General features: G+C 71.3%; 55 protein-coding genes, 1 pseudogene and 1 riboswitch (1 of these 57 running past the window's edge). Of the genes and pseudogenes, 12 read left to right on the top strand and 44 right to left on the bottom strand.

Annotation, left to right across the window (positions count from 1 at the left end):
* Nucleotides 1-574, bottom strand: partial view of an RNA polymerase sigma factor gene (locus tag ACIBAF_RS23985; protein ID WP_399465529.1) — the start only. The gene continues 1106 nt to the left of window position 1, outside the view; 574 of the gene's 1680 nt are visible here — the first part of the coding sequence; it begins with the start codon at nt 572-574; its stop codon lies beyond the left edge, outside the window.
* 249 nt (nt 575-823) lie between these two features.
* Between ACIBAF_RS23985 and ACIBAF_RS23980 the strand changes: the two genes are divergently transcribed.
* Nucleotides 824-1990, top strand: coding sequence for a serine hydrolase domain-containing protein (locus ACIBAF_RS23980; RefSeq protein ID WP_399465528.1), 1167 nt, complete (start codon nt 824-826; stop codon nt 1988-1990).
* Here ACIBAF_RS23980 and ACIBAF_RS23975 read toward each other — a convergent pair.
* The 6 genes from ACIBAF_RS23975 to ACIBAF_RS23950 form a co-directional block, all read right to left on the bottom strand.
* Nucleotides 1983-2516, bottom strand: a complete 534-nt coding sequence (locus ACIBAF_RS23975; RefSeq protein ID WP_399465527.1) for a hypothetical protein — start codon at nt 2514-2516, stop codon at nt 1983-1985. The two genes, ACIBAF_RS23980 and ACIBAF_RS23975, sit on opposite strands and share 8 nt — an antisense overlap.
* Nucleotides 2500-2997, bottom strand: coding sequence for an RNA polymerase sigma factor (locus tag ACIBAF_RS23970; protein ID WP_399465526.1), 498 nt, complete (start codon nt 2995-2997; stop codon nt 2500-2502). The genes ACIBAF_RS23975 and ACIBAF_RS23970 overlap by 17 nt, the downstream gene beginning before the upstream one ends.
* Nucleotides 2994-3656 (bottom strand): class F sortase, encoded by a 663-nt coding sequence (locus ACIBAF_RS23965; protein WP_399465525.1) that lies wholly within the window; start codon nt 3654-3656, stop codon nt 2994-2996. Before ACIBAF_RS23965 ends, ACIBAF_RS23970 begins: the two co-directional genes overlap by 4 nt.
* Nucleotides 3653-4015 carry a sortase-dependent protein gene (locus tag ACIBAF_RS23960; RefSeq protein ID WP_399465620.1) on the bottom strand — a complete coding sequence of 121 codons (363 nt, stop codon included), beginning with the start codon at nt 4013-4015 and terminating at the stop codon, nt 3653-3655. The genes ACIBAF_RS23965 and ACIBAF_RS23960 overlap by 4 nt, the downstream gene beginning before the upstream one ends.
* Nucleotides 4016-4178: 163 nt before the next feature.
* The gene (locus ACIBAF_RS23955) at nt 4179-4976 is read right to left on the bottom strand and encodes a class I SAM-dependent methyltransferase (RefSeq protein WP_399465524.1); all 798 of its coding nucleotides are present in this window, start codon (nt 4974-4976) and stop codon (nt 4179-4181) included.
* Nucleotides 4977-5150: 174 nt separating this feature from the next.
* A complete protein-coding gene (locus tag ACIBAF_RS23950; RefSeq protein WP_399465523.1) occupies nt 5151-6590 on the bottom strand; it encodes a gamma-aminobutyraldehyde dehydrogenase in 1440 nt (479 codons plus the stop codon).
* 178 nt (nt 6591-6768) lie between these two features.
* Between ACIBAF_RS23950 and ACIBAF_RS23945 the strand changes: the two genes are divergently transcribed.
* The 7 genes and pseudogenes from ACIBAF_RS23945 (at nt 6769) to ACIBAF_RS23915 (ending at nt 12829) form a co-directional block, all read left to right on the top strand.
* Nucleotides 6769-7287 carry an Lrp/AsnC family transcriptional regulator gene (locus ACIBAF_RS23945; protein WP_399465522.1) on the top strand — a complete coding sequence of 173 codons (519 nt, stop codon included), beginning with the start codon at nt 6769-6771 and terminating at the stop codon, nt 7285-7287.
* Nucleotides 7288-7306: 19 nt separating this feature from the next.
* On the top strand, nt 7307-8671 hold the full coding sequence (locus tag ACIBAF_RS23940) for an aspartate aminotransferase family protein (RefSeq protein ID WP_399465521.1): 1365 nt from the start codon (nt 7307-7309) through the stop codon (nt 8669-8671).
* A 194-nt stretch (nt 8672-8865) separates the two neighbouring features.
* Nucleotides 8866-9609 carry an ABC transporter ATP-binding protein gene (locus ACIBAF_RS23935; RefSeq protein ID WP_399465520.1) on the top strand — a complete coding sequence of 248 codons (744 nt, stop codon included), beginning with the start codon at nt 8866-8868 and terminating at the stop codon, nt 9607-9609.
* Nucleotides 9591-11000 carry a hypothetical protein gene (locus ACIBAF_RS23930; RefSeq protein WP_399465519.1) on the top strand — a complete coding sequence of 470 codons (1410 nt, stop codon included), beginning with the start codon at nt 9591-9593 and terminating at the stop codon, nt 10998-11000. Before ACIBAF_RS23935 ends, ACIBAF_RS23930 begins: the two co-directional genes overlap by 19 nt.
* 128 nt (nt 11001-11128) lie before the next feature.
* On the top strand, nt 11129-11548 hold the full coding sequence (locus ACIBAF_RS23925; RefSeq protein ID WP_399465518.1) for a VOC family protein: 420 nt from the start codon (nt 11129-11131) through the stop codon (nt 11546-11548).
* A gap of 216 nt (nt 11549-11764) precedes the next feature.
* Nucleotides 11765-11938, top strand: a pseudogene (locus ACIBAF_RS23920) (Rossmann fold nucleotide-binding protein); the annotation flags it as partial.
* 162 nt (nt 11939-12100) lie between these two features.
* Nucleotides 12101-12829, top strand: a complete 729-nt coding sequence (locus ACIBAF_RS23915) for an LAETG motif-containing sortase-dependent surface protein (protein WP_399465517.1) — start codon at nt 12101-12103, stop codon at nt 12827-12829.
* 95 nt (nt 12830-12924) lie between these two features.
* Here ACIBAF_RS23915 and ACIBAF_RS23910 read toward each other — a convergent pair whose 3' ends face one another.
* From ACIBAF_RS23910 to rpsB, 12 genes are all read right to left on the bottom strand, one after another.
* A complete protein-coding gene (locus ACIBAF_RS23910; protein WP_399465516.1) occupies nt 12925-13722 on the bottom strand; it encodes a maleylpyruvate isomerase family mycothiol-dependent enzyme in 798 nt (265 codons plus the stop codon).
* Nucleotides 13723-13747: 25 nt separating this feature from the next.
* Complete coding sequence (locus ACIBAF_RS23905) at nt 13748-14770, bottom strand: ABC transporter ATP-binding protein (protein WP_399465514.1); 1023 nt, start codon at nt 14768-14770, stop codon at nt 13748-13750.
* Nucleotides 14770-16371, bottom strand: a complete 1602-nt coding sequence (locus ACIBAF_RS23900; protein WP_399465619.1) for an ABC transporter permease — start codon at nt 16369-16371, stop codon at nt 14770-14772. Before ACIBAF_RS23900 ends, ACIBAF_RS23905 begins: the two co-directional genes overlap by 1 nt.
* 92 nt (nt 16372-16463) lie before the next feature.
* Nucleotides 16464-17582 carry a thiamine ABC transporter substrate binding subunit gene (locus ACIBAF_RS23895; RefSeq protein WP_399465618.1) on the bottom strand — a complete coding sequence of 373 codons (1119 nt, stop codon included), beginning with the start codon at nt 17580-17582 and terminating at the stop codon, nt 16464-16466.
* Between the two features lie 76 nt (nt 17583-17658).
* Nucleotides 17659-17767, bottom strand: a riboswitch (TPP riboswitch).
* A gap of 24 nt (nt 17768-17791) precedes the next feature.
* Nucleotides 17792-18898, bottom strand: a complete 1107-nt coding sequence (gene rlmN, locus ACIBAF_RS23890) for a 23S rRNA (adenine(2503)-C(2))-methyltransferase RlmN (RefSeq protein ID WP_079659211.1) — start codon at nt 18896-18898, stop codon at nt 17792-17794.
* 65 nt (nt 18899-18963) lie between these two features.
* A complete protein-coding gene (locus ACIBAF_RS23885) occupies nt 18964-19608 on the bottom strand; it encodes a hypothetical protein (RefSeq protein ID WP_399465513.1) in 645 nt (214 codons plus the stop codon).
* A 65-nt stretch (nt 19609-19673) separates the two neighbouring features.
* Complete coding sequence (locus ACIBAF_RS23880; protein WP_399465512.1) at nt 19674-20123, bottom strand: SRPBCC family protein; 450 nt, start codon at nt 20121-20123, stop codon at nt 19674-19676.
* 172 nt (nt 20124-20295) lie between these two features.
* A complete protein-coding gene (locus ACIBAF_RS23875; RefSeq protein WP_399465511.1) occupies nt 20296-21474 on the bottom strand; it encodes a phosphatidate cytidylyltransferase in 1179 nt (392 codons plus the stop codon).
* Complete coding sequence (frr, locus tag ACIBAF_RS23870) at nt 21474-22031, bottom strand: ribosome recycling factor (RefSeq protein ID WP_319341088.1); 558 nt, start codon at nt 22029-22031, stop codon at nt 21474-21476. Before frr ends, ACIBAF_RS23875 begins: the two co-directional genes overlap by 1 nt.
* Before the next feature lie 207 nt (nt 22032-22238).
* Nucleotides 22239-22997 carry a UMP kinase gene (gene pyrH, locus ACIBAF_RS23865; RefSeq protein ID WP_079659215.1) on the bottom strand — a complete coding sequence of 253 codons (759 nt, stop codon included), beginning with the start codon at nt 22995-22997 and terminating at the stop codon, nt 22239-22241.
* Nucleotides 22998-23186: 189 nt separating this feature from the next.
* On the bottom strand, nt 23187-24023 hold the full coding sequence (gene tsf, locus ACIBAF_RS23860; RefSeq protein ID WP_399465510.1) for a translation elongation factor Ts: 837 nt from the start codon (nt 24021-24023) through the stop codon (nt 23187-23189).
* Between the two features lie 156 nt (nt 24024-24179).
* On the bottom strand, nt 24180-25130 hold the full coding sequence (rpsB, locus tag ACIBAF_RS23855) for a 30S ribosomal protein S2 (RefSeq protein ID WP_399465509.1): 951 nt from the start codon (nt 25128-25130) through the stop codon (nt 24180-24182).
* A 280-nt stretch (nt 25131-25410) separates the two neighbouring features.
* Here rpsB and ACIBAF_RS23850 point away from each other — a divergent pair, with 280 nt between their 5' ends.
* Nucleotides 25411-25989, top strand: a complete 579-nt coding sequence (locus tag ACIBAF_RS23850) for a murein hydrolase activator EnvC family protein (protein WP_399465507.1) — start codon at nt 25411-25413, stop codon at nt 25987-25989.
* 1 nt (nt 25990) lies between these two features.
* On the opposite strand, the gene ACIBAF_RS23845 is transcribed toward ACIBAF_RS23850, so the two are convergent.
* The 18 genes from ACIBAF_RS23845 to proS form a co-directional block, all read right to left on the bottom strand.
* On the bottom strand, nt 25991-26548 hold the full coding sequence (locus ACIBAF_RS23845; protein ID WP_399465617.1) for a TetR/AcrR family transcriptional regulator: 558 nt from the start codon (nt 26546-26548) through the stop codon (nt 25991-25993).
* Between the two features lie 73 nt (nt 26549-26621).
* Nucleotides 26622-27464 (bottom strand): RNA polymerase sigma factor WhiG, encoded by an 843-nt coding sequence (gene whiG, locus ACIBAF_RS23840; RefSeq protein ID WP_399465506.1) that lies wholly within the window; start codon nt 27462-27464, stop codon nt 26622-26624.
* 264 nt (nt 27465-27728) lie between these two features.
* Nucleotides 27729-28916: a DNA-processing protein DprA gene (gene dprA / locus ACIBAF_RS23835; protein ID WP_399465504.1), complete on the bottom strand. Its 1188-nt coding sequence runs from the start codon at nt 28914-28916 to the stop codon at nt 27729-27731.
* An 11-nt stretch (nt 28917-28927) separates the two neighbouring features.
* Nucleotides 28928-30553 carry a YifB family Mg chelatase-like AAA ATPase gene (locus ACIBAF_RS23830; RefSeq protein WP_399465502.1) on the bottom strand — a complete coding sequence of 542 codons (1626 nt, stop codon included), beginning with the start codon at nt 30551-30553 and terminating at the stop codon, nt 28928-28930.
* Between the two features lies 1 nt (nt 30554).
* Nucleotides 30555-30932: a YraN family protein gene (locus ACIBAF_RS23825; protein WP_079659222.1), complete on the bottom strand. Its 378-nt coding sequence runs from the start codon at nt 30930-30932 to the stop codon at nt 30555-30557.
* Between the two features lie 117 nt (nt 30933-31049).
* A complete protein-coding gene (locus ACIBAF_RS23820) occupies nt 31050-31358 on the bottom strand; it encodes a DUF2469 domain-containing protein (RefSeq protein ID WP_005311352.1) in 309 nt (102 codons plus the stop codon).
* 56 nt (nt 31359-31414) lie between these two features.
* A complete protein-coding gene (locus ACIBAF_RS23815; RefSeq protein WP_399465616.1) occupies nt 31415-31951 on the bottom strand; it encodes an NUDIX hydrolase in 537 nt (178 codons plus the stop codon).
* A gap of 25 nt (nt 31952-31976) precedes the next feature.
* Nucleotides 31977-32759, bottom strand: a complete 783-nt coding sequence (lepB, locus tag ACIBAF_RS23810; RefSeq protein ID WP_399465499.1) for a signal peptidase I — start codon at nt 32757-32759, stop codon at nt 31977-31979.
* 130 nt (nt 32760-32889) lie between these two features.
* Complete coding sequence (gene lepB, locus ACIBAF_RS23805; RefSeq protein ID WP_399465498.1) at nt 32890-33870, bottom strand: signal peptidase I; 981 nt, start codon at nt 33868-33870, stop codon at nt 32890-32892.
* The gene (gene lepB / locus ACIBAF_RS23800) at nt 33758-34855 is read right to left on the bottom strand and encodes a signal peptidase I (RefSeq protein WP_399465496.1); all 1098 of its coding nucleotides are present in this window, start codon (nt 34853-34855) and stop codon (nt 33758-33760) included. Before lepB (ACIBAF_RS23800) ends, lepB (ACIBAF_RS23805) begins: the two co-directional genes overlap by 113 nt.
* On the bottom strand, nt 34848-35579 hold the full coding sequence (gene lepB / locus ACIBAF_RS23795; RefSeq protein WP_399465494.1) for a signal peptidase I: 732 nt from the start codon (nt 35577-35579) through the stop codon (nt 34848-34850). The genes lepB (ACIBAF_RS23800) and lepB (ACIBAF_RS23795) overlap by 8 nt, the downstream gene beginning before the upstream one ends.
* A 45-nt stretch (nt 35580-35624) precedes the next feature.
* Nucleotides 35625-35975 carry a 50S ribosomal protein L19 gene (gene rplS / locus ACIBAF_RS23790; RefSeq protein WP_399465492.1) on the bottom strand — a complete coding sequence of 117 codons (351 nt, stop codon included), beginning with the start codon at nt 35973-35975 and terminating at the stop codon, nt 35625-35627.
* Nucleotides 35976-36112: 137 nt separating this feature from the next.
* A complete protein-coding gene (trmD, locus tag ACIBAF_RS23785; RefSeq protein WP_399465490.1) occupies nt 36113-36946 on the bottom strand; it encodes a tRNA (guanosine(37)-N1)-methyltransferase TrmD in 834 nt (277 codons plus the stop codon).
* A complete protein-coding gene (gene rimM, locus ACIBAF_RS23780; RefSeq protein WP_399465488.1) occupies nt 36946-37506 on the bottom strand; it encodes a ribosome maturation factor RimM in 561 nt (186 codons plus the stop codon). Before rimM ends, trmD begins: the two co-directional genes overlap by 1 nt.
* An 84-nt stretch (nt 37507-37590) precedes the next feature.
* Entirely contained in the window at nt 37591-37830 is a 240-nt protein-coding gene (locus ACIBAF_RS23775; RefSeq protein WP_003973401.1) for an RNA-binding protein, read from the bottom strand.
* Nucleotides 37831-37835: 5 nt separating this feature from the next.
* Nucleotides 37836-38258, bottom strand: a complete 423-nt coding sequence (gene rpsP, locus ACIBAF_RS23770) for a 30S ribosomal protein S16 (protein WP_079659230.1) — start codon at nt 38256-38258, stop codon at nt 37836-37838.
* A 330-nt stretch (nt 38259-38588) separates the two neighbouring features.
* A complete protein-coding gene (locus ACIBAF_RS23765; protein ID WP_079659231.1) occupies nt 38589-39185 on the bottom strand; it encodes a hypothetical protein in 597 nt (198 codons plus the stop codon).
* A gap of 261 nt (nt 39186-39446) precedes the next feature.
* On the bottom strand, nt 39447-40862 hold the full coding sequence (proS, locus tag ACIBAF_RS23760; RefSeq protein WP_399465485.1) for a proline--tRNA ligase: 1416 nt from the start codon (nt 40860-40862) through the stop codon (nt 39447-39449).
* A 199-nt stretch (nt 40863-41061) separates the two neighbouring features.
* Here proS and ACIBAF_RS23755 point away from each other — a divergent pair, with 199 nt between their 5' ends.
* Nucleotides 41062-41931 (top strand): SAM-dependent methyltransferase, encoded by an 870-nt coding sequence (locus ACIBAF_RS23755; RefSeq protein ID WP_399465483.1) that lies wholly within the window; start codon nt 41062-41064, stop codon nt 41929-41931.
* A gap of 73 nt (nt 41932-42004) precedes the next feature.
* Here the strand turns inward: ACIBAF_RS23755 and ftsH are convergent, their stop codons facing one another.
* From ftsH to ACIBAF_RS23725, 6 genes are all read right to left on the bottom strand, one after another.
* Nucleotides 42005-43936, bottom strand: coding sequence for an ATP-dependent zinc metalloprotease FtsH (gene ftsH, locus ACIBAF_RS23750; protein WP_399465481.1), 1932 nt, complete (start codon nt 43934-43936; stop codon nt 42005-42007).
* Between the two features lie 96 nt (nt 43937-44032).
* Nucleotides 44033-45583 (bottom strand): signal recognition particle protein, encoded by a 1551-nt coding sequence (ffh, locus tag ACIBAF_RS23745; RefSeq protein ID WP_399465479.1) that lies wholly within the window; start codon nt 45581-45583, stop codon nt 44033-44035.
* 122 nt (nt 45584-45705) lie between these two features.
* Nucleotides 45706-48207 carry a [protein-PII] uridylyltransferase gene (locus tag ACIBAF_RS23740; RefSeq protein WP_399465477.1) on the bottom strand — a complete coding sequence of 834 codons (2502 nt, stop codon included), beginning with the start codon at nt 48205-48207 and terminating at the stop codon, nt 45706-45708.
* A gap of 26 nt (nt 48208-48233) precedes the next feature.
* On the bottom strand, nt 48234-48572 hold the full coding sequence (locus ACIBAF_RS23735) for a P-II family nitrogen regulator (RefSeq protein WP_399465475.1): 339 nt from the start codon (nt 48570-48572) through the stop codon (nt 48234-48236).
* On the bottom strand, nt 48569-49912 hold the full coding sequence (locus ACIBAF_RS23730; protein ID WP_399465473.1) for an ammonium transporter: 1344 nt from the start codon (nt 49910-49912) through the stop codon (nt 48569-48571). Before ACIBAF_RS23730 ends, ACIBAF_RS23735 begins: the two co-directional genes overlap by 4 nt.
* Before the next feature lie 337 nt (nt 49913-50249).
* Nucleotides 50250-51734, bottom strand: a complete 1485-nt coding sequence (locus ACIBAF_RS23725) for a hypothetical protein (protein ID WP_399465471.1) — start codon at nt 51732-51734, stop codon at nt 50250-50252.
* 447 nt (nt 51735-52181) lie between these two features.
* Between ACIBAF_RS23725 and ACIBAF_RS23720 the strand changes: the two genes are divergently transcribed.
* Nucleotides 52182-52838 carry a bifunctional DNA primase/polymerase gene (locus ACIBAF_RS23720; RefSeq protein ID WP_399465469.1) on the top strand — a complete coding sequence of 219 codons (657 nt, stop codon included), beginning with the start codon at nt 52182-52184 and terminating at the stop codon, nt 52836-52838.
* A gap of 126 nt (nt 52839-52964) precedes the next feature.
* Here ACIBAF_RS23720 and ftsY read toward each other — a convergent pair whose 3' ends face one another.
* The gene (ftsY, locus tag ACIBAF_RS23715) at nt 52965-54179 is read right to left on the bottom strand and encodes a signal recognition particle-docking protein FtsY (protein WP_399465467.1); all 1215 of its coding nucleotides are present in this window, start codon (nt 54177-54179) and stop codon (nt 52965-52967) included.
* A gap of 303 nt (nt 54180-54482) precedes the next feature.
* Here ftsY and ACIBAF_RS23710 point away from each other — a divergent pair, with 303 nt between their 5' ends.
* Nucleotides 54483-55454 (top strand): LLM class flavin-dependent oxidoreductase, encoded by a 972-nt coding sequence (locus tag ACIBAF_RS23710; protein ID WP_399465465.1) that lies wholly within the window; start codon nt 54483-54485, stop codon nt 55452-55454.
* Nucleotides 55455-55571 lie beyond the last annotated feature (117 nt).

Genomic DNA, 55571 nt, shown 5'->3' with positions numbered 1-55571 from the left:
GGGCGCGCACGATGCCCCGCGAGACCTCCAGGCGCTCCTTCACCCGCTGCACGCGCACCGCGGCGTGCTGGCGGCTGATGCCGACGGCGGCGGCCAGCTCGCGGCGGGTGAGTTCGCCGGCGACCTCCAGCCACCACAGGGACAGCAACTGCCGGTCCTCGTCGTCCAGCCAGCGCACCGCCTCCGCGACCTCGCGCCGCTGGCCCTCCAACTGGAGCCGGAGAACGGTGAGTTCGGCGAAGTCGGCGGCTGCGTCCTGCGGCACGTTCTCGTCGAGTCGCTGTGTCGTCCTGCGGCGCGCGCGGTCCCGGATCTGCCGCATGGCGATCGCGACCAGCCAGGAGCGGAAGCTGTCGGGGTCGCGCAGCGAGCCGAGGTTGTCGACGGCGCGCAGCATGGTCTCCTGGACGACGTCGTCGACGTCGGCGTGGCCGTTCAGGGCGCGGCCGACGATGTTGTAGACCAGCGGCAGCCAGCCCGCGACCAGTTCGTCCAGCGCCTGCCGGTCGCCTCCTTGCGCGTCGGCGATGGTGGCACGCCAGTGCGCTGCCTCGGCGTCGGCGTACGTCCTCATGCCCGCACCCTCTCAGCCGGGCCCCCGCTGTTGGCAATGTCGGAGATCACACCCGTGGGGACGAGCGGAACGGCCCCGGGATAACACTTTTTCGCCGCCCGTAGGGGAAGACCCCCACAACTCCCCCATCCTGCACGGGACTTGCTCGGGGTTCCATCAGGGGGCAGCACCCTCCCCGCCGACGATCCGGAACGACTCCGCCGCGTCGGACGATCATTACAAATCTTCGGTTTCCCAGGAGTCCTCAGCATGCGCCTTCGTCGCCGCACCACCGTCCTGGCCGCCTCCCTCGTCCTCGCCGTCACCGCGGCCGGCCCGCTGGCCGCCCCGGCCTTCGCCACGCCCGCCGCCCACGACGCGACAGCAGCCGCACAGCACCCGGAGGGGCTCGACACCCGGGCCCTCGCCGCCGCGCTCGCCGGGCTCCCGGACGCCGACGCGACCGCCGCGCTCGTCCAGGTCGGCGGCGACGACGGCGTCTGGCACGGCAGCGCGGGCGTGCACGACCTGGCGAGCGGCACAGCGGCCGACCCCGACGCCCGCTTCCGGGCCGGTTCGACGACGAAAGCAGTGACGGCGGCGGCCGTGCTCCGCCTCGCGGCCGAGGGGCGGGTCGACCTCGACACACCCATCCAGCACTATCTGCCCGGGCTCCTCGGCAGGCACTTCCGGCCGATCACCGTACGGCAGCTGCTCAACCACACCAGCGGCATCCCGGCGGGCGCGGGCCTCGGCGACTCCTTCGAGGAGGTGTACGCGCACCGCTTCGACACGCTGCCCCCGCGGCAGGTCGCCGCTTCGGCGGGAGCGAAGAAGCCCGAGTTCCGCCCGGGGAGGAAGCAGCACTACCTCAACGTCAACTACACGTTCCTCGGCCTGCTGATCGAGAAGGTGACCGGACACTCGTACGCCTCCGAGGCCACCCGGCTGGTGCTGGCGCCGGCCGGGATGCGGGACACGTACTTCCCGGGCGCCGACCCGCGCATCCTCGGCCCGCACAACCGCGGCTACCAGGCGGTGCAGAAGGCCGACGGGACGACGGAGTTCGTGGACGTGACCGAGTGGAACCAGGCGGACCGGTTCGCGGCCGGCGACATGATCTCCACGACCGCCGATCTGGAGCGGCTGCTCACCGCCCTCTTCCGGGGCCGGATCGTGCCCGGGCCGCAGCTGGAGGAGATGTTCAGGGTCCCGGCGGGCATCGAGGGCGCCACCTACAGCGCGGGGCTGCAGCGCTTCGAGCTGGAGGGGAAGGTGTACTGGCTGAAGACGGGCGGCCGGTACGGCTACAACGCGGTGATCGCCGGAACGCGGGACCTGAGCCGGACCCTCGTCTACTCGGTCAACTCCACGGACGCCAAGGGCGAGGACATGAACCCGGTGGCCAAGCGCATCGCTCTGGCGGCACTCAAGTAGTGCTCGGGTCGGACGGCGTCGTCTGCTGCACGGACGGGCTCGGCTTGTCCGTGGGGGTGCCGGCGGTGCCCGGGACAGCGGTGGCGACGGGGGCAATCGAGGGCCGGGGGTCCTGGGCGGGGGTGGCGGCCCCCTCCGTAGGGCGCTCGGTGCCGGGAACGGTGGACGGCGAGGGCGAGGGCGTGGACGGCGAAGACGTGGACGGCGAAGGCGAGGACGGCGAGGGCGTGGGCGCCGGCGAGGAGCTGCGCACCGGGGGCGGGGCGAGCGGGACCGCCGGGCGGGCCGGCGCGTCGGACGCCGTCAGCCGCAGCGGCAGCAGGACGGCGAGCGCGGCGACGGCGCAGGTCGCACCGACCCCGGCCGCAGCGCGCAGCACCCTGCGGCGGGCCGCGCCGCGACGGATCTCCTCGTACCGGCCGGGCGGCGGGCCGAGGTGGCCGGGGGCCGGGCTCAGGATGACGGTGAGCGGGTCGTCGGGGTCGAGGTCCGGGCCGTCGTCGAAGTCGTCAGCGGGTGTGATCAAGGCTTCTCCTCAGATGGGCGCGGAGCAGTTCGCGGGCCGCGTGCAGGTCGGCCTTGACGGTTCCTTCCTTGCGCCCGGTCAGCACGGACACCTCCCTGATCGGCATGTCAGCGTAGTAGTGCAGCAGGATCGGGACGCGCAGCCGGTCGGGCAGCGACTGCACGAGCATCCGCACCGACGGGTCGACGGGTTCGGCGGGCGGGGCGACGGCGGCCTCGACGGTGGCCCGGCGCACCGCCCGGCGCTCGCGTTCGAGCTTGCGCCAGTGGTCGCGGACCAGGTTGGCGGCGGTGACGAAGAGGAAGCCCTGGGGCTCCGCCACGCTCGTCCAGCGGGCCCAGAGCCGGGTGAACGCCTCCGAGGCGATCTCGTGCGCCGTCTCGTCGTCGTCGACGAGCCGGCGGCACCAGCCGGCGAGACGTGGGTAGAGGGCGGCGAACAGCTCGGACGCCGCCCTCTCGCGCGTGCGTGACCGTTTCAACGTTCTCCCGCAGAACTCGACGCGGCACCGGAACCGGTGCTCAGCGCGGCGAAGACGATCACGTTGTCGCGGTATCCGTCGCCGGTACGGGGCCCGCCGCACGTGATGAGACGCAGTTCGGGCCGGTCCACGTTCCCGTAGACGTCCTCGGTCGGGAACCGCGCCTTGTCGACGGTCCGTACGTCGGTGACGGCGAACGCGGCCGTCGTGCCGTTCTCCAGGCGTGCCTCGATCCGGTCGCCCCGGTGCAGCCGGTCCAGGCGCCGGAAGACTCCGTCGCCGTACCGGCCGACGGTGACATGGGCGAGGATCACCGACGGACCGGTCTGCCCCGGTGTCGGCGAGTTCTCGTACCACCCCGCCCGGTCGTGCTTCTCGACGGGCGGCACCTGCACGCTGCCGTCGGCGGCCAGCCCCAGCCGCATGACCCGGGTGTCGACCCCGATGGCCGGTATCCGCAGCCCGACCGGCGCCGAGCGCGCGAGGGGACGCGCCGCGCGGGCGGAGGGGGCCGAGGACGCGCCCGGGGTCCGGGCGGCGGTCGTGGCGACCGGGTCGGCGGAGTGGGCCGGGTCGTCGGCTTCGTGGCCGGCGCAGCCCGTGAGCAGCAGCACCGCCAGGGCCGTCAGGGCCGGGGCGCGCCTGGAGAGCGGGCTCATGCGCCGGTCGCCCTCCGGCGCCGTACGACGTAGAAGGCGGCGCCGGCCGCCGCGAGCGCCGCGGCCGCACTGCCGCCGATCACTCCGGTGTGGCTCTCGGAGGACTCCCCGACACCGGTGGCGGCCGCTCCCCTGGGCACGACGCTCACCTGGCTCGGAACGGCGCTCGGGGCCGTGGTGGCCGCGGGCGCCTCGCTCGGGACGGCGGAGGCGTCGGAGGGGCCGGTCGGAGCCTCGGACGCCGCCGGGGTGGCGACGCTGGGGACGGGGGTCGGGGCGCCGTCGGCGAGCGCGGGGGCCGCGCCCGCCAGCAGGGCTGCGCCCGCAACTGCCAGGGCGGCGAAGCCCGTTCGAGGCATGAGTCGCATGAATCGCTCTCTTTCATCGGTCCGTTGACGGATCGAGCGAAGAGACGAGGCAGCCCGGGAACGGGTTGTAAAGAGATGGCAAAGCCCTTTTCGGGGGTCCCGGCCGCGGGGGTCCCGGCCGGGAGAGGGCACAGGCGGATCGGCGCCAGGCGGCCTACTCGGGTTTCCTTCCCCAGACGGTGAGCATGCCGGCAGACAGTGCGGCGCATTCGTCGGAGCCCAGGTACCGGATCGCCTCGTCGACGGCCGGGTCGTCGACCAGGCCGGTGGCGAGCATCGCCCCTCTGCTCCGCTCCCAGGTGTCCGCCCAGAAGCGGCTGATCGGACTGCCCGGCAGCAGCGGCGGCACATGGACCTCGGCGGCGACGGACGCGAGCCCCGCCTCGCGCAGCAGGTGCGGGTACGACGGCACCCAGGAGACGTCGGTGCCGATGGCGGCCCGCAGCCCCTGCCACATCGCCCGCATCACCGCGGTGTACGGCGTGCGGGGCGTCCGGTCGCACGTCAGGTCGACGGCGTCGCTGAGCACCAGGACACCGCCGGGCTCGACGAGTTCGGCGAGTCGTGTGATCAGGCGGTCGCGCTCGGGCAGGTGCATCAGCACGAAGCGCGCGTGAACGAGCCGGAAGCGACCGGGGTCGAAGTCCGGGGCGGTGATGTCGGCCTTCAGCACGTCGAGCCCGGGCAGGGCCCGCTCGGTGAGGAAGCGTACGTCGCGGTCCACGGCGAGCACGCTCGCCGCCCCGGCCTCCTCCAGCAGCCGGCGGGAGACCGTGCCGGTACCGGCGCCCACGTCGAGGCAGCGCCACCCCGGGCCGGCCCCGAGGGCCCGCAGCCGGGCCAGGGTGAAGTCGTCGTAGGCGAGGGCGCCGAAGTCGATGCGCTCGCCCTCGCCCACCCGTTCGGGACCGAAGACGGCCTCGCCGTAGCGTCCGTCGTCGGACGGTTTCATGGCCGGGCCTCTCGTGCGGTGGGACGGTGCCGGACGGCGGTCCCGAGGCCGCCTCCCCACCGATCGTCCACCGCCGCCCGCCCTCCCGGCCGAGGCGCGCCGCACCTGAGCCGATCGGCCCAAGGGGAGAGGCGAGGGGCGCGCGGCACGCCCCTCGCTGCGGCAGCCCGGCGACTACGCGTCCAGGGACGTCATCACGTGCTTGATGCGCGTGTAGTCGTCGAAGCCGTAGGCCGAGAGGTCCTTGCCGTAGCCGGACTTCTTGAAGCCGCCGTGGGGCATCTCGGCGACCAGCGGGATGTGGGTGTTGATCCACACGCAGCCGAAGTCGAGCTTCTTGGACATGCGCATCGCCCGCCCGTGGTCCTTGGTCCACACGGAGGAGGCGAGGGCGTACTCGACGCCGTTGGCCCACTGAACCGCCTGGTCCTCGTCGGTGAAGGACTGGACGGTGATGACCGGTCCGAAGACCTCGTTCTGGATGATCTCGTCGTCCTGCTTCAGCCCGGACACGACGGTCGCGGCGTAGAAGTAGCCCTGCTCGCCGACCCGCTGGCCGCCCGCCTCGACCTTGGCGTGGGCGGGCAGCCGCTCGATGAAGCCGGTGACCTGCTTGAGCTGGTTGGGGTTGTTCAGCGGGCCGTAGAGCACGTCCTCGTCGTCCGGCTGCCCGGTCTTCGTCTCCGACGCGGCCTTGGCGAGCGCGGCGACGAACTCGTCGTGGATCGACTCCTGGACGAGGACGCGGGTGGCCGCCGTACAGTCCTGGCCGGCGTTGAAGTAGCCCGCCACGGAGATGTCCTCCACGGCCTTGGCGATGTCGGTGTCCTCGAAGACGACGACCGGCGCCTTGCCGCCCAGCTCCAGGTGGACGCGCTTGACGTCCTTGGCCGCGGACTCGGCGACGGACATGCCGGCGCGGACCGAGCCGGTGATGGAGGCCATCGCCGGGGTCGGGTGCTCGACCATCAGCCGGCCGGTGTCACGGTCGCCGGTGACGACGTTGAAGACGCCCTTGGGCAGGATCGAGCCGACGATGTCGGCGATCAGGACCGTCGACGCCGGTGTGGTGTCCGACGGCTTGAGCACCACCGTGTTGCCCGCGGCGATGGCCGGGGCGAACTTCCACACGGCCATCATCATCGGGTAGTTCCACGGCGCGACCTGCGCGCAGACGCCGACCGGCTCGCGGCGGACGATCGACGTCATCCCGTCCATGTACTCGCCGGCCGAGCGCCCCTCCAGCATCCGGGCCGCGCCCGCGAAGAAGCGGATCTGGTCGACCATCGGCGGGATCTCCTCGGACCGCGTGAGCCCGATCGGCTTGCCTGTGTTCTCCACCTCGGCCGCGATGAGTTCCTCGGCGCGCTCCTCGAACGCGTCCGCGATCTTCAGCAGGGCCTTCTGGCGCTCGGACGGGGTGGTGTCGCGCCAGCCCGGGAAGGCCTGGGCCGCGGCCGCCATCGCGGCGTCGACGTCCGCCTGGCCGGACAGCGGCGCGGTCGCGTACGCCTCGCCCGTCGCGGGGTTGACCACCTCGGTGGTCCGTCCGTCGGCGGCGTCCCGGAACTCACCGTCGATGTAGTTGCGCAGACGACGCAGCTCGGTGCTCACTGCCGGCCTCCTGTCAGGTTCTGACTGCTGGGGGTGTCCATGGACTGAGACACCCACCCTAATCCGCCCGCCCACGTTTTCAACACCCCCGTCCCCGCGCCGACTGCGGAATCCGCAGATCTCGCGCACGTAAACAACGAATTTCATCGCCCCGGCCTTGCGGAACTGTCGAGACGTCGTGCACAGTGAGGCCGTGGCCAGTCGAAGCGCAGAGCACAGGGACTCCCGCGAGTCCAGGAACGGCAGCACCCCTCATCTGGATGCCGTCAGCCTCGCCATCATCGAGCAGCTCCAGGAGGACGGCCGCCGGCCGTACGCCGCGATCGGCAAGGCCGTCGGCCTGTCCGAGGCGGCCGTGCGCCAGCGGGTGCAGAAGCTGCTCGACCAGGGCGTGATGCAGATCGTCGCCGTCACGGACCCGCTCACCGTGGGCTTCCGCCGGCAGGCGATGGTCGGGATCAACGTAGAGGGCGACGTCGAGTCCATCGCGGAAGCGCTGACCGACATGTCGGAAGTCGAGTACGTGGTGATGACGGCGGGCTCGTTCGACATCCTCGCCGAGATCGTCTGCGAGGACGACGACCACCTGCTGGACGTCATCAACAAACGCATCCGTGCCCTGCCCGGCGTGCGCTCCACCGAGAGCTTCGTCTATCTGAAGCTGAAGAAGCAGACCTACATGTGGGGAACCCGATAACCGTGAGGACCCGATAACCGTGAGCACCAAGGACCTCAGCCGCACCGCGTACGACCACCTGTGGATGCACTTCACCCGCATGTCCTCGTACGAGAACTCCCCGGTCCCGACGATCGTCCGGGGCGAGGGCACCTACATCTACGACGACCAGGGCAGGCGCTACCTCGACGGTCTCGCGGGTCTGTTCGTGGTCCAGGCCGGTCACGGCCGCGTCGAGCTCGCCGAGGCCGCCTTCAAGCAGGCGCAGGAGCTCGCGTTCTTCCCGGTGTGGTCCTACGCCCACCCCAAGGCCGTGGAGCTGGCGGAACGGCTCGCCCACCACGCGCCCGGCGACCTCAACAAGGTCTTCTTCACCACCGGCGGCGGCGAGGCCGTCGAGACCGCCTGGAAGCTCGCCAAGCAGTACTTCAAGCTGGTCGGCAAGCCCACCAAGCACAAGGTCATCTCCCGCGCGGTCGCCTACCACGGCACCCCGCAGGGCGCCCTGTCCATCACCGGCCTGCCGGCGCTCAAGGCCCCCTTCGAGCCGCTCGTCCCGGGCGCGCACAAGGTCCCGAACACCAACATCTACCGCGCGCCGATCCACGGCGACGACCCCGAGGCCTTCGGCCGCTGGGCCGCCGACCAGATCGAGCAGCAGATCCTCTTCGAGGGCGCGGACACGGTCGCGGCGGTCTTCCTGGAGCCCGTCCAGAACGCGGGCGGCTGCTTCCCGCCCCCGCCCGGCTACTTCCAGCGGGTCCGCGAGATCTGCGACCAGTACGACGTGCTGCTGGTCTCCGACGAGGTCATCTGCGCCTTCGGCCGCCTGGGCACGATGTTCGCCTGCGACAAGTTCGGCTACGTCCCGGACATGATCACCTGCGCCAAGGGCATGACCTCCGGCTACTCCCCCATCGGCGCCTGCATCGTCAGCGACAAGCTGGCCGAGCCGTTCTACAAGGGCGACAACACCTTCCTGCACGGCTACACCTTCGGCGGCCACCCGGTCTCCGCGGCGGTCGGCCTCGCCAACCTCGACCTGTTCGAGCGCGAGGGCCTGAACCAGCACGTGCTGGACAACGAGGGCGCGTTCCGCGCGACGCTGGAGAAGCTGCACGACCTGCCGATCGTCGGCGACGTCCGCGGCAACGGCTTCTTCTACGGCATCGAGCTGGTCAAGGACAAGACGACGAAGGAGTCCTTCAACGAGGAGGAGACCGAGCGCGTCCTGTACGGCTTCCTGTCCAAGGCCCTCTTCGACAACGGCCTGTACTGCCGTGCCGACGACCGCGGCGACCCGGTCGTCCAGCTCGCCCCGCCGCTGATCTCCAACCAGGAGACGTTCGACGAGATCGAGCAGATCCTGCGCGCCACCCTGACGGAGGCGTGGACGAAGCTGTGACGCCGGCCTGATCAGCTGATCAACACCGGCCCCGGTGTCGACCGTTCGAGTGAGAAACGGCGGCCCGGGGCCGCGTGCTGTCCGGATGCCCGCTCTCGCCTCCTTAGCGTGCCAGTGACCGATCGGCCCTGCCTTCGTTCCCCCGCACGGGGGATTGGCACGGGAACCACAGATCTGAACCGAGGTGTTCGCCCATGGAGGCCCCGCCGGACAACGACGTGCTCTGGGCACGCTCCCTGCACTTCACGCACCGCGACGGCTCACCCGGCCTCGGCGGGGTCTCGCTGGAGGTACGGGAGGGCGAGATCCTCGCCGTCAGCGGCCCGCGCGGCAGCGGGAAGACGACCCTGCTGCACTGTCTGTCCGGCCTGGCGCCCGCCCAGCGCGGCGAGGTCTGGTTCAACAGCGTCCCCGTGCACACGATGGGTCCGATGGCCCGCGAGCGGCTGCGCCGCGACCGCTTCGGCTGGATCGACCCCGTGCCAGTGCTCGTCCCCGAACTCAACGTCTGGGAGAACGCGGCCCTCCCCCTGATGCTGCGCGGCACCAGCCGCCGCCGGGCCAAGGTCGCCGCCCTGGAGTGGCTGGAGCGCCTCGACATCGGCGACAAGTCCCGCAGCCGCCCGCTGGAACTCACCCAGGCCGAGCGCCAGCGGGTCTGCATCACCCGCGCCCTGGCCCCCGCCCCCTCCGTCCTCTTCGCGGACGAGCCGACCGCCCCCCTGCACCGCGCGGACCGGGCCCACGTCCTGCGCACCCTGACGACGGCGGCCCGCTCCCACGGCATCACCGTGGTGCTGGCCACCCACGATCCGGAGACCGCGGCCCTCGCCGACCGCACGGTGCCGCTGCTGGACGGGCGCCGGGTGAAGACGGTCCATCTGCCGCCGGTCACGGAGCAGGAAGGCCGGGGGGCCGCGTGCTCGCTCTCCGTCTGACCCGCAGCGCCCACCCCGCGGTGCAGGTGCGCCGCCTCCTGGTGGCGACGGCCTCCGCGGGCACCGGCTTCCTCCTGCTCAGCACCCTCGGCCAAGCCCTCACCCACCCCGAGCCTTCGGCTGCCTCCCTGCTCCGCCTCGCCTGGTGCACGGTTCCCCTGGCGGCGACGGTCTACTTCGCCCTCGCCGTCGCCCGCACCGACCCCGGCACCCGCCCCCGCCCGGGCCTTGCGGCGATCGGCCTGGGCCCGACCCGCCTGATGGCCGTCTCGGCGACGACGACAGCCCTGTCCACCCTTCTCGGCTCGACGCTGGCCCTCCTCCTCTTCCTCCACCTGCGCGGCGACCTGACCGGCATGCCGTTCGACGGAGCCGCACGGGACTTCCTGGCCGCGAACCAGCCCCTCCCCCTCCCGGCAGCCCTGACCCTGCTGTCGCTGGTGCCGGCCACCTCGTCCCTGGCAGTGGCCTGGACATTGCGGCCCAGAGACACCCAGGTGGCAGCCCGGGCGACCCCAAGGATGCTGGGCCGCTTCGGGGCGTACGGGAGAAAGGGGACGGGGGAGAGATTCGGCGAGTACGGCCGGTTCGGCGCCCGCCTCCAGGCGCAGCCCGCGGGCAGTCGTACCGCCTCGGACGGCTCCCGACCCACAGAGGTCGGCACCCCGCGAGCACCGGGCAGCGCGACCGACGCCCCAGCATCAGCGCCAGCACCAGCCGACGGCGCGCAGGAAACGGCGGACCACCTCCCCGACGTCACCGCGCCCCCCGCCCTCGCCTCACCCCCCAACCCCACCTCCCTCCCCTGGGGCGCAGCCGTCCTCGCCGCCGGCCTGGCCGTGGAGGCGTACGCGAACCGCTCGGCGAACCCGAGCGCCTTCCCCCTCCCCGGCGGCCTCCCCACCGGCCCCGCCGCGGTCCTCCTCGGCTGGACCCTGACGGCCGTCGGCCTCGCCCTGGCCGGTCCCGGCCTCACCCTCCTCTGCGGCCGCCTGCTGCAGTCGGCCCGCCCCGGCGCCCTCCGCCTCCTCGCCGGCCGCGGCCTGATGCAGGAGGCGTCCCGCATCGGCCGTCCGCTGGGCGTGGTCTGCGCGGTGGCCTCCGGCGCGTACACGATGGCCGCGCTGTACGACTCGGCCGACCCGTCCTTCGGCCCGCTCACCACCCTCGGCGCGCTGATCGTGGCGGGCTGCACCGTCGCCACCCTGCTGACGGCGGCCGTGGAGGCGAGGCAGGCCCGCGCCGAGACCACCGCCGCCCTTCTCCGCCTCGGCGCCCCGACCAAGACGCTGCGCAGCGCCGCCGCCCTGCGCACCGGCGCCCTCCTGGCCCTCTTCGTCCCGCTCACCCTGATCGTGGCCGAACTCGCGTCGCTCCCCCTGACCGACTGATCCCCGCCGGACCCTTGCCGGACCGTCGCCGGATTCTCGCCGAAAAAAGATCCCCACCCACCGATGAGTTCCGCGCGACCCCCCGGTCTACCCCGACGTACAGCACACCACCCGATGGGAGAGACCCGATGACCGCCCCGGCCTACCAGCAGATGATCTTCGTGAACCTGCCCGTGACCGACCTCGACGCCTCGAAGAAGTTCTTCACGGAGCTCGGCTACGCGATCAACCCGCAGTTCAGCGACGACAAGGCGGCCTCGGTGGTGATCAGCGACACGATCATCGCGATGCTCCTCACCAAGCCGTTCTACTCGACCTTCACCGACAAGGAGATCGCGGACTCCGCGAAGACCAGCGAGGTCCTGATCGCCCTCAGCGCCGAAAGCCGCGAGAAGGTCGACGAACTGGTCGACAAGGCGCTCGCGCTCGGCGGCTCGCCCAGCGGCCGGACGCAGGACATGGGCTTCATGTACGGCCGCTCCTTCGACGACCTCGACGGCCACACCTGGGAGGTCGTCTGGATGGACCCGTCGGCCGTCGAGGGCTGACCGCAACCGGGACCGGCGCAGGAGCCGAAGCCGACCGGTCCGCCGCACGGGCAGCGCCTGGCACGGGCGGGTGCATCCGACGACACCCGCCCAGCCGTCGACGGTTCCCACGACCGCGAGATCGAGTCCCTCGCCGGGTTCGACGAGGTCGCACAGACTCACGGCACGCTCTCCCTACGCCTGAACTCCTCGTCGGCGCACGCGTGGTTGTCGCTCGAGCCGACGCCGGTGGTGCTCGTGAACCGGGAGCACTGGACCGAACTCCTGCCCGCCTGGCCGTTCTTGCGGTCACTCGCCCGGGAGCGGTCGATGGCGTCCCGTATCGCTCTCGTTGACCGGATCGACCGGATCGAGGAGGCGCCGGGGGCGTTGAAACGTCTCGGTGGTTAATAAGCGGGCAAAGTCAGCCGCTGGGAAGCCTTCCCGCATTGACACTGCTTATGAAACGCTTATAGACCTGTGAGCCTGCTGGGGATGGTGACGCACTCGGCTCACCGGGGGCGCCATCTCCCCCTCCACCCCCCGCAGTTGCGCATCCCGTAAAGGACAAACGTGTCCCTTTCCCGCCGTACCGCCGCCCGTTCGGTGCGCATGCTCGGTGTCACCACCGCCGCCGCCGCACTCGCGCTCAGCGCAGCGGGCAACGCAATGGCCTGCAAGATCGGCGACTTCTCCGCCGCCGCCGGCTGTGACGGCGCCAAGGGCGTCATCACCGTGACCGACAAGGACGCCACGGGCGTCGAGGCCAAGGTCACCGTCTTCCTCGAGAACAACAACGCCGACGTCCGGCAGGTCGGCACCGTCCAGACCGTGACCGGCTCCGCCAAGGGCACGGACATCACCTTCGCCGAGGACTGGCAGCCGGGTGCGGTCTACCGCGTCCACATCGAGGCCACCCCCAAGAACGGCAAGGAGGTCAACGCGGACATCACGCCGAACCTGTCCGTCCCGGCCAAGGCCTGCAAGGCCGACGACACCTCCACTCCGCCGACCACCCCGTCCGGCACCCCCTCCGGCACTCCGTCCTCGACCCCGTCGGACACCGCTTCGCCGTCGGCCGGCACCACCGCCCCGAGCCCGTCCGACTCGGCGAGCGACAGCGCCGCGCCCGCGCCCTCCGCGAGCAACGCCCCGTCGGCCGCCGTCCAGGAGTCCAACCTCGCCGAGACCGGCGCCAACTCCAACACCGGTCTGATCGTCGGCATAGCGGCCGCACTGGTCGCCGTCGGCGGTGGCGCGGTGTTCTTCGGCATGCGTCGCCGTGGGTCCGGCAACCGCTGACCCGCACGACGAACAGCACGCGTTGTGCGGCCCGTCCCTTCGTGGGGCGGGCCGCCCGCGTGTTCGGCCGCCGGCCCGCCCGCGCCCCGGCTCCCTCAGCCGAACTTCGCCTTCTCCAGCCAGAACTCCAGCACCTCGCGCGCGCCGAGCACCTCCAACCCCGCACTGTCCAGGGGCAGTCGGCGGTAGAAGGCCAGCAACACGGAGGTGAGCGGGCCGCGCAGGGCCACCGTCGCCTGCTCGTGGCCGCGACGCCAGACGATCCCGCGCCCGGTGAGCTCAATAAGCCAGTCGGCGTCCAGCTCAGCTGTCGTGTCGGTGGCGTGCAGGTGGATGCTGCGGTCCGGGACGAGCAGTTCGTCGTCCGCCGCCTGCGGCATGTTCCGCTGCACCCACTCCACGAGTTGCAGCCACTCATCCAGCGCGTCGGCGGCGACCTCGGGCGCGACCTCGTAGGGCAGTCCGGCGGCGAGGGCGGCGTCGGCGCGGTGCACGGTGATCTCGTGGGTCATCCGGCGCGCCCAGAAACGCGAGTCGAGCGCCCCGGCCCAGCCCCACACCTTCGTGTCGGGGCCGGCCTCCCGCAGCGCGCCGACGACCAGCTCACCGGTCTCCGCGAGCCAGGCGTCCAGCGCGGCCGGGTCGCCCTCGCCGTCCGGTCCGCCGTACAGCGGCACCGACTCCGCCGGGATCTCCTCCTGGGCCCGCGTCCGCACCAGCGCGTCCACCCAGCGCAGGGCGCCGCCCAGGTGCCGCACGAGCTGCTCCAGCGACCAGTCGGGGCAGGTCGGCACGGTGGCCGAGAGGTCCGCCCCGGAGGTCACCACGGCCCTCAACTGGCCTACTTGGCGGGCGATTTCGTCACAGTAGCGGTCATGCGCGAGAAGCGTCATACGTAACACCGTAGGCGTCGGCCGGTCAGTCCAGCACGACGATTTCGGCCGAGTCGAAGGACACCCCCACCGCGCCCCCGACCTCCGGCGCGTCCCGCAGCGCGCACGCCGCCTCCAGCCTCGGTGCGCCCTCCGGCTGGAGGTGCACGGCGACATGGGTGCCCCGGAAGGTGCGGGCGGCGACCGTACAGCGCAGGCCCTCCTCCGCGCCCACCAGGCGCACACCGGCGGGCCGGACGAGCAGCGTGCGCGCCCCCTGCCCGGACCCGGCCGGCACCGGCACCTTGCCCCACGGCGTGACCGCGACCTCCCCGGCGACGGTCGCCTCCACCACGTTGTCGAAGCCGAGGAAGCGGGCCACGAACGCGTCCGCCGGCCGCTGCCACACCTCAAGAGGCGTACCGGACTGGGCGATCCGCCCGTCCCGCATCACCACGACCCGGTCGGCGAGCGCGAACGCCTCGCCCTGGTCGTGCGTCACAGCGAGGACGGTGGTCCCCAACCGGCCGAAGAGCTCCCGCAGTTCGACGACCAGCCGCTCCCGCAGCGACCGGTCGAGCTGGCCGAGCGGCTCGTCCAGCATCAGCAGCCGGGGCCGGGGCGCGAGGGCCCGGGCGAGCGCGACCCGCTGCTGCTCCCCGCCGGACAGCGCGGCGACGGCCCGTCGGGCGGTGCCGGGCAGCCCCACGAGGTCGAGCAACTCCTGCACCCGGTCGGCCTGTTCCTGCCGGGAGGCCGCCCGCATCCGCGGCCCGAAGGCCACGTTGCCGCCCACGTCCCGCTGCGGGAACAGCTGATGGTCCTGGAACATCAGCCCGAGCTCCCGCTTGTGCGCGGGCACGCCCGCCTGGTCGCGCCCGTCGAGCACCACCCGCCCGGAGTCCAGGGGTTGCAGTCCGGCCACCGCCCGCAGCAACGTCGACTTGCCGCTGCCGCTGGGCCCGAGCACACACACCACCTCGTGCTCGGCGACGGCGAGATCGACGGCGTCCAGCACCGCCCGCCCGCCGAACCGCACGGTGGCACGCTCCAGTTCGAGCAGCCGCATCAGAACTCCCCCGTCCGGTCGGTCCGCAGCCGCTCCAGCACCAGCAGGGCCACCGCGCACACGATCATCAGAATCGTCGAAAGGGCCATCGCCTGGCCGTAGTTGAGCTCACCGGCCCGCCCGAGCAGCCGTGCCACGGCGACCGGCAGCGTCGGGTTGTCGGGCCGTGCGATGAACACGGTCGCCCCGAACTCCCCCAGCGACACCGCGAAGGCGAACCCGGCCGCGACCAGCAGCGCCCGCCGCACCATCGGCAGGTCCACCTCCCGCCACACCCGCCACGGCGACGCCCCGAGCACGGCCGCCGCCTCGCGCAGCCGCTGGTCCACCGCCCGCAGCACCGGCAGCATGGTCCGCACGACGAAGGGCACGCCGACCAGCGCCTGCGCCAGCGGCACCAGGATCCACGTGCCGCGCAGGTCCAGCGGAGGCTCGTCCAGCGCGATCAGGAACCCGAAGCCGACGGTCACGGCGGAGACGCCGAGCGGCAGCATCAGCAGCGCGTCGAAGCCACGGACCAGCCGCCCGGCGTCCCGGCGGGCGAGGGCCGCGGCAGCCAGCCCGCCGATCAGCACCGCGATGGCGGTCGCGGCGACGGCGTACTGCAGCGAGTTGCCGATCGCCTCGATCGGCGGGACCAGGAAGACATTGCCGTCGTCGCTGGTCAGGGCCCGGTAGTAGGCGAAGTCGGGCGCGTCCAGCGAGCGCTGCACCAGCACCGCGAGCGGCAGCACCAGCAGCACGGCGATCGTGGCGAGCACCCCGGCGAGCAGCGCCCACTGCCCGGCCCCACGCGGCCGCCGGGCCGTCACGGAGGCGTCCACGAGCCGCAGCGCGGTCTCCCGCCGCCGTACGGCGGCGGCGTGCACGGCGAGGATCGCGCCGACGGCCGCGAACTGGACGATCGTGAGGACGGCGGCCGTCGACAGGTCGAAGATCTCGGACGTCTGCCGGTAGATCTCCACTTCGAGAGTGGAGAAGGTGGGGCCGCCGAGGATCTGCACCACACCGAAGGACGTGAAGGTGAAGAGGAAGACCATCAGTGCGGCGGCGGCCACGGCGGGCCCGAGGGCCGGCAGCGTGACCGTGCGCCAGGCCCGCAGCCGGGACGCGCCCAGCATCCGCGCCGCCTCCTCCTGCCGCGGATCGAGCTGCGACCACAGCCCGCCCACGGTCCGTACGACGACCGCGTAGTTGAAGAAGACGTGCGCGAGCAGGATCGCCCACACGGTGGTGTCCAGCCGTACGCCCCACAGCTCGTCGAGCAGTCCGCCGCGCCCGACGAGCGCGAGGAACGCCGTGCCGACGACGACCGTCGGCAGCACGAACGGGACGGTGACGACGGCCCGCAGCACCTGCTTGCCCGGAAAGTCGAGCCGCGCGAACACATACGCGCCCGGCAGCGCGACCAGGAGCGTGAGCGCGGTGGACGCGAACGCCTGCCAGGTGGTGAACCACAGCACGTGCCGGATGCCGGACTGCGCGAGCACGTCCCACAACCGGCCGAACTGCCAGCCGCCGTCCGTCTTCAGGCCGCGCGCGACGATCGCGGCGACCGGGTAGGCGAAGAAGACCGCGAAGAACGCGACGGGCACGGTCATCAGAGCGAGCCGCGCCGCCGCGCTCCCCTTGGCGCCCTTCTGCGGGGCGCCCTTCTGCGGGGCGTGCTTCTCCGGGGCGCGCTCCTCCGGGGCTACTTCAGTACGAGCGAGGTCCATGACTTGACCCACTGGTCGCGGCGGTCGGCGATCTTCGCCGGGTCCATGGTCTCGGGGTCCTTCGCGGCGGGACCGTACTGCGTGAACTCGGCGGGCACGGCCGCGCCCTTCACCACCGGGTACACGAACATGTTGAGCGGCATGTCCTCCTGGAACTTCTTGCTGATCAGGAAGTCGATGAACGCCTTGCCGCCCTTGTCGTTGGCCGCGTTGTCCAGCAGCCCCGCGAACTCGACCTGGCGGAAGCAGGTGCCGGTCGCGACCCCGGTGGGAGCGGTGGAGGGCTTCGGATCGGCGAAGATCACCTCGGCGGGCGGCGAGGAGGCGTACGACACGACGAGCGGCCGGTCCGCCCCCGCCTTCCTGCCGCCGGCCGAACCGGAGAACTCCTCGTTGTAGGCCTGCTCCCAGCCGTCGACGACCTTCACGCCGTTCGCCTTGAGCTTCTTCCAGTAGCCCTCCCAGCCTCCCCCACTCTCGGCTTCGCTCGAGCGGGAGGTGCCCCCATCTCCGTACTGCGCGGCCGTCCCGAGCAGGAAGCCGAGGCCGGGCGAGGAGGTGGAGGCGTTCTCGGTGACGAGGAGGTTCTTGTAGGCGGGCTTCACCAGGTCGTCGAAGGAGGCGGGCGGGGTCAGCTTGTGGTCGGCGAAGTACTTCTTGTCGTAGTTGACGCAGATGTCGCCGTAGTCGACGGGCGTGACCCGGTGCTTGCCGGCGTCCAGCTGGAACCGGGCGTCGACCTGCGCCAGCCCCTTCGCCTCGTACGACTGGAAGAGCCCGTTGTCGAGGGCGCGCGACAGGAGCGTGTTGTCGACGCCGAAGAAGACGTCGCCCTGCGGGTTGTCCTTGGTGAGGATGGCCTTGTTGACGGCCTGGCCGGCGTCGCCGTCCTTGAGGACCTTCACCTTGTACCCGGACTGCTTCTCGAAGTCGGCGAGCACGCTCTTGGAGACGGCCCACGAGTCGTGGCTGACGAGGGTGACGGTCTTGGACTCCGTCGCTGCCTCGCCGCCGTCCGTCGACCCGCACGCGGACAGCGTGATCAGGCCGAGCCCGACGGCCACGGCCACGATGGTCTTGTTCTGCACTGGAATTCCTCCTGGGGTGACCAGGAAGAGACGCGGCCCCGCCCGGGTCCGCACGGGACGGACGCCGGGCAGGGCGCAACAGCTCGAGTGATGACCGAACTTCCTACCCAGAATGACCTGGGCGAGGTTCAGAGGGTCTGCGGGCCTGGATGCCGCACTCTCAGCGCTGTGGCGCTCCCCTGTCGGAATATGAAGATATGTGTACGGCCTAAAGACTACCGCTCGGTGGCCGCGAGCTGACCGCACGCCCCGTCGATCTCCTGACCACGGGTGTCCCGGACCGTCACGGGAACGCCGTGCGCGGCGATCGCCTCGACGAACGCCTTCTCGTCCTCGGGCCGGGAGGCCGTCCACTTCGAGCCCGGGGTCGGGTTGAGCGGGATGAGGTTGACGTGCACGGGCTTGCCGCGCAGCAGCCGCCCGAGCCGGTCACCGCGCCAGGCCTGGTCGTTGATGTCCCGGATCAGCGCGTACTCGATGGACAGCCGGCGCCCGGAGCGCTCGGTGTACTCGAACCCGGCGTCCAGCACCTCGCGCACCTTCCACCGCGTGTTCACGGGGACGAGGGTGTCGCGCAGCTCGTCGTCCGGCGCGTGCAGGGAGATCGCGAGCCGGCACTTGAAGCCCTCGTCGGCGAACCGGTGGATGGCCGGCACCAGCCCGACCGTCGACACGGTGATGCCCCGCTGCGAGAGCCCGAGCCCGTCCGGCGCCGGGTCGGTGAGCGCGCGGATGGCGCCGACGACCCGCTTGTAGTTGGCGAGCGGCTCCCCCATCCCCATGAAGACGATGTTGGACAGCCGGGCCGGCCCCCCGGGCACGTCCCCGTCCCGCAGCGCCCGCATCCCGTCGACGATCTGGTGCACGATCTCCGCGGTGGACAGATTCCGGTCGAGCCCCGCCTGCCCGGTGGCACAGAACGGGCAGTTCATCCCGCACCCTGCCTGCGAGCTGATGCACATGGTCACCCGGTCCGGGTACCGCATCAGCACCGACTCCACGAGCGTGCCGTCGAACAGCCGCCACAGGGTCTTGCGCGTGGTCCCCTGGTCCGTCGACAGATGCCGGACGACCGACATCAGGTCCGGCAGCAGCGCCTCACGCAGCTTCTCGCGCGCGCCGGCGGGGATGTCCGTCCACTCCGCCGGGTCGTGGGCGTAGCGCGCGAAGTAGTGCTGCGACAGCTGCTTGGCGCGGAACGGCTTCTCACCGATCTCCGCCACGACCTCCTTCCGCTCGGCGGGCGAGAGGTCGGCGAGATGCCGCGGCGGCTTCTTGGCTCCGCGGGGGGCGACGAAAGTGAGTTCTCCGGGCTTAGGCATGGCCGTACCAGTGTCGCAGATCCAATCGGGTGGCCCGGGCCGCCCGGATCCGGGCGAAGGGCGGGCTACCAGTTCCGTTCGGCGGTGGTCTTCGCCGGGCCGAGGACGTCCACATGGCCGTGATCGGCGTACCCGGCGCGCCGCCAGTCGGCGAACGCCTTGGCGGTGCGGTCGGCGCTCTCCTGCTCTCCCACGCCGTAGTCGACCCGGACCACGGCCACGCTGCGGGCGCTGTCGGCGGGCACCCGGACGTTCACGCTCGTCACGTGGGCGGCGAGGAAGGCGTCCGCTTTCGGGGCGTCCGTCGTGAGGTACGCACGGAATTCGCGGAGCATCGGGAACCAGCGGTGCGGGCCGCTCACCGGCACGTCCCCGCCGTCTTCGGTGGTGTCGCCGAGGGCGGGGTCGTCGGTGTCCTGCTGGTCGTCGGTGGTGGTGTCGGGAAGGCTGCCCTGGTCGTCGCTGGTCTCGTCCGGAAGACTGCTGCCCTGGTCGTCGCTGGTCTCGTCCGGAAGACTGCTCTGGTCGTCGGTGGTCTGGTCGGGGAGTTCGCTCTCGCTGTCGTCGCTCGTCTCGTCCGTCGTCGACGATCCCGGGCCGGACGTGACAGTCGATCGTGCCCCGGCCTGCTGCGTGCCGCAGGCGGTCAGCGGCAGGCAGCAGAAGGCAAGCACCACGGCGACGGGCGCGTACCGAGTCTTCAACTTCATGTGTGTCCCCCTTCACACAGTGAGAGGGGGACACACAGCCCAGAGTTCCACTGATCGCGGCGGGGCTACGCCATCCCGTGCTCCAGCCGGTCCTTCAGCAGCCGCTCGTTGTGCGGGAGCTCCTTGCGGACCTGGGGGCGGACGACGAGGGGCAGAAGGACCTTGCCCATGCCCTTGCCCTCGAAGTCGAGCTCCATGGTGACGCGGGAGCGGCGGCCGTCGTCGAGCGGGGTGATCTCGCCGTGGACATGGCCGCGGATGGGACCGTCGATTCCCTGCAGACCCCAGGCGCGCGGTGGGTCGTACTCGGTGTACTCCATGGTCATCGGCACGTCCCGGCGGCCGACGTGCCGGGTGATCCGTACCCGGGAGCCGACGCCCACAGGGCCGGGGTCGAGCGGCTCCGCCGAGACCGCGCTCTGCTGCCACTCCGGCAGGTGGGACGGGTCGATGACATACGCCCAGACGTCCTCGGGGGTGCGGTCGACGTCGATCGAATCACGGAAGTCGGACATGCAGTCCGCCCCCTTCCAGGGAGATCCCCCCTGAGGGCCCTCACCTGAAATCGTCCCACTCGGCCGCCCCGGCGGCCACGGCAGCGGGCCCCCGCCCTGGGATCAGGACGGGGGCCCGCACGAGCCGGAGAACGCACGTGGATCAACCGGAATCAACCGGAAACAACCGGAATCAGCCGGAACCCACGAACAGCACGAGCAGCAGCCACACCACGGGAGCCGTGGGCAGGAGCGAGTCCAGCCGGTCCATGATGCCGCCGTGGCCGGGGAGCAGCGTGCCCATGTCCTTGATGCCCAGGTCCCGCTTGATCATGGACTCGCCGAGGTCGCCGAGGGTGGCGCTGGCCGCGACGGCGAAGCCGAGCAGCAGGCCCTGCCACCAGGTCCCCTCGTCGATCACGAACTGCATCAGCAGCGCGCCGGCGACCATCGCGAACGACACCGCGCCGAGCAGACCCTCACGGGTCTTGCCGGGACTGATGCGCGGGGCGAGCTTGGTCCTGCCGAAGCGCCAGCCGACGGCGTACGCGCCCGTGTCGCTGACGACCGTCAGCAGCAGGAACGTCATGACGCGGAAGGCCCCGTCGTCGGCGGTGAGCATCAGGGCGACGAAGGTGGCGAGGAAGGGGACGTAGAAGGCGGCGAAGACGCCGGCCGTGACGTCCTTGAGGTAGCCCTCGGGCGGTTCCGTCATCCGCCAGACCAGCACGGCGAGCGCGGTGAGTGCCATGGCGACCCAGGCGCCCTCGGGCCCCCGGACGTATCCGCTGACGACCATCGCCGCACCGCCGACCGCGAGCGGCACGAGCGGCGCCTTGATGCCCTTGCGCTCCTGCAGCCTGCTGGTCAGCTCCCACAGACCCACGACGACGGCGACCGCGATCACGCCGACGAACACGGCCTTGACGACGAACAGCGACGCGACGATCACCGCACCGAGCCCGACCCCGACCCCTATGGCCGCGCCCAGGTCTCGGCCCGCACTCTTCTTCTGGGGTGCGGGCGCCGGGTGAGGGGCGTCGGGCATGGGCTCCGGATTCTGCGGCACTGCCGCAGGGGGCTGTGCCGACGGGGTGTCATCACCACGGGCGGCGCCGGCGTGGGCGCCGCCGTAGGTCTCGTCTCGGAACAAGGGGCCGCCCAGCCGAGCGGCCCCCCGGTCGTCATCCTGGTGACCGCCGTGTGCGGATACGTCGGGGCCGATGGGCATGGGGCGAGTCTGCTGCGCCTCAGGCGCATCGTACGCGGGACCCGCCGGGGCAGCGCCCTGGACAGGCCCCTGGTCGACGGGCCCCCAGTACCCGGCCCGCGACCCGGTGTGTGGCGGTGAGCCCCAGGAAGAGTCGTTCATCAGACCTCGAGCAGCTCCGCTTCCTTGTGCTTCAGGAGCTCGTCCACCTGAGTGACGTACTTCGCGGTGGTGTCGTCGAGCTCCTTCTCCGCACGGCGGCCCTCGTCCTCGCCGACCTCGCCGTCCTTGATGAGCTTGTCGATCGCGTCCTTGGCCTTGCGACGGACCGCGCGGATGGACACCTTGGCGTCCTCGCCCTTGCCCTTGGCGACCTTGATGTAGTCGCGGCGGCGCTCCTCGGTGAGCTCGGGGAACACCACCCGGATGATGTTGCCGTCGTTGCTCGGGTTGACGCCCAGGTCGGAGTCGCGGATCGCCTGCTCGATGTTGCGCAGCGCGCTCTTGTCGAACGGGGTCACGACCGCCATGCGCGGCTCCGGCACGGAGAACGAAGCCAGCTGGTTGATCGGCGTCGGCGCGCCGTAGTAGTCGGCCACGATCTTGTTGAACATCGCCGGGTGCGCACGGCCGGTGCGGATCGCGGCGAAGTCCTCCTTGGCGACCACGACGGCCTTCTCCATCTTCTCCTCGGCCTCGAGGAGGGTCTCTTCGATCACCACTTGCTCCTGCGTGTCTTGAGTAGGCCCGGCTGCGGTTCCCTGTCGGTGGCGGCGGCCGGCTGCGTCGCGTCTTCTTCCTGCACGGTTCCCGACCGGCAGGACATTGTCCATCCCCCGACCCGGGTCCGTCCCCCGGTCAGGTGTTGTCGTGCGGACCGGAGAGAGACTGAAGAGTCCCACCGGTCGTGGACCGGGGGTTTTCGGTCAGGCCCGGCTGCCCTGCTCACCCACCAGCGTGCCGATCTTCTCACCCTTGACGGCGCGAGCGATATTGCCCTCGGCCAGAAGCTCGAAGACGAGGATCGGGAGCTTGTTGTCGCGGCACAGCGTGACGGCGGTGGCGTCGGCGACCTTCAGGTCGCGGGTGATGACGTCCCCGTAGCCGAGGGCGTCGAACTTGACGGCGGCCGGGTTGGTCTTCGGGTCGGAGTCGTAGACGCCGTCCACGCCGTTCTTGCCCATCAGCAGCGCCTCGGCGTCGATCTCCAGGGCACGCTGGGCGGCGGTGGTGTCGGTGGAGAAGTACGGCATGCCCATACCGGCGCCGAAGATGACCACGCGGCCCTTCTCCAGGTGGCGCACGGCGCGCAGCGGGATGTACGGCTCGGCGACCTGGCCCATGGTGATGGCGGTCTGCACCCGGCTGTCGATGCCCTCCTTCTCCAGGAAGTCCTGGAGGGCGAGGCAGTTCATGACCGTGCCGAGCATGCCCATGTAGTCGGAGCGGGCGCGGTCCATGCCGCGTACCTGCAGTTCGGCGCCGCGGAAGAAGTTGCCGCCGCCGATGACGACCGCGATCTCGGCGCCGTCCCGGACGACGGCTGCGATCTCGCGGGCGATCTTGTGCACCACGTCGGGGTCCACACCCAGGCCGCCGCCACCGGCGAAGGCCTCTCCGGACAGCTTCAGCAGAAACCGGCCGCTCACTTTGCCGTCGTCGCTCTTCTGGGCCTTGGTGGTCATGACGTTCTCGCTTCTTTGACGGGTCGCACACACGAGGAGGCCATTGCCGGTGTGGGGTGTCGTTCGCATCCCATGCGCGGCAATGGCCTCCTCGTCAGATCTGCTGTCGTCCGTCACGCGCCCGCGTGACGGCGTACCGGACGACTGCACCCGACCCTATCGGGCCGACGCGCCGATCGCGGCACGGACTCAGATGCCGACCTTGATGCGCGAGAAGCGCTTCAGGGTGACACCGGCCTCGTCCAGGACCTTCTGGACGGACTTCTTGTTGTCGAGCGCGTACGGCTGACCGAGCAGCGTGGCGTCCTTGAAGAAGCCGTTGAGGCGACCCTCGACGATCTTCGGCAGGGCGGCCTCGGGCTTGCCCTCGGCGCGGGTGGTCTCCTCGGCGACGCGGCGCTCGGACTCGACGACCTCGGCCGGCACGTCCTCCTTGGAGAGGTACTTCGGCGCGAAGGCGGCGATGTGCTGGGCGATGCCCTTGGCGACGTCGGCGTTCGGCTTGTCCAGCTCGACGAGGACACCGATCTGCGGGGGCAGGTCGGGCATCGTGCGGTGCATGTACGCGGTCACGAAGCCGTCGGCGAACTGCGCGAAGCGGTCCAGCACGATCTTCTCGCCGAGGTTGGCGTTGGCCTCGTCCACGAACGCCTGGACGGTCTTGCCGGCCTCGATCTCGGAGGCGAGCAGCGCCTCGATGTCGGCCGGGGCGGTCTTGGCGACGTGCGCGGCGATCGCGCCGGCGACGGCCTGGAACTTCTCGCCCTTGGCGACGAAGTCCGTCTCGCACTTCAGCTCGACGAGGACACCGGAGGAGTTGTCGTCGGCGATGACGGAGACCACGGCGCCGTTCTCGGCGGAGCGGCCTTCGCGCTTGGCGACGCCCTTCTGGCCCTTGATACGGAGCGCCTCGACGGCCTTCTCGACGTTGCCCTCGGCCTCGTCCAGCGCCTTCTTGCAGTCCATCATGCCGGCGCCGGTGAGCTCACGGAGCTTCTTGACGTCGGCGGCGGTGTAGTTCGCCATGATCTGTGAATCTCTCTCGGAGTTCGAAGTCTCGAAGATCTACGAAGATCTGGGGGCTGTGGGTGAACGGCGGGCGGCGTACTCGACGCCCCCCGCCGTCACTTCGTCCCTACGACCGTACGGGCGCGACGGCGACCGCACGGCCTACGGCCTGAATCAGGCCTGCTCGCCCTCGGCGGCCGGAGCCTCGGCGGGGGCGGCCTCAGCGGCCGGGGCCTCGGCAGCGGGGGCCTCAGCGGCGGGGGCCTCAGCGGCGGGCGCCTCGGCCTCAGCGGCCGGAGCCTCGGCAGCGGCCTCGGCCGGCTTCTCGGCGGCCTCGGTGTCGGCCTTCTTCTCGCCGCCCTCGAGCAGGTCGCGCTCCCACTCGGCCAGCGGCTCGCCCGCGGCCTTCTCGCCCTTGTCACCGGTGGCGACACGAGAGCGGGAGATGAGGCCCTCGGCGACCGCGTCGGCGATCACGCGGGTGAGCAGGGTGACGGAGCGGATCGCGTCGTCGTTGCCCGGGATCTTGTAGTCGACCTCGTCGGGGTCGCAGTTGGTGTCGAGGATGGCGACGACCGGGATGTTGAGCTTCCGGGCCTCGCCGACCGCGATGTGCTCCTTCTTGGTGTCCACGATCCAGACGGCGCTGGGCACCTTGGACATCTCGCGGATACCACCGAGGGTCTTCTCCAGCTTGGCCTTCTCACGCGAGAGGACCAGGAGCTCCTTCTTGGTCAGACCCGAAGCGGCGACGTCCTCGAAGTCGATCTGCTCGAGCTCCTTGAGGCGCTGCAGACGCTTGTAGACGGTGGAGAAGTTGGTGAGCATGCCGCCCAGCCAGCGCTGGTTGACGTAGGGCATGCCGACGCGGGTGGCCTGCTCGGCGATGGCCTCCTGCGCCTGCTTCTTCGTGCCGACGAACATGACCGTGCCGCCGTGGGCGACGGTCTCCTTGACGAACTCGTAGGCGCGGTCGATGTACGACAGCGACTGGAGCAGGTCGATGATGTAGATGCCGTTGCGCTCGGTGAAGATGAAGCGCTTCATCTTCGGGTTCCAGCGACGGGTCTGGTGACCGAAGTGGACGCCGCTCTCCAGCAGCTCCCGCATCGTGACGACGGCCATGGCCGTTCTCCTTGTTTTTCTCGGTTGTGCCGCGGGTGCCGGACGGCTCCCGCGCCTGACGCCCGCGGTGCGCCGAGCCACGAAGGACCGAGGGGCGCGGATACCGGGAGACCGACCGTGGCCGGCGCCCGATACCGGGGCGTGCGAAGTCGACCCGGTGACCCGGATCGCCAGAAGAAGTGTACGGGACCCGCGAGGCGCCGGGTGACGCCGCTGTCCACAACCGGTGAGTAGTCCACAGGTCCGAGCCGTGATCCGGGAGATGCGGAACGGTTTTCCCATGTACGCGAAGCGATGTCTCGGCGGCCTGGCGCTGCTCCTGTTGATCACGATGCTGGCGTCCGTGGCGTGGGCGGACCCGCAGGTCCCGCCGCGAGCCCTCGCGCCCCCGCCGGCTCCCGTCCCGGCACTCGGCCGCTCCTGGCCGGTGGGCACACGCCCGGCGGTGGTACGCGGCTGGGAGCCCCCGGCCACGCCGTACGCGCGCGGTCACCGGGGCGTCGACCTGGCGGCTTCGCCGGGCGCCCCGGTGCGGACGGTGGCCCCGGGCCGCGTGTCCTTCGCGGGGCGGGTGGCGGGCCGGGGGGTCGTCGCGGTGGAGCTGACGGACACGGGTGAGCCGCCGCTGCGGACGACCTATGAGCCGGTACGGGCCTCGGTGAAGAAGGGCGACGAGGTGGCCCCGGGCCAGGTGATCGGCACGATGGAACCGGTGGGGTCGCACTGCACGGTGACGTGTGTGCACTGGGGGCTGCTGCGGGGCGAGGCGTACCTGGACCCGCTGTCGCTGCTGCCCCCGTGGCTGCTGCGCCGGGGCCCGTCGCGGCTGCTGCCGGTGCTCGGCGTCCCCCTGCCGTAGCTCAGCCCAGGACGCCCCGCAGGACCACGGAGACCGCCGCGTCCGTGATCGCCGAAGGATCCTCGGCGGCTCCCAGCTCAATCCGCCGCACCGCCGCGTCCACGACGCCCTGCAGCAGCATGGCCGCAAGCCGGGGCTCCGTGTGCCCGAGCTCCGCCAGAGCCTCCCCGATCATCGATACGAGCCCGCCGTGCGCCGCGCGGATCTTCTCCCGGGCCCCGGCGTCCAGTTCGCTCGCCGAGATCGCCACGACGGCCCGGTGCCGGCGGTCCCCCACCAGCGCGAGCTGCTCTCGCACATACGCCTCGACCTTGGCCTCCGCGCCGTCGGCGGCGGCCATGGCCGTCTCGACCTCCGCCGCCCAGACCGGGAAGTCGACCTCGCACAGTTCCTCGACCACGGCGGCCCGCGACCGGAAGTACTCGTACACGGACGAGCGCGCGAGCCCTGTCCGCTCGGCGAGGGCCGGGAAGGTCAGCGCCTCCGTCCCGCCTTCGGACAACAGGGAGCGTGCCGCGTCCAGCAGGGCGGCACGCTGCATCGACCGGTGCTCGGCCACGGAGGCCGCTCGAATCCTTGGCACGTCAACCACTCTACGGACGCGCCACCCCCGACGGGAGTGACTTCGGCCGTCAGCGACCGAAGCTCGCGAGTTTCGCGCGCAGCTGGAGCACGGACTTGGTGTGGATCTGGCTGACCCTGCTCTCGGTCACGCCCAGCACGTTCCCGATCTCGGCGAGCGTCAGCCCCTCGTAGTAGTACAGGGTGACGACCGTCTTCTCCCGGTCGGGCAGGGTGTTGATCGCCCGCGCCAGGAACCGCCTGAGCTCCCGGTCCTCGGCCACCTCCACGGGGTTGTCGGCGGCGGTGTCCTCGAGGGTGTCCATCAGGCTCAGCCGGTCGCCGCCCTCACCCCCGACGTGCAGCAGCTCCTCCAGCGCCACCACGTTGGCCAGCGACAGCTGACTGAACACGGCGTGCAGCTCGTCCACCGCGATGCCCAGCTCGGCGGCCACCTCGCACTCCGAAGGAGTCCGCCGCAGCCGCGCCTCCAGCGTGGCGTAGGCGCGCTCGACGTTGCGCGCCTTCTGCCGCACCGACCGCGGGATCCAGTCCAGGGCCCGCAGCTCGTCGATCATCGCGCCCCGGATCCGGGTGATCGCGTACGTCTCGAACTTGATCTCCCGGTCGATGTCGAACTTCTCGATCGCGTCGATCAGTCCGAAGACCCCGGAGGACACGAAGTCGGCCTGCTCCACGTTCGGCGGCAGACCGACGCTCACCCGTCCCGCCACGTACTTCACCAGCGGCGAGTAGTGCAGGATCAGCTGCTCCCGCAGCCGCTCGTCCCCCGTGTCCTTGTACGACCGCCACAGCTCGTCGAGCGTCGAGGGAGCGGGCGGCCGCACGCTGCCACCGTCGCGGGCGGCTGGGGGGATCGCCGCCCGGTCGGGCCCGGAGGTGTGCTGGGGCATTCGTCGCCTTGTGCCGTTCTGCCGTGAAGTGCGTGAGGTGGGTACCGCGTGGTGCAGTGGTGCCGTTCTGTGCCGGAATCCTCGTGAGCGTAGCGTGACTGGGGTGTCGCGGTGCGCGAAGGGCGTGCTCGGGCCGGTACGCAGATACGTTCCGCTGGGCGCACTCCAGGGTCGCCGCGCTCGCTGTGGGTCATCACCGGGATGGGTCAACTGCCGCAATTCCCAAGGCTTTCGGCGTTCCCCCGGACGGCCGAACCTCCCGGGTCAACACGAGCGTCCACCTCCTCGAACGGAGACCATCGCCTGGCGTGTCAACTTCCAGCCGTCGCCGTGTCGTTCGACGTAACCGAGTGCCTTGAGTTCGTACAGCCTCGCGAGCGCGTCGTCCGGTGTGGTGCGGGCCTCGCGGGCGACCTCGTCGACCCCGGCGGGTCTGCGGGCGGGGAGCGCGGCCAGGACACGCCGGGCGCCCGGCTCCAGGAGGTCGAGCGGCAGCACCGGCCCGCGCCGGTCCGGGGCCAGCTCCCCCATGTCGCCGACCAGCTCGACGACCTCGGCGGCGTCGGTGACCAGCACGGCCTCCCCGCGCAGCAGCTCGTGCACACCGGCCGAGAGACTGCTCGTGGCCGGCCCCGGCACCCCCATCGTGTGCCGACCCAGCCGCTGCGCCGCCCGCGCGGTGACCAGTGAGCCGCTGCGGTACGCGGCCTCGACGACGACCGTGCCCCGGGTGAGGGCGGCGATCACCCGGTTGCGCAGGATGAACCTGCTCGGCGTCGGGTGGTCGCCGGGCGGCAACTCCCCGACCACCAGCCCCTGTTCCCCGATCCGGTTGATCAGCTCGGTGTGCCCGCGCGGGTAGGGCCGGTCGACCCCGCAGGCGAGGACGGCGACGGTGGCGCCGCCCGCGCCGAGGGCGCCCCGGTGGGCGGCCCCGTCGATGCCGTAGGCCCCGCCGGACACGACCACCCACCCTCGTTCGGCGAGCCCGCAGGCCAGGGCGGCGGCCATGTGGGCGCCGTACTCGGTGCAGGCGCGGGCGCCCACGACGGCGACCGACCGCAGCGCCCACATCCGCAGACTGGGCCGCCCTCGCACCCAGAGCCCCAGCGGCCGGGCATCGCCGAGTTCGTCCAGGGTGCCGGGCCACTCGGCGTCTCCCGGGCACACGAACCGCACCCCGGCCTCCCGCGCCACGGCCAGGTCCCGCTCCGGCTCGGCCCGCCCGGCCCGCGCCAGCATCCCGGCCCAGCGCTTCGCGGTCACCCCGGGCAACGGCTCCCCGTCGCCCCGCAACCGGCGCACCACCTCGCGCACGCCCCGCTTCCGCACCCACTGCCCGCCCACCTCGTCGCCGGGCTCGACGACCCGCCCGAGGAAAACGCGGGCGAGCCGCTCGTCCGCTGGGGCGCCGCCGCCCACGCCAGGACCGTTGACGTCAGGGCCGTTCATGTCAGGGCCGTTCATGTCAGCGCCCCGAGGGCCATCGGCACTCCGCGCGGCACCCCCGTGCGCAGTTGCAGGGCCAGGGCCACGTCCATGGCGTCGGGCCGGTCGTGGCCGACCAGGTCGGCGACGGTCCAGGCGACGCGCAGCACCCGATCGAGCCCGCGGGCGGTCAGCCCCCCGCGCTCCAGGTTCCGTTCCGCCTCGTCCATGGCGCCGATCGCGGCATGCCAGCGGTTGCGCAGCTCACGGCCGGGGATCTCGCTGTTGGTCCGCCACCCGGTGCCCGCCAACCGGGCCGCCGCACGCTCGCGGGCGGCCCGGACCCGGTCGGCGACGGTCGCCGTGGACTCGCCTCCGGGACCGCGGTGCGCCAGCTCGGCCCGGCCGACCGGGTCGACCTCGACGCGCAGGTCGACCCGGTCGAGCAGAGGCCCGGAGAGCCGCGCCTGGTAGCGGCGGATCGCCGAGGGCGGACACTCGCACACGGTGTCGCGTTGCGAGAATCGGCCGCAGGGGCACGGATTGGCCGCCAGCACCATCAGGAACCGGGCCGGGAAGCGCACCACTCCCGCGCTGCGCGCGATCACCACGTGCCCCGCCTCCAGCGGCTGCCGCAGGGCGTCGAGGGCCTGGCCGCCGAACTCGGGGGTCTCGTCGAGGAAGAGCACCCCTCGATGGGCCAGCGAGACGGCGCCGGGGCGGGCGAACCCCGCCCCGCCCCCGACCAGCGACTGCATCGTCGCCGAGTGGTGCGGGGCGCAGTACGGGGGCACGTCGATGAGGGGCTTGCCCGGTGGCAGCAGTCCGGCCACCGAGTGCACCGCCGTGACCTCCAGCGACTCCTCCCTGCTCAGCCGGGGCAGCACGGCCGGCAGTCGCTCCGCGAGCATGGTCTTGCCCGCTCCGGGCGGTCCCTCGAGGAACAGGTGGTGTCCGCCCGCCGCGGCGACCTCGACCGCGGTCCGCGCCGAGCGCTGCCCGACCACGTCCGCGAGGTCGTGCCCGTGGTCCTGCTGGGCGGCGCCCATGCTGTGCATCCCGGTGGCCGCGCCGGTGCCGGGCATCCTGAGGCCGGCCAGGAGCGGGTCGGGGCGGCCCGCCTCGTCCGGTTCCTCCTCGGGCACGGGTTCGTCCGCGAGGACGGCGATGAGCTGCCGCAGGCTGCGCACCCCGAGCACGGAGACGCCCGGGACCAGCGACGCCTCGGCGGCGGCGCACTCCGGCACGACCACCTGTTCGTATCCGGCGTCGGCCGCGGCCAGCACCGCGGGGAGGATGCCCCGGACCGGACGCACCCGTCCGTCCAGGCCCAGTTCCCCGATCATCACGATGTCGGCGAGCACCCGTGGGTCGATCCGCTCGGCCGCACCGAGCACGGCGCTGGCGATGGCGAGGTCGAAGCCGCTGCCGCCCTTGGGCACCGAGGCCGGGCTGAGGCCCACGGTGAGTTTCTTCTGCGGCCACTCGCCGCCCGAGTTCACCACGGCCGCCCGGACCCGGTCCCGGCTCTCGCTCAGGCTCTTGTCCGGCAGCCCCACCAGGGTGAAGGCCGCCACGCCGGGTTCGAGGTCGGCCTGGACCTCGACGACGACGCCCTCGACGCCCACCAGCGCCACCGAGCACGTACGCGCGAACCCCATCTCAGGCCACCCCCCGCGCGTGCTCGACGACGGCCGCGCCGCGACGGGGCAGGACGACGCCGATCAGGTCGATGCGGACGCCGCCGGGCGGGGCTCCCCCGTGCGTCTGGATCCACCGCTCGGCGAGGCCGCGCAGCCGCTCGGCCTTCTCGGGGGTCACCGCCGCCATCGGGTGCTGGAAGGCGCCGCCCCTGCGGGTCTTCACCTCGCAGACGACCAGGACGTCACCGTCCCTGGCGACGATGTCGATCTCACCGGTCCTGCCGCAGCGCCAGTTGCGCTCCAGGACCGTCATCCCGGCCTCGGTCAGCCGCCGGGCGGCCAGTTCCTCGCCGTACCTGCCGAGTGCGCCTCGGGCCAGATCCGTGTTCGTGCTCATGTGGGCACCACCTCCGGCACCCACGCTCACGCATCCGCCGCCACAAAAAGGATCTTGGTGGAGAACTCGGCGACTGTGGATAACCCGGTCACCCACACGGGCGTCCGCCCGCGAGCCTCAGCTCCCCGGAAGCTCCAGGTCGCTCTTGTTCAGCTCCTCGATGTTCACGTCCTTGAACGTGAGCACTCGTACCTGCTTCACGAACCGGGCCGGCCGGTACATGTCCCACACCCAGGCGTCGGCCATCGACACCTCGAAGAACACCTCGCCCTGGACCGAGTGCACCTGCATCTCGTAGTCATTGGTGAGGTAGAAGCGCCGCTCGGTCTCGATCACGTATTTGAACAGACCGACGACATCGCGGTACTCCCGGTAGAGCTTCAGCTCCATCTCGGTCTCGTACTTCTCGAGGTCCTCGGCGCTCATGGCATGTTCCCCTTCAGCCGTGCGATCTCCCCATTGTGCGCCAGTCCCGTGCGCCTCTAGACGATTTCCGTGTCCAGGGTTACGGGTCCGGCCGGGGGACCGTCGTCGAGCAGCGTGCGCAGCAGCTCGGCGAGTCTGGTCGGATACACCGTCTCATGTGCCCGGGTCAGTTCCTGACACGTCCACCAACGTGCTCCGGCGACGCTGCGCCGCTCCAGCTCGGTCAGGGCCGTGGGCCGGGGCGCCGCACCGTGCGTGTCGGCCGTCCGGGCCAGGTAGTACCACTCGTCCTGGTCCCAGCGACGGCCCGCGAACGGGAAGGAGCACGTCCGTCGCCACAGCACCGGGCCGAGCTCGATCTCGGTGATGCCGGTCTCCTCGGCGAGTTCCCGCAGAGCAGCCTGTTCACGGGTCTCGTCGCCCTCCACGCCCCCGCCGGGCGTGAACCACCAGTCGTCGGCCGGGTCGTCCGGTTCGTGGCCGTGCAGCAGCAGGATGCGGTCCTGCGGGTCGAGCAGGACGACCCGGGCGACCTTGCGCAGTCCGCCCTCATAGGAGTCGACGCCCGTGCCCACCGAGCCGCCCGTGCCCACCGAGCCGCCCGCGCCGCCCGTCGCCTCAGCGGGCACCGGCCGGCTCCGGCTGGGGACGGGTGCGACGGCCGGAGGTCCGCTTGGCGATCGGGCCGTACGCGCCGCCGCCGAGGACCAGCACGGCGCCGGCGAGGATCATCCAGGTGATCGTCCGCAGCGGGCCCGGCTGGGAGAGGGCGCCGAGCGTCTCGAAGCCCGTGGGGCGCTTCAGCATGCCGTTCATGGGCCAGACGACGGAGTCGACGCGGGCCTTGACGGCACTGCGCGCGACCGTGCCCTGGGCCGCGTCGGTGAGGTGGGCGGTGGAGTCCAGCGAGCCCTGCCGCTCGTCGCCGAGCAGGAAGAGCCTGCCGTCGGGGACCTTCACGGTCGGGAAGTTCTTGATCTCGGCCAGGCTGCCCGGGGGCAGATACGGTTCTTCGATCTGCTTGCCGTTGACGGTGAGCTTGCCGTCGGTGCAGCAGGAGACCGTGTCGCCGCCGACGGCGACCACCCGCTTGACGACGAGCGCGTTGGTCACCCACGTCTTGTCGCTGAAGACGACGACGTCCCCGCGGCGCACCTCGCCGCCGTCGACCCGCTCGGCCAGCACGCGGTCGCCGGCGGCGATCGTCGGGCTCATGGAGCTGGTGGGCACGGTGTACGGCCGGTAGATCAGGGCTCCCCAGCCGAATCCGCCGAGGAACAGCGCGAGGCCCAGTGCGACGGCCAGTCCGGACAGTCGCTGTCCGGTCCGGCTGCCCACCGGGCCACTGCTGGTGCCACCGCCACTGTGCGGGGCCGTACGCGTCATGCTCTCGCCACCCATGGGTCCGCACCCTACCCGGCGGTACCGAATCGGGTCAGCCCTTCTTTCCCGCTCTTCCCCGGTCTCCCCCCGTCTTCCCCGGCCGTGGTCACAAGCTTGGGAAAGGGTTTGCCGAATGGAAGCCGGAAGATCAGCGGGTCGCGGACTCCTGCGTGCGCCGACGGCGCCACAGGACCACCGGCACGGCCCCGGCGAAGGCGAGGCCCTGCGGGGCGACCGTCAGGGCCGCGGACGCCGCGGACTGGTCGCTCAGGCCGGTCTGGTCGAAGGTGTCCGGCACCGGCAGGGTGCCCCAGCGGCTGAGCGGCCAGGCCTTGACGATGGCGCGCCCGACGACCTGGTCGACGGGCACCATGCCGTGGTTCACGTCCGACTGGTTGTAGCGCGAGTCGCGCGAGTTCTGGCGGTGGTCGCCCATGACCCAGACGTAGCCCTTGGGGACCTTCACCGAGAACTGGCCGCCCTGGTCGTCCTGGCTGCACGGGGTGTTGCCGGGGTACACGTACGGCTCGTTCAGCGCCTTGCCGTTGACCGTGAGCGGGCCCGTGCCCTTGCAGGAGACGGTGTCGCCACCGACGCCGATGACCCGCTTGATCAGGTCCTTCTCCTCCGCGGACGGCATCAGGCCGATCCAGCTGAGGAAGGTCTGGAAGGCGTTCGGATCGGCGGTGTTCTCGCCCGCCAGCCAGTCGTCGGGGTCGTGGAAGACGATGACCTCGCCGCGCTCCGGCTCGGAGCCGAACCACGGGGTCAGTTTGTCGACGAGGACCCGGTCACCGATCTTGAGGGTGTTCTCCATCGAGGCCGACGGAATGGAGAACGCCTGCACCAGGAACGTCTTGATCAGCAGGGCGAGGACGAGCGCGATGCCGATCAGGATCGGCAGCTCCTTCCAGAAGGAGCGTGGCTTCTTCGCCTTCGGGGCCGAGTCGCCCGACCCCTCGCCACCGGTCCCGGGCGGCTCGTCCGCGGGCGGACCGCCACCGCCCGCCACCGGGTCATTCTCTGCGTTCACGGCGCTGTCCGAGGCCGGGTCGGCGGCTTCCACGGACCGTCCGCGGTGATCCTCGCCGTCGTGCCCGGACCGTGCGCCAACCGCCACATCCCCCACGCCAACTCCTCACTCTGTGCCGCTGCCTGCCCCACATGCGACGCAGGCCCACTACTCCCATAACGAGCGGGAGTTCCGCAGGGCTCGGGAGTTGTCGAATCGATCCGTTCGGATCGCCGGGAGCAACCCTATGCGACAGCTGGGCGGAGGCGGTCGCCGTGGCGGCCGAGCCGGTTACGGATGAGAAAGTTTGCGGTTCTTTGAGACGGACCCAGTGGCCCAGGGGCCAGGCGATGACCATGGCCCGCCCCACCACCTCGTCCTCCGAGACGGTGCCCCCGTAGTCGGTGTTCTGGTGGGAGCGGGAGTCCGCGGAGTTGGCCCGGTGGTCGCCCATCACCCACAGTCGGCCCTGCGGGACGGTGATGTCGAACGGCGTGCTGGAGGGCTCGTTGCCGGGATACAGATAGGCCCCCTCCTCCAGGGGGACCCCGTTGACGGTCACCCGCTTCTGCGCGTCACAGCACACGACGCGGTCGCCGCCCACCCCGACGACGCGCTTGATGAGGTCCTTCTCGTTGTCGGACGGCAGCAGACCGATGAAGGTGAGCCCTTCCTTGATCTGCTTGACGACGACGGGGTCCTTCTTCTTGGTCGTCGTCTGCTCGTCGTTGAGCCAGCCGCCGGGGTCCTTGAACACGACGACGTCCCCGCGCTCGGGCTTGGAGCCGAACCACGGGGTGAACTTGTCGACGAGGACGCGGTCGCCGATCCGGATCGTCTGCTCCATGGAGCCGGACGGGATCACGAAGGCCTGCACCAGGAACGTCTTCAGGACCAGCGCTATCAGGACGGCGACCCCGACCAGCAGCGGTATCTCGCGGACGGCGGAGCGCCTGCGCTTGCGCTTGACCTTGCGCTGCAGTTTGCGCCGCTCCGCGCGCGTGCGACCGCCGGCCGGGCTGGAGGCGCGCCGGACGCCGGTGGGCAGGAGCTGGTCCGCGGCCGAGGCGGGGACGCCGCGCGGTTTGCCGCGGTTACCCATGGGCGCCCTCCCCACCGGGCACGCGCGCGTAGGCGCTCGGGCGGGGCAGTCGGGTGAGGTGCGCATACGGCCAGACGATCCAGTCGGCACGGCCGATCACGTCGTCGACGGGGATCATGCCGCCGCCCGGTGAGCCCAGGTGGTCCCGGGAGTCGCTGGAGTGGCTGCGGTGGTCGCCGAGGACGAACAGGGAGCCCTTGGGCACGGCCACGTCGAAGGCCACCGTGGACGGGCTGTCGCCGGGATACAGGAACCTCGACTCGTCGACCGACCGGCCGTTCACCTGGATCCTCCCCTCCTTGTCGCAGCAGACCACGTGGTCTCCCCCTACACCCACGACGCGCTTGATGTAGTCGGAGTTCCCGAAGTACCCGGTGCCGTCGAACACGATGACGTCGCCGCGCTGCGGCTCGGCACCGAAACGGTACGCCAACTTATTTACGAGAACCCGGTCGCCGATCCTCAATCCGTTTTCCATGGATCCGCTGGGAATCTGGAATGGTTGCGCCACGAAAGCGTTGAGGAGCAGCAAAAACACCAGGCAGATCAACAGGGACAGGCTGATCCGGCCGCCCGGCAGCCAGTCCGTGACACGTGCCGCCAACGCGAAACGCGACCGTCCCTCCACTCCCTCGGTGTCCGGGGCCTCCTGGGAGGCGTCCGCGGAAACGGAAGGGCTGGAGGAGCGGTCGCGCTCCGTCGTCGGCTGAGCTTCGGTGTCCATCGGGGCCAGATGGTATCCGGCCCCGCTTTGAACCCCTCAGAGCACTCAGTTGTCGCGCTTCTCCTTGATCTTCGCGGCCTTGCCGCGCAGCTCACGGAGGTAGTACAGCTTGGCGCGACGCACGTCACCGCGGGTCACGAGCTCGATCTTCTCGACGATCGGGGTGTGCACCGGGAAGGTGCGCTCGACGCCGACGGAGAAGGAGACCTTGCGGACCGTGAAGGTCTCGCGGACACCGGCGCCCTGGCGGCGGATCACAACGCCCTTGAACTGCTGCACACGGGAGCGGTTGCCCTCGATGACGCGCACGTGGACGTTGACGGTGTCACCCGGGCGGAAGGCCGGGACGTCGCTGCGCAGCGACGCGGCGTCGACCGTGTTGAGCAGGTTGGACATTTCGTCTGCTTTCTTCGCTGATGCCACAGGTCATCAACGGAACTAGATGTTCGAGGATTGAGTGCCGTGTGCCCGTCGAGGCGGGCGTCGTGTCCCCCTGTGGCAGGGGCGCACACCGGACGGCGCACAACAGCGACCTATTCTTCCACGCCCTCGGTCCTGCGCCAAAATCGACCGAACGGCTCCCCCTCCGGGTCGGGCGCCCAGCCCAGGATGGAGAGCATCTCGCGGTCCTTCTTGTCGAAGGTCTTCGGGTCGCAGCGCTCGATCAGGTCGGGCCGGTTGGCCGTCGTACGGCGCAGCGCCTCGTCGCGGCGCCAGCGGGCGATCTTCCCGTGGTGGCCGCTGAGCAGCACCTCGGGGATGTCCCGGCCGCGCCAGGCGGGCGGCTTGGTGTAGACGGGGCCTTCCAGGAGGTTGGCCATGGCTCCGGGGGCGAAGGAGTCGTCCCGGTGGGACTCGGCGTTGCCGAGCACCCCGGGCAGCAGGCGTGCCACGGCCTCGGTGACGACCAGGACGGCGGCTTCGCCACCGGCCAGGACGTAGTCGCCGATGGAGACCTCGTAGACGGGGATCCGGGTGGCGTACTCGTCGATGACCCGCCGGTCGATGCCCTCGTAGCGGGCCGGCGTGAAGATCAGCCAGGGGCGCTCGGAGAGCTCGACGGCCAGTTCCTGGGTGAAGGGGCGGCCGCTGGGCGTCGGCACCACGATCGCGGGCGCGCGCGAGCCTCGCTCGTAGCCGTCGGCGAGGACGGAGTCGAGGGCGTCGCCCCAGGGCTCGGTCTTCATGACCATGCCGGGTCCGCCGCCGTAGGGCGTGTCGTCGACCGTGTTGTGCCGGTCGTACGTCCACTCCCGCAGGTCGTGCACGTGGACGTCGAGCTGGCCACGCGCGCGTGCCTTGCCGACGAGGGAGACGTTCAGCGGGTCGAGGTACTCGGGGAAGATCGTGACGACGTCGAGGCGCATTACGACGCGTCCTCGCCCTCGGCCGCGTCCCGTGCGGACGCGATCTCCGCGCGGTCGTCGATGAGCCCGGGCGGCGGGTCGATGATCGCCCGCTGCTCCTCGAGGTCGATCTCGGTGACGATCGACTCGACGAACGGGATCATCACCTCGCTGCCGTCGGGCCGCTCGACGATGAAGAGGTCCTGGGAGGGCAGGTGCGAGATCTCGGTGATCCGGCCGACCTCGACGCCGTCCTTGGTGACCACGTCCAGGTCCATCAGCTGGTGGTCGTAGTACTCGTCCTCCTCCTCGGGCAGCTCGGCGGGGTCGACCTCGGCGATCAGGAGGGTGTTGCGCAGGGCTTCGGCGGCGTTGCGGTCCCGCACGCCCTCGAAGCGCAGGAGGAGACGGCCGCTGTGGACGCGGCCGGTCTCGATGGTCAGCGGGCCGGTCGAGGCCGGGTCCGTGGACAGGACGGCGCCGGGCGCGAGCCGCAGCTCCGGCTCGTCGGTGCGTACCTCGACGGTGACCTCGCCCTTGATGCCGTGGGCGCGGCCGATCCGTGCGACTACGAGCTGCACTTCTCAGATTCTCCTGTCATCACGACTACGGGCCGGGGACGGCCCAGTGGCCCTCCCCGGCCCGAGCCGGTGCTGCGAAACGCGTCAGCGGACGTGGTCCACGTCGACGAGGTCGACGCGGACGCCTCGGCCGCCGATGGCGCCCACGACGGTGCGCAGAGCGCGTGCGGTGCGGCCGTTGCGGCCGATCACCTTGCCGAGGTCGTCCGGGTGGACCCGGACCTCGAGCACGCGCCCGCGGCGCAGGTTGCGCGAGGCGACCTGCACATCGTCGGGGTTGTCGACGATGCCCTTCACGAGGTGCTCAAGCGCCTCTTCGAGCATGCTGCTCAGGCCTCGGTCGGCTCAGAGGACTCGGCCGCGGCCTCGTCCTTCTTCTCAGCCTTCTTCTTCTGGGTGATGGCCTCACCCTTGCCCGAGTCGTCGCCGCCGAGGGCCTCGAACGACGGGCGAGCCTTCTTCGGCTCGGCGACGAGCAGCGGCGCCGGGGCGGGCTCGCCCTTGAACTTCTGCCAGTCGCCCGTCTTCTTCAGGATGGCGAGAACCGGCTCGGTCGGCTGCGCGCCGACACCCAGCCAGTACGCGACACGGTCGGCGTCGACCTCGATGATCGACGGGTGGTACGTCGGCTGGTACTTGCCGATCTCCTCGATCGCACGGCCGTCACGACGGGTACGGGAGTCGGCGACGACGATGCGGTAGTGAGGCGAACGGATCTTGCCCAGACGCTTCAGCTTGATCTTGACTGCCACGGGAGTGGGTTCTCCTGGTTTTGACGTGGTTGGGCACGGCGAGATTGCCGCGTGGGGTTGCGGTACCCGAGTGCCCGATGGACGCGTCAGCCGGAGGAGAGAGGGGTCCTGTGCGACTGTCGAGTACAGCTAGCCATTGTGCCACACCCGGCAGGTCGCCTCGGTCCGAGGGGTGGGCGGGGCCTGGGCGTGCTTCAGCGGCACCCGGCGTCGCGGTGGAACGCGCGTCGGGTGCGCGGCCCGGCGCCGCGGGGTGCCCGCGGTGTGCGAACACCCCGCGCCTCGCCGTCGACCGGCAGCCACGAGATGCCGGTGCTGGGCCGTCCGCTTTTACGCGGCGCCGGCGATCTCCGGGATCCGGAACGGCTTGCCGCAGCCCCCGCACACGATCGGCGCCTGGGCCAGGACCGACGGCACGACCCGGACGTTGCGCCCGCAGTCGCAGACGGCCTTGACGCGGACGCCTCCGCCGGAGGAGCCGTGCCGGGCCGCGGGGCCGCGGAAGGTGCGGGTGGTGTCGGAGGAGGTGGCGGCCAGGTGGGCCTTGAGGGCCCGCTGAAGGCGCTCGATCGTGGGCCGGTAGCGGCGCTTGGCCTCGGGGTTGAGCGTGACCAGGGAGAAACCGCTGCTGGGGTGGGGTTCCTCGGGGTGGTCCAGACCCATCTCCTCGGCGATCGCGAGGAATCTGCGGTTGTGGTAACGGCCGGCGCGGGAGGTGTCGCGGACGCCACGGGCGGCGGCGATGCCATGGACTGCCTCATGGAGCAGTCGCTCGAAGGAGAGCTCGTGACCGCAGGCGGACGACGACTCCCCGATCAGGGACTCTGGCGCGGCAAGATCCGGCAGCTCGGGGTGGTACCGCTGAATGTCGGCCCACGCCTCTGCCAGCTCTGCGGCGAGAACTGGTGGTGTCTGTGTCGTGCTCACGTAATGACAACGAGCGGGGGTGGCTCTGTGTTCCTATTCCGGGGCATCCCAAATAATTTGCACGTACCCGTCAGTTGGCACTGATGCGTCCGGACGAGGGCGGGTGCGCTGATCTGCGGAGAAGCCTCACAGCTCATACCAAGCTGGTGCGTAGTCCTCCCTACGGCCCGGCGCGTAGACCATGTCTGCGCGCCGGGGCACGGATGTTCCGCAGGGGCGCAAGAGGCGTTTCGGTCGCTCTCTCGGGTGGAGGACGCTGTCTCAGTAAGCGCGCGCGACGATCGCGACGTTACCGGGAGCGTCCCCGTCGTCCGGCACCGACCCGTCCTCGGCGACCAGACACCGTACGGTCAGGGACTGCTCGGCCAGTCTGGCCTCGCCCTCCTCGCCGAGCGTCGCCCACGGGATGCGCGCCCAGCCGCCGGCGACGGCCGCCTCGGCCGCCTCGGGAATCGTCGACACGTCCGTCGTCCGGGACTCGCGGCGCTCGCGGGACTGCGTCAGCAGCAGCGCCTGGTCCTCTTCGAGGATGCCCGGCAGCAGGCCCACCAGCTTGTCGATCGCGACCGGCTCCTTGCCTCCGGGGATCCGGCGGGCCAGCATCGCCGTGCCGTCCTCCAGGTCGCGGGGGCCGATCTCGATGCGGACCGGCACACCCTTGAGCTCCCAGTCGACCGCGCGCCGCCCGAAGGGGACGTCGGTGCGGTCGTCGACCCGGACGCGAACGCCCGCCGCCTTCAGCCGGTCGCCCAGCTCGCGGACCTTGGCCAGAACCGCCCCGTCGCCCTTGATCGCCAGGACGACGACCTGGACGTGCGCCAGCCGTGGCGGCACCCGCAGCCCGTCGTCGTCGCCGTGGGTCATCACCAGGGCGCCGATCATGCGGGTCGTCGAGCCCCAGGAGGTCTGCCACACCAGCTCCTGGGCGCCGTCCTTCGACAGGTACCGGGTGTTGAAGGCCTTGGCGAAGTTCTGGCCCAGTTCGTGGCTGGTGACCATCTGCAGGGCCTTGCCGTCGCCCATCATGCTCTCGAGGGTGAGCGTGTTGATGGCGCCCGCGAAGCGCTCCTTGACCGTCTTGCGGCCGGCGACGGCGTCGATCGCGAGGACGTTCTCCAGGAAGTCGCCGTAGACCTCGCGGTGGATGTGCGCGGCGAAGTCGCGGGCCTCCTCGTAGGTGGCGTGGGCCGTGTGCCCCTCCTGCCACAGGAACTCGGACGTCCGCAGGAAGAGACGGGGCCGCAGCTCCCAACGGACCACGTTGGCCCATTGGTTGATCAGCAGGGGCAGGTCGCGGTAGCTCTGCACCCACTTGGAGAAGTACTCGTTGACGATGGTCTCGGAGGTGGGCCGGACGACCGCCGGCTCCTCCAGCTCCTTGCCGCCGCCGTGCGTGACGACGGCCAATTCGGGCGCGAACCCCTCGACATGGTCCGCTTCCCGCGTCAGGTACGACTGCGGGATCAGCAGCGGGAAGTACGCGTTCTCGGTGCCGGTCTCCTTGATGCGGGCGTCCATCTCCGCCTGCATCCGCTCCCACAGCCCGTACCCGTACGGTCGGATCACCATGGTGCCGCGCACTGGGCCGTTGTCGGCCAGTTCCGCCTTGGTGATCAGATCCTGGTACCAACGGGGGAAGTCGTCCGCCCGCGGGGTGAGAACGGGTGCCTTTGCCATGGCGCGATGGTACGGGTCCAGATTGCCGGAATGTGAATTCTCGCCACAGGCACGGCCGGGCCACAAGCGGGGGCCCTGGACCTCTGGACGCCGTCGCGAACGGGGAGTTACCTGGCATACGGGGGAAGTGCGAGCGCACTGCACGGGGGCCACCTGATCGGTTACTGCGGCAACTCTCGGCGGATTGGGGCGCTTATCCATGACACCTGTGCTCGTGCGGCAGCCACTGCCTCACGCGGGACCGACCTCCCGCGCGGACCTGGGCGCACGCGCGCGTGACTGGTCGGAGATCCAGGAGCGGATGCTGGTCCCGCTCTACGAGGCCGTCTACGAACGACTGGACGTAGGCGTCCACACCCGGCTCCTCGCGCTCGGCTGCGGCTCCGGGCTCGCCCTGCTGATGGCGGCCTCCAGAGGGGCGGCCGTGCTCACAGGGGTCGAGACCGCCTCCCCCGAACGGCTGACCCTCGCCCGCGAGCGACTGCTGCCGGGCCAGCCGGAGCGCTCCGCACGCGCGCGTGACCGCATCCGGCTCACCGACCGGTCGCCGAAGGACGCGGCCGACGCGGAGACGTCCGGGTACAACCTGGTGACCGCCTTCGAGCCGATCGGATGCCTCGCGGGCGACGCGGACGGGCTCGCCGGTCTGCTCGCGGCCTCGACGCCGCTCGCCGCGCGCGGGGCGCCCGTGGTGCTGGTCGGCTGGGGTCCGCCGGAACGCTGCGCCACGTCCGCGGTGCTGCGGGTCGCGGCGAAGCTGGCCGATCCGCTGCGCGCCGGCACGGTCCGGCTGCGCCCGGCGCTGCGCGACGACCTGGAGGAGGTCGCCCAACGGGCCGGGCTGAAGCCGGACGGTTCGGGGCGGGTGGCCTGCCCCTTCGGGTACGCCGACGTGGAGAGCGCCCTCAAGGGCCTGCTGTCCACGGGCCTGTTCGACGCGGCGGTCACGGCGACGGACCAGGCGCAGGTCGACAAGGAACTGGCGGAGGCGCTGCACCCCTACCGGCGGCCGGACGGGACGGTGTGGATGCCGAACGTCTTCCGGTACCTGATCGCGCGCACACCCTGACGCCTCGCACCGCGCTGAGCGGGGCGAGAGCCCTGTGTTCCACGAGACGTACGCGGTCCCGCCCGCCGAGGAGTCACGTCTCGTCCTTGCTCAGCCGGGTGATGCCGGCGATCCGGTACGCGTCCGCCTCCTCCAGCGTCTCGTCGGCCAGCAGCGCCTCGGCGAGGGCGTCCAACTGGCCCCGGTGGTCGCGGAGTTTGCGGCAGGCCTCCTCGTAGCACTCGTCGACGATGCGCCGCATCTCGTGGTCGATGACGTCGAGGGTGGCGGGGGCGGCGGCGAGGCCGTAGGCCTGCTGGGCGTCGCTCGGCAGCGCCGACAGTCGGCCGACGCGCTCGCTCATGCCCCAGCGGGCGACCATCCCGCGGGCGATGTTGGTGACCTGCTCCAGGTCGTTCTCCGCGCCCGTGGTGACGACCCCGTAAACCACCTGCTCCGCCGCCATGCCGCCCAGCGCGCCGATGATACGGCCGCGCAGGTACTCCTCCGAGTGCGCGTACCGCTCCACCTCGGGGGTCGACATGGTCACGCCGAGCGCACGGCCGCGCGGCACGATGGTGATCTTGCGAACGGGGTCGGCGCCCGGCTGGAGCATGCCCAGCAGGGCGTGACCGCTCTCGTGGTACGCGGTGCGCTTGCGGTCCTCCTCCGGCATCACCAGCGTGCGCTCGGCCCCGAGCTGCACCTTCTCCAGGGCCTCCGACAGATCGGAGGAGGTCACCTGCTCCTGTTTGCGCTTGACCGCGAGCAGAGCAGCCTCGTTGGCGAGATTGGCCAGATCCGCACCCGTCATGCCCGGAGTCGTACGGGCCACCCGGGCCAGGTCCACATCCGGGGCGAGCGGGATCCCGCGGGTGTGGATCCGCAGGATCGCCTCCCGCCCACCACGGTCCGGCGGGGAGACGTTGACCACCCGGTCGAAGCGGCCGGGCCGGGTCAGCGCCGGGTCCAGGATGTCGGCACGGTTCGTCGCCGCGATCACGATGACGCCCTCCGACCCGGAGAAGCCGTCCATCTCCGTGAGGATCTGGTTCAGCGTCTGCTCGCGCTCGTCATGCCCGCTCACCGACGCACCGCCGCCGCGGACGCGTCCGATGGTGTCGATCTCGTCGATGAAGATGATCGACGGCGCCACCTTGCGGGCCTCGGCGAACAGCTCCCGCACACGGGAGGCGCCGACGCCGACGATCATCTCGATGAACTCCGACGCGGAGGCGGAGAAGAAGGGCACGCCCGCCTCACCCGCCACCGCGCGCGCCAGCAGGGTCTTGCCGGTGCCGGGCGAGCCCGCCAAGAGCACGCCGCGTGGCATCTTCGCGCCCATCCTGCGGTAGGCCTCGGGGTGCTCCAGGAAGTCGACGATGTCGTCCAGCTCCCCCTTGACCTCGTCGATGCCGGCCACGTCGGCGAACGTCGTGCGCTCGGCGCCCGGCCTGAGCTCGACCGGCTTGGGCGGCGCCTTGCGGCCCAACATGCGACCCGCCCCGCCCATGCCCGCGCCCATCCGCCGGGCGAAGAAGATCCACACCGCGGCCAGGAGCACGATCGGCAGCAGCGAGAGCAGCAGGTTGGACAGCAGGCTGCGCTGCTGCACGACCGGCCGCGCGGTCACCGTCACGTCGTGGCCGCTCAGGTTCTGCCAGAGGTCGTCGTCCGCGAAAGCCGGGCGCTGGGTCTTGAACTTGGTGTAGTCGCCCCCGCCTTCGGGGTTGTCCCGGGCCTTCTTGAGCTGGCCCTGGATCGCGTCCCCCTTGGAGTAGATCTTGTCGACGTTGCCCGCGTCGACCTGCCGGCTGAACTCCGTGTACGAGATCGTCGGCTCGTTGCCGCCGCCGAGGTAGTTCAGCCCGATATAGGCCAGCAGGAAGACGATCACGGCGGTGACCGCGAGACCCCACCACCGGCCGCGTGGCCTCCTCCCGCCGGGGGACGGCGGCTCGTCGGGCGTGCCCTCGGTGCGCCACGGCTGGTCGGGGGCCTTGCGCGGCGGAGCGGCATTGCTCATATCTGGACGTTACGGCAGACCACGAGCCTCGGCATGCGCTGAGGGCGCCCTCCCGAGCGGGAGAGCGCCCTCACAGTCATGCGGCCTCGGCCGGTGTCAGCCCATGAACTTCTTGAACTCGTCCGGCAGCTCGAAGTCCTGTGCGCCCTGCTGCGGGAGCCCCAGCGCGTTGCCGCCCTGGGCCTGGGCCTCGCGGCGCTGGGCCGCCTCCAGCTCCTGCTGCTTGCGCTTCATCGGGTTGCCGGAGCGCTGCTTGCCCTTGGCCTGCTTGGGCTGCTTCTTCTGCCGGCCGGGGCCGCCGCCCATGCCCGGCATCCCCGGCATCCCCGGCATGCCGCCGCCCTGGGCCATCCGGGACATCATCTTGCGGGCCTCGAAGAACCGCTCGACCAGGCCCTTGACCGCGCTGACCTCGACACCGGAACCCTTGGCGATACGGGCGCGGCGCGAGCCGTTGATGATCGTCGGGTCCTGGCGCTCACCCGGGGTCATCGACTTGATGATCGCGGCCGTGCGGTCGACGTCCCGCTCGTCGAGGTTGTTGATCTGGTCCTTGATCTGCCCCATGCCGGGCAGCATGCCGAGCAGCTTGGAGATGCTGCCCATCTTCCTGACCTGCTCCATCTGGGCCAGGAAGTCGTCCAGGGTGAAGTCCTGGCCCTTCTTGGACGCCAGCTTGGAGGCCATCTTCTCGGCCTCTTCCTGACTGAACGTCTTCTCCGCCTGCTCGATCAAGGTGAGCAGGTCACCCATGTCGAGGATGCGGGAGGCCATCCGGTCGGGGTGGAAGGCGTCGAAGTCGTCGAGCTTCTCGCCGTTCGAGGCGAACATGATCGGCTTGCCGGTCACGGAGGCGATCGACAGGGCGGCGCCACCACGGGCGTCGCCGTCGAGCTTCGACAGCACGACACCGTCGAAGCCGACGCCGTCACGGAAGGCCTCGGCCGTGTTCACGGCGTCCTGGCCGATCATCGCGTCGACGACGAAGAGGATCTCGTCGGGCGAGACGGCGTCGCGGATGTCCGCGGCCTGCTGCATCAGCTCGGCGTCGATGCCGAGGCGGCCGGCGGTGTCCACGATCACGATGTCGTGGACCTTGGACTTCGCGAACTCGATGGAGTCCTTGGCGACCTGGACCGGGTCGCCGACGCCGTTGCCGGGCTGCGGGGCGTAGACGGCCACCCCGGCGCGCTCGGCGACGACGCTGAGCTGGTTGACGGCGTTGGGGCGCTGGAGGTCGGCGGCGACCAGGAGCGGCGAGTGGCCCTGCTCCTTCAGCCAGCGGCCGAGCTTGCCCGCGAGGGTGGTCTTACCGGCGCCCTGCAGACCCGCGAGCATGATCACGGTCGGCGGCTGCTTGGCGAAGCGCAGGCGCCGCGTCTCGCCGCCGAGGATCGTGACGAGTTCCTCGTTGACGATCTTCAGGACCTGCTGGGCGGGGTTCAGCGCCCTGGAGACGTCGGCGCCGAGGGCACGCTCCTTGACGTTCTTGATGAACGTGCGGACGACCGGCAGGGCCACGTCGGCTTCGAGGAGGGCGATGCGGATCTCGCGCGCCGTGGCGTCGATGTCCGCTTCGCTCAAGCGCCCCTTGCCGCGCAAGTTCTTGAAGGTCGCTGAAAGGCGATCGGAGAGAGTATCGAACACGGCGGCGTCGGTCCTCGGAGTCGGGGGCAGTCTGAGCGTCTTCCAGGGTATCCGGCCGCGCAAGACATTCGTCCCCGCCCGCTGCATTCAGCGGACGGGGACGGCTGCCGCGCAGCGCGGGGTCACGCGCGCAAGGTCTCCTCCAGCTTGCGGGTGACCGAGGCGGCCTCGTCGCCGGGCAGGGGCGCGCCGTCCGTTCCCGTGACGTAGAACGCGTCGACCGCGTTGGCGCCCAGCGTCGAGACGTGCATGCTGCGCACCCGCAGTCCCTCGTCCTCCAGCGCCTGTCCGATCCGGAACAGCAGGCCCGGCGCGTCCTGCGCGCGGACTTCGATGACCGTGGCGTGCCGGGAGGCCGCGGAGGCCACCGTCACGCGCGGCGGCGGCGCGACCACGCCCCGGCGGCGGGGGTAGGCGGCGTCCCGCTCGGCGAGCCGTCCGGCGATGTCCAGCGAGCCGTCCAGGGCGCGTACGAGGTCGGCGCGCAGCCGGGCCGCCTGGGGCAGGGAGCCGTACTCGGCGGCGACCCGCCAGTTCAGCAGCAGGACGGCGCCGTCGACGCCGTCCGGCAGGTCCAGGGCGCGCAGCTCGGCCGTGCGGACGGTCAGCCGGTGCATGGCCAGCACGCCGGCCACCGCGGGCAGCACGCCCGCCTGGTCCGGTACGGCGATGAGCAGCTCCACGCCGAGCGGTTCGGGATCGCCGTTCGGCTGCTCCTCCGTGGGCGCCTCGGTCTGGGCACGCAGGGAGAGCACCGGGCTGCCCGTGGCGATCGCCTCGATGGCCAGCCGCTCCTGCTCGGCGGTGGGGGCGGTGTCGTCGGGCTCGTCGGGCGCGTCGCCGGCCAGGACCGCCCCGACCCGCTTGACCAGGTCCGCCACGAGCGAACCCCGCCAGGAGGACCAGGCGGCGGGCCCGGTGGCCAGCGCGTCCGCCTCGGTGAGCGCGTGCAGCAGCTCCAGGGTGCTCTGCGAGCCGACCGCGTCCGCGACCGAGCGAACCGTGGCCGGGTCCTCCAGGTCGCGCCGGGTGGCCGTCTCGACCAGCAGCAGGTGGTGCCGTACGAGCGTGGAGAGGACGGCGACGTCGGCGCGGTCGAAGCCGATGCGGGCGGCGACGTCCTTGGCGATGATCTCGCCCGCCACCGAGTGGTCGCCGGGCCAGCCCTTGCCGATGTCGTGCAGCAGCGCGGAGACCAGCAGCAGGTCCGGGCGGCTGACGCGGCGGGTGAACTCGGAGGCGCGCACGGCGGTCTCGATGAGGTGCCGGTCGACGGTCCAGATGTGCACGGCGTTGCGCTGCGGCCGGCAGCGCACCCGCTCCCAGTCGGGCAGCAGCCGCGTGATCAGGCCCTCGGCCTCCAGCGCCTCCCAGACCTCGATGGTGGGCTGGCCCGAGCCGAGCAGGGTGACCAGTTGTTCGCGGGCCTCGGCGGGCCAGGGCGTGGGCAGGGGGCGCACGGTGGCCGCGAGGCGCCGTACGGCGTGCAGGGAGAGCGGGAGTCCGGCCTGCGCGGCGGCGGCCGCTGCGCGCAGGGGGAGCACGGGGTCGCGTTCGGGGCGTGCGGCGCGGGCGAGCACCACCTCGCCGTCCTGCTCCACGATCCCTTCGGCGAGCGGGGAACGCTCGGGTACGGGCTTTCCACCGCCCAACGCCCGCCCGTCGCCCACCACCGCCCTTCTGAGGAAGTCGCTTCGCTCCCCAACCAGTCTGCGCAGCCGCGGCCGCACGGCGCGCGACCGCAGCACGCGCCCCACTTCACGCCAGGTGACATCGCTCGCATACGAGATGACCCGCGCCGCCTCGTAGACCTGGCGCAGCAGCGTGTCGGCGTCGAGCAGGCCGAGCTCGGCCGCGACCTGGTCCTGCTCCTGGAGCGCGAGCCGGTCGGTCGCCCGCCCGGTCGCCAGGTGCAGGGCGTCGCGGACGTCGAGGAGCCGGCGGCGGGCGTCGTCGAGGCCCTCGCGGGGCGCGTCCGCCAGCCAGGAGGCCGCCACGGCACGCAGCGCGGTGGCGTCCCGGAGCCCGCCGCGGGCCTCCTTGAGGTCCGGTTCCAGCAGGTACTGCAGCTCGCCCTGGCGTTCGGCGCGCTCGGCGCACAGCTCCTGGAGCTCGGGGAGCCGTTTGGGCGCCTGGTTGCGCCAGTCGGCGAGGACGGCCGTACGCAGTCCGGCGGTCAAGCCGAGGTCGCCGGCGAGATGGCGGGCGTCCAGGAGGCCGAGGTGGACCTTCAGATCCTCGCCGGCCGTCTTGCGGGCCTCGGCCGGGGTGCGCACGGAGTGGTCGAGGGCGAGGCCCAGGTCCCAGACCGGGTACCAGAGGCGGTCGGCGAGGGCGGCGACCGCCTTGGGGTCCTCGCCGTCGTGCAGCAGCAGGAGGTCGAGGTCGCTGCGCGGGGAGAGCTCGCCGCGGCCGTAGCCGCCGACGGCGACCAGGGAGACGCCCTTCACCTCCTCGGCGCCCGCGGTGAAGAGTCCGGTCAGCCAGTCGTCGGTCAGTTGCGCGAGGGCGGCACGGCGCGGCGGCCCGGACCGCGCCTCCTCGGTGAGGAGGCGCAGCCGGGCCGCCGCATAGCCGCTGGGTCCCGAGTCCTCTGCTTCTTTTCGCACGTCCGTGCTCGTCACCCAGCGACTCCTGTTCTGTTCTGCCGTCAGAGCGCGTCCGGGCCGCGCTCGCCGGTGCGGACCCGTACGGCCGTCTCGACCGGGAGGGACCAGACCTTGCCGTCACCGATCTTGCCGGTGCGGGCCGCCTTGACGATGACGTCGATCAGCTGTTCGGCGTCGTCGTCCTTGGCCAGCACCTCGATGCGGATCTTGGGGACCAGGTCGACGGTGTACTCGGCACCACGGTAGACCTCGGTGTGTCCCCGCTGCCGACCGTAGCCGCTGGCCTCGGTGACCGTCAGACCGTGGACGCCGAACGCCTGCAGGGCTTCCTTGATCTCGTCGAGCCGGTGGGGCTTCACGACGGCGGTGATGAGCTTCATGCGTCCACCTTCTTGCTCTGGCCGCCGACCGCGGTCGGGAGGGCGGTCGTGCGGGCGGCGCCGCCACCGGCCCCGCTGAAGTCGTATGCGGTCTCGGCGTGCTCGGCCTGGTCGATGCCGGCCACCTCGTCGTCCTCGGAGACCCGCATGCCGATGGTCTTGTCGAGGAGGAAGGCGAGGATCGCGGAGACCACCAGCGAGTAGGCGAGGACCGCGAAGACACCGGCGCACTGCTTCCACAGCTGGTCGAAGGAGTGGTCGCCGTAGAAGACGCCGGTCGCGGTGGACTGGCCCTTGCCGGTGGCGAAGAAGCCGATGAGCAGGGAGCCGATGACACCGCCGACGAGGTGGACGCCGACGACGTCGAGCGAGTCGTCGTAGCCGAACTTGTACTTCAGGCCGACGGCCATGGCGCACAGCAGACCGGCGATGGCGCCAACCGCGATCGCGCCGAGCGGGGAGACCGCACCGCCGGACGGAGTGATGGCGACCAGACCCGCGACCGCGCCGGAGGCGGCGCCCAGCGTGGTGAACGCGCCGTGGCGGATCTTCTCGTAGACGAGCCAGGCGAGCATGGCGGCGGCGGTGGCGACCTGCGTGTTGACGAACATCAGCGCGCCGACGCCGTCGTCGTTGCCGAGCCACGAGCCGGCGTTGAAGCCGAACCAGCCGAACCACAGCAGACCGGCGCCGAGCATGACCAGCGGCAGGCTGTGCGGGCGCATCGGGTCCTTCTTGAAGCCGACGCGCTTGCCGATGACCAGGATCACGCCGAGGGCCGCGGCGCCGGCGTTGATGTGGACCGCCGTACCACCGGCGAAGTCGATGACGCCGAGCTCGAAGGCCCAGCCGCCGGCGCCCCAGACCCAGTGCGCGACCGGGAAGTAGACGACCGTGGCCCACAGGGCGACGAACAGCGCCCAGGCGGAGAACTTGACGCGGTCGGCGAGGGCGCCGCTTATCAGGGCGGGCGTGATGATGGCGAACATCATCTGGAAGACCATGAAGACGAAGATCGGGATGGTGTAGCCGTCCCAGAGGTCCGTCAGGCCGATGTTGCTGAGGCCGACCCAGTCGGAGTTCCAGCCGATGAGGCTGCCGGAGTCGGTGCCGAAAGCGAGGGAGAAGCCGTACAACACCCACAGGATGGTGACGATCCCGATGCTGATGAAACTCATCATCAGCATGTTCAGCGTGCTCTTGACGCGGACCATGCCTCCGTAGAAGAAGGCGAGGCCCGGGGTCATGATCAGCACCAGGGCGGAACAGATGAGCATGAAGCCTGTGTTCGCGGAGGACAGCTTGGGTGCCTCCGCGGCAAGCGTGATGGCTGCTGCCATCGGCGTCTCCTCGTCGTAGGTACGGCCCCGTGCGGGCGAAGCCAGAGCGGGTTCGTGAGGGGTGGGCCGGTTATGCGCCATGAGATTGACGCAGCGCGGTTTCGGTGGAAGCCCCGGGTTGTTTCGCCGCCGTGACGAAGACGCCGCGTGTGTTACGCGTCGATGAACTGCCGGATCCCGACGGGATCGATCGTTATCGTGGCGCAACCTTCGGAGAAGACGGAAGACCGGCCGCGGTCGGCCTTCCGATGACCTGGCATGGGGGAGCCGAGTCGGGCAGTTCGGGAGGGCCGGCCGCGGCCGGGGTTCTAGGGTTTTGCTCTGTGGATCAGCTGGTTCAGACCGCTTCGGCCGTCTCCGGCAGCTCGATGGTGAGCCGCTCGGTCAGGTCCACGACCTCGGTGAGGTCCCCGAACTCGCGCACGGCGCTGTCGACGGTCTTTCGAATACGAGTGTTGACGCGCTCGGAGCGCACCTTCTTGGCCTCCTTCATGGCCTGGGTGGCGAGGCCGGCGCTCAGCTCGGGCTCCCGCTGCAGCAGGTGGACCGTGGCCATGCCGATCAGGTTCAGCACGTACGACCTCTGGTGGTCGGTGTCCCCGGCGAACTTCTGCACGGCCTTGCTCATCAGGGGCTCGGCCAGCGAGGCGTAGGCAGGGCTGCGGCCGGCGACGTAGGCCAGGTCGCGGAAGGAGTGGCTGTTCTCGCCGTACAGCTCGGCCTCGGAGAAGAAGTGGATCCAGTCGGGGTCGGGCTCGTCCCACTCGTCCGCCTCGGCGAAGGTGTCCTCGGCCATCCGGACCGCCCGCTTGCACCGCCCGGGCTGCCCCATGTTGGCGTAGGCGCGGGCCTCCATCGCATACAGCATGGACTGGGTGCGCGGGCTCGCGCAGTCCCGGCTGCCGTACTGCGCGAGGTGGATCAGCTCCAGCGCGTCCTCGGGCCGGCCGAGGTGGATCATCTGGCGGCTCATGCTGGACAGCACGTAACTGCCGAGCGGCCGGTCACCGGCCTCCTTGGCCGCGTGCAGGGCGAGGACGAAGTACTTCTGCGCGGTCGGCTGGAGCCCGACGTCGTAACTCATCCAGCCCGCGAGCTCCGCCAGCTCGGCGGCGACCTTGAAGAGCCTCCTCGCGGTGGCCTCCGGCTGGGGCTCCTGGAGGAGGTCCGTCACCTCGTGCAGCTGTCCGACCACCGCCTTGCGGCGCAGACCGCCGCCGCACTGCGCGTCCCACTGGCGGAACATCACCGTGGTGGACTCCAGCAGGTCCAGCTCGGGCCGGGAGAGCCGGCCGCGGGCCCGGCTGGTGGGAACCGAGTCGGGCTCGGCCGGCGGCGCGGGCGGCGAGGGGACGAGCCAGCGCTGCATGGGCTCGATGAGGGACGGTCCCGCACACAGGGCCAGCGAGGTTCCGAGGAAGCCGCGCCGCGCCAGCATCAGGTCGCTGCGCGAGAACTCGCTGAGCTGCGCCACCGTCTGCGGGGCCGTCCACGGCAGGTCGACGCCGGTCGCCGAGGGCGCCTGGCGCGCCGAGCGCAGCCCGAGGTCCTCGACGGAGACGACACAGCCGAACCGCTCCGAGAACAGCTCGGACAGGATCCTGGGGATGGGCTCGCGGGGGTTCTCGCCGTCCAGCCAGCGGCGCACGCGCGAGGTGTCCGTGGAGATGTGGTTGGCGCCCAACTGGCGTGCCCGACGGTTGACTTGACGGGCCAGCTCGCCCTTCGACCAGCCGCTGCGCACGAACCACGACGTGAGCAGCTCGTTCGGGCGCTTGTCCGCGCTCGCAGCGTTGTTTCCGCTTCCGCCGTTGCCGCCCACTGGAACGCCCCCACTCCCTGAGACCACTTGTCACTGAGTGCGCCAAGCCTTATCAGAATGCCGGTAATACGGCCTGCCGTCCGGTACTTGTCACCCTTCGAACGGAGAGCCGACTTGCCTCCGGCATACCCACGAGCGCATGTGCCTCCAGGACCTGCACACTCAAAGTAATCCCCCGATCACGCCCCCAGCCATGGCGATCCCGGAATCGCCACCATTCGCCACCCCTTCGAATGAACTCCCGGTGGCCTGTACGCGATTCACTTGACACAGGACGGCCGGGAATGAGCGGAGCGAAGCACTCAGGGGCGCACACGGTCGAGCACACCACCCGAAGCGCTTCAGGGCGCTGCCTGCACGGGGCGGCCACGGGGCAGCGTGAGCACGCACAGTTACGACATGCGTCCGTTACGTAACCACTGGCGCGTCGGACCCGTTGGAGGGGGCATGGGCTTCACGATCGGCGGCATTCGCGAGATCCGCTCCGGCGCGCGCAGGCGCGGTCGCTCGTCCGAGTGCACCGCCGTCGCCGAGTTCACGGGGCTGTGGGGCTGGGACGCGGTGCCGGGCGCACGGGCCGCGGCGGGCGCCTGCTCGTGCGGGCGCCCCACGTGCGGCGAGCCCGGCGCGCACCCCCTGGAGTTCGCCCCGCGGGTCCACGCCGGAGCCACCCTCGACGACGTGAGCAGGACCTGGGGGGAGTTCCCGGGCGCCGCGGTCATGCTGCCCGTCGGGCGCGCGTTCGACGTGATCGACGTCGCGGAGCCCGCCGGCCGTCGCGCCCTGGTCCGCCTGGAGCGCATGGGCCTCCCGCTGGGCCCGGTCACCGCCACCCCCGAGGGCCGCACCCAGTTCTTCGTCGCCCCCGGCGCCGCCGCCGAGCTGACCGACCTCCTCTACCGCATGGGCTGGGACGACCCGGCCGCCCTCGACCTGCGCGGCCTCGGCCCCGGTACGTACATCACGGCCCCGCCCTCCGACCGCGGCGGCCTCGGCCCGGTCCGCTGGCTGCGCCCACCCGCCCTGGACTCGACGACCCGCCCCCCGGAGGCCCGCCTGCTCCTGGGCACGCTGGCGTACGTCGCCCATCGGTCACGGGCGTAGCCGCACCCGACGCACCCGACGCACCCGACGCATCGGCCGAACGGTCGTACACGGCGAAGCGCCCGCTCCCGCTGCAGCTGGGGGCGGGCGCTTCTCGCGGCCGTGCCGAGGTCGGTAGGGGGTCGGTCAGTCTCCGATAAGGGCGTCAACGAACGCCTCCGGCTCGAACGGCGCCAGGTCGTCCGCGCCCTCGCCGAGTCCGACGAGCTTGACCGGGACGCCCAGCTCACGCTGGACGGCGACCACGATGCCGCCCTTCGCCGTACCGTCCAGCTTGGTCAGGACGATGCCGGTGATGTCGACGACCTCGGCGAAGACCCGGGCCTGGACGAGGCCGTTCTGCCCGGTGGTGGCGTCGAGGACGAGCAGCACCTCGTCGAGCGGGGCGTGCTTCTCGACGACGCGCTTGACCTTGCCGAGCTCGTCCATGAGCCCGGTCTTGGTGTGCAGCCGCCCCGCGGTGTCGATGAGGACGACGTCGACGCCCATCTCCTTGCCCTCCTTCACCGCGTCGAACGCGACGGAGGCGGGGTCGCCGGCCTCGGGGCCGCGCACGGTGTGGGCGCCGACCCGCTCGCCCCAGGTCTGGAGCTGGTCGGCGGCGGCGGCGCGGAAGGTGTCGGCGGCGCCGAGGACGACGGTCCGCCCGTCGGCGACGAGCACGCGCGCGAGCTTGCCGGTGGTGGTGGTCTTGCCGGTGCCGTTGACCCCGACGACCATCACGATGCCGGGCTTGCGGTCCTCGGGCTCGGTCTTCACGGTGCGGTCGACCTCGGTGCCGACCAGCTTGAGCAGCTCCTCGCGCAGCAGGGCGCGCAGTTCCTCGGGGGTGCGGGTGCCGAGCACCCTGACGCGCTCGCGCAGCCGCTCGACCAGCTCCTGGGTGGGGGCCACGCCGACGTCGGCGGTGAGCAGGGTGTCCTCGATCTCCTCCCAGGTGTCGTCGTCGAGGTGCTCGCGCGAGAGCAGCGTGAGCAGCCCCTTGCCGAGGGCGTTCTGCGAGCGGGAGAGACGGGCGCGGAGGCGGACCAGCCGCCCCTCGGTGGGCTCCGGGATCTCGAGCTCGGGGACCTCGAGAGGGGGGCCGACAGGCGGCTCCTCGACGGCGACACCGGTCGAGCCGCCGTCGGGAAGGTCCACCTCCTCGATCGTGCGGCGCGGTTCGTCGCGCGGCGTCTCGGCCTCGTCGCCGACGTGCGGTTCGGCCGGAGGGGCGGTGAGGTCGGGCGCGGTGGGGGGCGGCGGGGGCAGCGACTTCTTCCGTCGACTGCCGACGACGAGCCCGCCGAGCACCGCGAGCACGACTACGGCGATGACTACAGCAAGGATGACGGTTTCCATAACACGTCCCAGTATGGCGTGACCTCCGGCTCGGATGTTCGTTGTCCACGCGGGGTCGCAATCCCCACGGGCCGGGCCGGCCCGCCGCTCGACTTCGCGTCGGCCGGGAAGCCCCTCAGGGGCGGAGTCACAACAGGGCCAGTATGCGCTGGCCCCGTCGGGTGCACACTGAGGCGCACCCAGGGCGTGTCGTGGTCCATGCAGTGGGCCGCGACACGCCCTCACCAAGCTCCGGGACGACACCTCTGGCTACCTGACCCTCCGTCAGTTACGGTCCCCACCCACAGCCGAAGGGGGTCCCCCATGCCCGTCACCGTCGTCCGTTTCAACCTCGTCGCCCCCGGCGCCTCCCCCGCCGAGCTCGGCGAGCGTTACCGGGCCGCGCTGGAGATGGCCGCGTACGCCGACGAGCACGGGGTGACCCTCGTGCAGACCGAGGAGCATCACGGGGTCGAGAACAACTGGCTGCCGTCGCCGTTCGCCTTCGCGGGCGCGGTGCTCGGCGCGACCCGGCGGCTGGCGGTGACCGTCTCCGCCGTCATCGGTCCGCTGCACGACCCGCTGCGGCTCGCCGAGGACATCGCCGTCCTGGATCTGCTGAGCGGCGGCCGGCTGGTCACGGTGGCCGGGATCGGCTACCGGCCCGAGGAGTACGCGCGGGCCGGAGTGGACTGGAAGCGGCGGGGCCGGCTCCAGGACGAGCTGCTGGAGACCGTGCTGAAGGCGTGGACCGGCGAGGAGTTCGAGTTCCGCGGCCGTACGGTACGGGTCACCCCGCGCCCCGCGTCCGATCCGCACCCTCTCCTTCTGGTCGGCGGCTCGTCGAGGGCCGCCGCCCGGCGGGCCGCCCGGCTCGGGCTGCCGTTCTTCCCGAGCGCGCACCTGCCGGAGCTGGAGGCGTACTACAAGGAGCGGCTCGCGGAGTACGGGACGTCAGGGTGGACGATGATGCCGGGCGCCGAGACGCCGCTGCTGCACGTCGCCGAGGATCCGGACCGGGCGTGGGCCGTGTACGGCGGCCACTTCCTGCACGAGGCACGGACGTACGCGTCCTGGCAGTCCGGCGACATCCGCTCGGCGGTGAAGTCGGGGGCGATGACGGTCGAGGAACTCCGGGACGAGGGCGTGTACCGGATTCTCACGCCGGACGCGTGCGTGGCGCAGGGCCTCGACAACCTCGTCCTGCATCCGCTGGCGGGCGGGATGCCGGTGGCGGAGGGGTGGCGGAGTCTGCGGCTGTTCTGCGAAGACGTACTGCCCCGGCTCGGGGGGTGAGCCGGGGCAGCACGTCCTAGGTCGTGTCTTCAATTGATCTTGAGTAGTGGATCATGGTCGTGTGATACGTCGCCATGAACTGTCTGATCAGGAGTGGGAGTTCCTCCGTCCGCTGTT

The sequence above is a fragment of the Streptomyces sp. NPDC051677 genome (assembly GCF_044453465.1).
Lineage (GTDB): Bacteria > Actinomycetota > Actinomycetes > Streptomycetales > Streptomycetaceae > Streptomyces.
The sequence above is the reverse complement of the archived record's forward strand: the minus strand, read 5'-3'. Positions and strand labels throughout refer to the sequence as shown.

Excerpts from the sequence above, each read along its gene's own strand:
- ACIBAF_RS23980 (WP_399465528.1), top strand. The coding sequence starts at position 824 with ATGCGCCTTCGTCGCCGCACCACCGTCCTGGCCGCCTCCCTCGTCCTC.
- ACIBAF_RS23965 (WP_399465525.1), bottom strand. The coding sequence starts at position 3,656 with ATGAGCCCGCTCTCCAGGCGCGCCCCGGCCCTGACGGCCCTGGCGGTG.
- ACIBAF_RS23960 (WP_399465620.1), bottom strand. The coding sequence starts at position 4,015 with ATGCCTCGAACGGGCTTCGCCGCCCTGGCAGTTGCGGGCGCAGCCCTG.
- ACIBAF_RS23955 (WP_399465524.1), bottom strand. The coding sequence starts at position 4,976 with ATGAAACCGTCCGACGACGGACGCTACGGCGAGGCCGTCTTCGGTCCC.
- ACIBAF_RS23935 (WP_399465520.1), top strand. The coding sequence starts at position 8,866 with ATGGAGGCCCCGCCGGACAACGACGTGCTCTGGGCACGCTCCCTGCAC.
- ACIBAF_RS23925 (WP_399465518.1), top strand. The coding sequence starts at position 11,129 with ATGACCGCCCCGGCCTACCAGCAGATGATCTTCGTGAACCTGCCCGTG.
- ACIBAF_RS23910 (WP_399465516.1), bottom strand. The coding sequence starts at position 13,722 with ATGACGCTTCTCGCGCATGACCGCTACTGTGACGAAATCGCCCGCCAA.
- ACIBAF_RS23905 (WP_399465514.1), bottom strand. The coding sequence starts at position 14,770 with ATGCGGCTGCTCGAACTGGAGCGTGCCACCGTGCGGTTCGGCGGGCGG.
- ACIBAF_RS23900 (WP_399465619.1), bottom strand. The coding sequence starts at position 16,371 with ATGACCGTGCCCGTCGCGTTCTTCGCGGTCTTCTTCGCCTACCCGGTC.
- rlmN (WP_079659211.1), bottom strand. The coding sequence starts at position 18,898 with ATGCCTAAGCCCGGAGAACTCACTTTCGTCGCCCCCCGCGGAGCCAAG.
- ACIBAF_RS23885 (WP_399465513.1), bottom strand. The coding sequence starts at position 19,608 with ATGAAGTTGAAGACTCGGTACGCGCCCGTCGCCGTGGTGCTTGCCTTC.
- ACIBAF_RS23880 (WP_399465512.1), bottom strand. The coding sequence starts at position 20,123 with ATGTCCGACTTCCGTGATTCGATCGACGTCGACCGCACCCCCGAGGAC.
- ACIBAF_RS23875 (WP_399465511.1), bottom strand. The coding sequence starts at position 21,474 with ATGAACGACTCTTCCTGGGGCTCACCGCCACACACCGGGTCGCGGGCC.
- pyrH (WP_079659215.1), bottom strand. The coding sequence starts at position 22,997 with ATGACCACCAAGGCCCAGAAGAGCGACGACGGCAAAGTGAGCGGCCGG.
- tsf (WP_399465510.1), bottom strand. The coding sequence starts at position 24,023 with ATGGCGAACTACACCGCCGCCGACGTCAAGAAGCTCCGTGAGCTCACC.
- rpsB (WP_399465509.1), bottom strand. The coding sequence starts at position 25,130 with ATGGCCGTCGTCACGATGCGGGAGCTGCTGGAGAGCGGCGTCCACTTC.
- ACIBAF_RS23850 (WP_399465507.1), top strand. The coding sequence starts at position 25,411 with ATGTACGCGAAGCGATGTCTCGGCGGCCTGGCGCTGCTCCTGTTGATC.
- whiG (WP_399465506.1), bottom strand. The coding sequence starts at position 27,464 with ATGCCCCAGCACACCTCCGGGCCCGACCGGGCGGCGATCCCCCCAGCC.
- dprA (WP_399465504.1), bottom strand. The coding sequence starts at position 28,916 with ATGAACGGCCCTGACGTCAACGGTCCTGGCGTGGGCGGCGGCGCCCCA.
- ACIBAF_RS23830 (WP_399465502.1), bottom strand. The coding sequence starts at position 30,553 with ATGGGGTTCGCGCGTACGTGCTCGGTGGCGCTGGTGGGCGTCGAGGGC.
- ACIBAF_RS23825 (WP_079659222.1), bottom strand. The coding sequence starts at position 30,932 with ATGAGCACGAACACGGATCTGGCCCGAGGCGCACTCGGCAGGTACGGC.
- ACIBAF_RS23820 (WP_005311352.1), bottom strand. The coding sequence starts at position 31,358 with ATGAGCGCCGAGGACCTCGAGAAGTACGAGACCGAGATGGAGCTGAAG.
- lepB (WP_399465499.1), bottom strand. The coding sequence starts at position 32,759 with ATGGGTGGCGAGAGCATGACGCGTACGGCCCCGCACAGTGGCGGTGGC.
- lepB (WP_399465496.1), bottom strand. The coding sequence starts at position 34,855 with ATGGGTAACCGCGGCAAACCGCGCGGCGTCCCCGCCTCGGCCGCGGAC.
- lepB (WP_399465494.1), bottom strand. The coding sequence starts at position 35,579 with ATGGACACCGAAGCTCAGCCGACGACGGAGCGCGACCGCTCCTCCAGC.
- rplS (WP_399465492.1), bottom strand. The coding sequence starts at position 35,975 with ATGTCCAACCTGCTCAACACGGTCGACGCCGCGTCGCTGCGCAGCGAC.
- trmD (WP_399465490.1), bottom strand. The coding sequence starts at position 36,946 with ATGCGCCTCGACGTCGTCACGATCTTCCCCGAGTACCTCGACCCGCTG.
- ACIBAF_RS23775 (WP_003973401.1), bottom strand. The coding sequence starts at position 37,830 with ATGCTCGAAGAGGCGCTTGAGCACCTCGTGAAGGGCATCGTCGACAAC.
- proS (WP_399465485.1), bottom strand. The coding sequence starts at position 40,862 with ATGGCAAAGGCACCCGTTCTCACCCCGCGGGCGGACGACTTCCCCCGT.
- ACIBAF_RS23755 (WP_399465483.1), top strand. The coding sequence starts at position 41,062 with ATGACACCTGTGCTCGTGCGGCAGCCACTGCCTCACGCGGGACCGACC.
- ftsH (WP_399465481.1), bottom strand. The coding sequence starts at position 43,936 with ATGAGCAATGCCGCTCCGCCGCGCAAGGCCCCCGACCAGCCGTGGCGC.
- ACIBAF_RS23735 (WP_399465475.1), bottom strand. The coding sequence starts at position 48,572 with ATGAAGCTCATCACCGCCGTCGTGAAGCCCCACCGGCTCGACGAGATC.
- ACIBAF_RS23730 (WP_399465473.1), bottom strand. The coding sequence starts at position 49,912 with ATGGCAGCAGCCATCACGCTTGCCGCGGAGGCACCCAAGCTGTCCTCC.
- ACIBAF_RS23720 (WP_399465469.1), top strand. The coding sequence starts at position 52,182 with ATGGGCTTCACGATCGGCGGCATTCGCGAGATCCGCTCCGGCGCGCGC.
- ftsY (WP_399465467.1), bottom strand. The coding sequence starts at position 54,179 with ATGGAAACCGTCATCCTTGCTGTAGTCATCGCCGTAGTCGTGCTCGCG.
- ACIBAF_RS23710 (WP_399465465.1), top strand. The coding sequence starts at position 54,483 with ATGCCCGTCACCGTCGTCCGTTTCAACCTCGTCGCCCCCGGCGCCTCC.